The sequence below is a fragment of the Methanoculleus sp. genome (genome assembly GCF_036677455.1).
GTDB lineage: Archaea > Halobacteriota > Methanomicrobia > Methanomicrobiales > Methanoculleaceae > Methanoculleus.
This window is the reverse complement of record NZ_JAVBWL010000010.1, coordinates 1-55368: the sequence shown is the minus strand read 5'-3', so window position 1 is coordinate 55368 and position 55368 is coordinate 1. Positions and strand designations below refer to the sequence as shown.

The 55368-nt window shown below is 63.0% G+C and carries 59 protein-coding genes and 1 tRNA gene (1 of these 60 only partly in view); 37 read left to right on the top strand and 23 right to left on the bottom strand.

Translation table 11 applies throughout. The annotated features are described in order from the left end of the window. A protein-coding gene (locus V6K60_RS03430; protein ID WP_332449117.1) for a CorA family divalent cation transporter crosses the window boundary here: on the top strand, positions 1-931 show its 3' portion. It extends 539 nt beyond the left edge of the window; only the last 931 of its 1470 coding nucleotides appear in the window; the start codon falls outside the window, past its left edge; the stop codon is at positions 929-931. A gap of 591 nt (positions 932-1522) precedes the next feature. Here the strand turns inward: V6K60_RS03430 and V6K60_RS03425 are convergent. The 3 genes from V6K60_RS03425 to V6K60_RS03415 form a co-directional block, all read right to left on the bottom strand. Beyond that, positions 1523-1595: transfer RNA gene (locus V6K60_RS03425), tRNA-Asn, on the bottom strand. A 39-nt stretch (positions 1596-1634) separates the two neighbouring features. Further along, positions 1635-1934, bottom strand: coding sequence for a hypothetical protein (locus tag V6K60_RS03420; RefSeq protein WP_332449116.1), 300 nt, complete (start codon positions 1932-1934; stop codon positions 1635-1637). A gap of 22 nt (positions 1935-1956) precedes the next feature. Further along, a complete protein-coding gene (locus V6K60_RS03415; RefSeq protein ID WP_332449115.1) occupies positions 1957-2190 on the bottom strand; it encodes a hypothetical protein in 234 nt (77 codons plus the stop codon). Between the two features lie 59 nt (positions 2191-2249). Here V6K60_RS03415 and V6K60_RS03410 point away from each other — a divergent pair, with 59 nt between their 5' ends. The 6 genes from V6K60_RS03410 to V6K60_RS03385 all read left to right on the top strand — a co-directional run bounded on the left by V6K60_RS03410 (position 2250) and on the right by V6K60_RS03385 (position 7302). Beyond that, on the top strand, positions 2250-3380 hold the full coding sequence (locus tag V6K60_RS03410; protein ID WP_332449114.1) for a Xaa-Pro peptidase family protein: 1131 nt from the start codon (positions 2250-2252) through the stop codon (positions 3378-3380). Next, positions 3377-4258, top strand: a complete 882-nt coding sequence (gene map / locus V6K60_RS03405; RefSeq protein ID WP_332449113.1) for a type II methionyl aminopeptidase — start codon at positions 3377-3379, stop codon at positions 4256-4258. Before V6K60_RS03410 ends, map begins: the two co-directional genes overlap by 4 nt. Positions 4259-4302: 44 nt before the next feature. Continuing rightward, a complete protein-coding gene (locus V6K60_RS03400) occupies positions 4303-5592 on the top strand; it encodes an ATP-binding protein (RefSeq protein WP_332449112.1) in 1290 nt (429 codons plus the stop codon). Between the two features lies 1 nt (position 5593). Then, positions 5594-6319, top strand: a complete 726-nt coding sequence (locus V6K60_RS03395; protein ID WP_332449111.1) for an MBL fold metallo-hydrolase — start codon at positions 5594-5596, stop codon at positions 6317-6319. Positions 6320-6390: 71 nt separating this feature from the next. Beyond that, on the top strand, positions 6391-6669 hold the full coding sequence (locus tag V6K60_RS03390) for a DNA-directed RNA polymerase subunit L (RefSeq protein WP_332449110.1): 279 nt from the start codon (positions 6391-6393) through the stop codon (positions 6667-6669). Between the two features lie 6 nt (positions 6670-6675). Beyond that, positions 6676-7302, top strand: coding sequence for a class I SAM-dependent methyltransferase (locus tag V6K60_RS03385; RefSeq protein ID WP_332449109.1), 627 nt, complete (start codon positions 6676-6678; stop codon positions 7300-7302). Here the strand turns inward: V6K60_RS03385 and V6K60_RS03380 are convergent. The 3 genes from V6K60_RS03380 to ilvC form a co-directional block, all read right to left on the bottom strand. After that, positions 7283-7900: a translation initiation factor IF-2 subunit beta gene (locus V6K60_RS03380; RefSeq protein WP_332449108.1), complete on the bottom strand. Its 618-nt coding sequence runs from the start codon at positions 7898-7900 to the stop codon at positions 7283-7285. The two genes, V6K60_RS03385 and V6K60_RS03380, sit on opposite strands and share 20 nt — an antisense overlap. Positions 7901-7982: 82 nt before the next feature. Next, a complete protein-coding gene (locus V6K60_RS03375; protein WP_332449107.1) occupies positions 7983-8489 on the bottom strand; it encodes a flavodoxin family protein in 507 nt (168 codons plus the stop codon). A gap of 54 nt (positions 8490-8543) precedes the next feature. Continuing rightward, positions 8544-9533 carry a ketol-acid reductoisomerase gene (gene ilvC / locus V6K60_RS03370; RefSeq protein ID WP_332449106.1) on the bottom strand — a complete coding sequence of 330 codons (990 nt, stop codon included), beginning with the start codon at positions 9531-9533 and terminating at the stop codon, positions 8544-8546. A 129-nt stretch (positions 9534-9662) separates the two neighbouring features. On the opposite strand from ilvC, the gene mptA reads away from it, so the two are divergent. From mptA to frhB, 5 genes are all read left to right on the top strand, one after another. Continuing rightward, entirely contained in the window at positions 9663-10604 is a 942-nt protein-coding gene (mptA, locus tag V6K60_RS03365; RefSeq protein ID WP_332449105.1) for a GTP cyclohydrolase MptA, read from the top strand. Positions 10605-10829: 225 nt separating this feature from the next. Beyond that, positions 10830-12197, top strand: coding sequence for a coenzyme F420 hydrogenase subunit alpha (gene frhA, locus V6K60_RS03360; protein ID WP_332449104.1), 1368 nt, complete (start codon positions 10830-10832; stop codon positions 12195-12197). A 10-nt stretch (positions 12198-12207) separates the two neighbouring features. Then, a complete protein-coding gene (frhD, locus tag V6K60_RS03355) occupies positions 12208-12768 on the top strand; it encodes a coenzyme F420-reducing hydrogenase, FrhD protein (protein WP_332449103.1) in 561 nt (186 codons plus the stop codon). A gap of 256 nt (positions 12769-13024) precedes the next feature. Next, a complete protein-coding gene (gene frhG, locus V6K60_RS03350) occupies positions 13025-13786 on the top strand; it encodes a coenzyme F420 hydrogenase subunit gamma (protein ID WP_442919547.1) in 762 nt (253 codons plus the stop codon). A gap of 11 nt (positions 13787-13797) precedes the next feature. Next, entirely contained in the window at positions 13798-14685 is an 888-nt protein-coding gene (frhB, locus tag V6K60_RS03345; protein ID WP_332449101.1) for a coenzyme F420 hydrogenase subunit beta, read from the top strand. Positions 14686-14981: 296 nt separating this feature from the next. On the opposite strand, the gene speD is transcribed toward frhB, so the two are convergent. The 3 genes from speD to V6K60_RS03330 form a co-directional block, all read right to left on the bottom strand. Then, a complete protein-coding gene (gene speD / locus V6K60_RS03340) occupies positions 14982-15428 on the bottom strand; it encodes an S-adenosylmethionine decarboxylase (protein ID WP_332449100.1) in 447 nt (148 codons plus the stop codon). Positions 15429-16081: 653 nt separating this feature from the next. Then, positions 16082-16708: a DNA polymerase ligase N-terminal domain-containing protein gene (locus tag V6K60_RS03335; RefSeq protein WP_332449099.1), complete on the bottom strand. Its 627-nt coding sequence runs from the start codon at positions 16706-16708 to the stop codon at positions 16082-16084. A gap of 44 nt (positions 16709-16752) precedes the next feature. Next, on the bottom strand, positions 16753-19083 hold the full coding sequence (locus tag V6K60_RS03330; protein ID WP_332449098.1) for an ATP-binding protein: 2331 nt from the start codon (positions 19081-19083) through the stop codon (positions 16753-16755). A gap of 438 nt (positions 19084-19521) precedes the next feature. On the opposite strand from V6K60_RS03330, the gene V6K60_RS03325 reads away from it, so the two are divergent. Next, complete coding sequence (locus tag V6K60_RS03325) at positions 19522-20961, top strand: sensor histidine kinase (protein WP_332449097.1); 1440 nt, start codon at positions 19522-19524, stop codon at positions 20959-20961. On the opposite strand, the gene V6K60_RS03320 is transcribed toward V6K60_RS03325, so the two are convergent. The 3 genes from V6K60_RS03320 to V6K60_RS03310 form a co-directional block, all read right to left on the bottom strand. After that, positions 20945-21427: a DUF2124 domain-containing protein gene (locus tag V6K60_RS03320; RefSeq protein WP_332449096.1), complete on the bottom strand. Its 483-nt coding sequence runs from the start codon at positions 21425-21427 to the stop codon at positions 20945-20947. The genes V6K60_RS03325 and V6K60_RS03320 overlap by 17 nt on opposite strands. 66 nt (positions 21428-21493) lie before the next feature. Further along, positions 21494-21841, bottom strand: a complete 348-nt coding sequence (locus tag V6K60_RS03315) for a hypothetical protein (RefSeq protein WP_332449095.1) — start codon at positions 21839-21841, stop codon at positions 21494-21496. A gap of 101 nt (positions 21842-21942) precedes the next feature. Further along, positions 21943-22863 (bottom strand): polyprenyl synthetase family protein, encoded by a 921-nt coding sequence (locus V6K60_RS03310; protein ID WP_332449094.1) that lies wholly within the window; start codon positions 22861-22863, stop codon positions 21943-21945. Positions 22864-22989: 126 nt separating this feature from the next. Between V6K60_RS03310 and V6K60_RS03305 the strand changes: the two genes are divergently transcribed. The 4 genes from V6K60_RS03305 (at position 22990) to V6K60_RS03290 (ending at position 26167) form a co-directional block, all read left to right on the top strand. Next, the gene (locus V6K60_RS03305; RefSeq protein WP_332449093.1) at positions 22990-23925 is read left to right on the top strand and encodes a phosphotransferase; all 936 of its coding nucleotides are present in this window, start codon (positions 22990-22992) and stop codon (positions 23923-23925) included. Next, positions 23901-24563, top strand: coding sequence for an HAD family hydrolase (locus tag V6K60_RS03300; RefSeq protein WP_332449092.1), 663 nt, complete (start codon positions 23901-23903; stop codon positions 24561-24563). Before V6K60_RS03305 ends, V6K60_RS03300 begins: the two co-directional genes overlap by 25 nt. 83 nt (positions 24564-24646) lie before the next feature. Then, a complete protein-coding gene (locus V6K60_RS03295; RefSeq protein ID WP_332449091.1) occupies positions 24647-25291 on the top strand; it encodes a transposase in 645 nt (214 codons plus the stop codon). A 72-nt stretch (positions 25292-25363) separates the two neighbouring features. Next, on the top strand, positions 25364-26167 hold the full coding sequence (locus V6K60_RS03290; protein ID WP_332449090.1) for a hypothetical protein: 804 nt from the start codon (positions 25364-25366) through the stop codon (positions 26165-26167). Positions 26168-26195: 28 nt separating this feature from the next. On the opposite strand, the gene V6K60_RS03285 is transcribed toward V6K60_RS03290, so the two are convergent. Both V6K60_RS03285 and V6K60_RS03280 read right to left on the bottom strand, forming a co-directional pair. After that, on the bottom strand, positions 26196-27020 hold the full coding sequence (locus V6K60_RS03285; RefSeq protein WP_332449089.1) for a hypothetical protein: 825 nt from the start codon (positions 27018-27020) through the stop codon (positions 26196-26198). A gap of 43 nt (positions 27021-27063) precedes the next feature. Further along, positions 27064-27549, bottom strand: coding sequence for a GTP-binding protein (locus V6K60_RS03280; protein ID WP_332449088.1), 486 nt, complete (start codon positions 27547-27549; stop codon positions 27064-27066). A gap of 189 nt (positions 27550-27738) precedes the next feature. On the opposite strand from V6K60_RS03280, the gene V6K60_RS03275 reads away from it, so the two are divergent. The 3 genes from V6K60_RS03275 to V6K60_RS03265 all read left to right on the top strand — a co-directional run bounded on the left by V6K60_RS03275 (position 27739) and on the right by V6K60_RS03265 (position 31585). Beyond that, complete coding sequence (locus V6K60_RS03275; RefSeq protein ID WP_332449087.1) at positions 27739-28092, top strand: hypothetical protein; 354 nt, start codon at positions 27739-27741, stop codon at positions 28090-28092. A gap of 107 nt (positions 28093-28199) precedes the next feature. Next, positions 28200-28730 carry a HEAT repeat domain-containing protein gene (locus V6K60_RS03270; RefSeq protein WP_332449086.1) on the top strand — a complete coding sequence of 177 codons (531 nt, stop codon included), beginning with the start codon at positions 28200-28202 and terminating at the stop codon, positions 28728-28730. Further along, a complete protein-coding gene (locus V6K60_RS03265; RefSeq protein ID WP_332449085.1) occupies positions 28727-31585 on the top strand; it encodes a M1 family metallopeptidase in 2859 nt (952 codons plus the stop codon). Before V6K60_RS03270 ends, V6K60_RS03265 begins: the two co-directional genes overlap by 4 nt. Here V6K60_RS03265 and V6K60_RS03260 read toward each other — a convergent pair. Then, on the bottom strand, positions 31572-32411 hold the full coding sequence (locus tag V6K60_RS03260) for an MBL fold metallo-hydrolase (protein ID WP_332449084.1): 840 nt from the start codon (positions 32409-32411) through the stop codon (positions 31572-31574). The genes V6K60_RS03265 and V6K60_RS03260 overlap by 14 nt on opposite strands. Before the next feature lie 74 nt (positions 32412-32485). Next, positions 32486-32962, bottom strand: coding sequence for an SRPBCC domain-containing protein (locus V6K60_RS03255; RefSeq protein WP_332449083.1), 477 nt, complete (start codon positions 32960-32962; stop codon positions 32486-32488). Between the two features lie 136 nt (positions 32963-33098). Here V6K60_RS03255 and V6K60_RS03250 point away from each other — a divergent pair, with 136 nt between their 5' ends. Continuing rightward, a complete protein-coding gene (locus V6K60_RS03250; protein WP_332449082.1) occupies positions 33099-33488 on the top strand; it encodes a hypothetical protein in 390 nt (129 codons plus the stop codon). Positions 33489-33493: 5 nt separating this feature from the next. On the opposite strand, the gene V6K60_RS03245 is transcribed toward V6K60_RS03250, so the two are convergent. Together V6K60_RS03245 and V6K60_RS03240 are read right to left on the bottom strand one after the other, a co-directional pair. Beyond that, complete coding sequence (locus V6K60_RS03245; protein WP_332449081.1) at positions 33494-34156, bottom strand: 2'-5' RNA ligase family protein; 663 nt, start codon at positions 34154-34156, stop codon at positions 33494-33496. Between the two features lie 91 nt (positions 34157-34247). Then, positions 34248-34448, bottom strand: coding sequence for a hypothetical protein (locus V6K60_RS03240; protein ID WP_332449080.1), 201 nt, complete (start codon positions 34446-34448; stop codon positions 34248-34250). A gap of 512 nt (positions 34449-34960) precedes the next feature. Here V6K60_RS03240 and V6K60_RS03235 point away from each other — a divergent pair. From V6K60_RS03235 to V6K60_RS03215, 5 genes are all read left to right on the top strand, one after another. Then, on the top strand, positions 34961-36193 hold the full coding sequence (locus V6K60_RS03235) for a COG1361 S-layer family protein (RefSeq protein WP_332449079.1): 1233 nt from the start codon (positions 34961-34963) through the stop codon (positions 36191-36193). 7 nt (positions 36194-36200) lie between these two features. Further along, positions 36201-37403 (top strand): ABC transporter permease, encoded by a 1203-nt coding sequence (locus V6K60_RS03230; protein ID WP_332449078.1) that lies wholly within the window; start codon positions 36201-36203, stop codon positions 37401-37403. Between the two features lie 4 nt (positions 37404-37407). Further along, positions 37408-38094, top strand: a complete 687-nt coding sequence (locus V6K60_RS03225) for an ABC transporter ATP-binding protein (RefSeq protein WP_332449077.1) — start codon at positions 37408-37410, stop codon at positions 38092-38094. A gap of 186 nt (positions 38095-38280) precedes the next feature. Beyond that, a complete protein-coding gene (locus V6K60_RS03220; protein ID WP_332449076.1) occupies positions 38281-38466 on the top strand; it encodes a DUF1059 domain-containing protein in 186 nt (61 codons plus the stop codon). A gap of 111 nt (positions 38467-38577) precedes the next feature. Further along, complete coding sequence (locus V6K60_RS03215; protein WP_332449075.1) at positions 38578-39156, top strand: class I SAM-dependent methyltransferase; 579 nt, start codon at positions 38578-38580, stop codon at positions 39154-39156. A 17-nt stretch (positions 39157-39173) separates the two neighbouring features. On the opposite strand, the gene V6K60_RS03210 is transcribed toward V6K60_RS03215, so the two are convergent. After that, positions 39174-39800 carry a hypothetical protein gene (locus V6K60_RS03210; RefSeq protein WP_332449074.1) on the bottom strand — a complete coding sequence of 209 codons (627 nt, stop codon included), beginning with the start codon at positions 39798-39800 and terminating at the stop codon, positions 39174-39176. Positions 39801-40016: 216 nt separating this feature from the next. On the opposite strand from V6K60_RS03210, the gene V6K60_RS03205 reads away from it, so the two are divergent. After that, a complete protein-coding gene (locus tag V6K60_RS03205) occupies positions 40017-40505 on the top strand; it encodes a protease inhibitor I42 family protein (RefSeq protein ID WP_332449073.1) in 489 nt (162 codons plus the stop codon). A gap of 324 nt (positions 40506-40829) precedes the next feature. Here the strand turns inward: V6K60_RS03205 and V6K60_RS03200 are convergent, their stop codons facing one another. The 3 genes from V6K60_RS03200 to V6K60_RS03190 are packed head-to-tail and all read right to left on the bottom strand — an operon-like array spanning position 40830 to position 44092. Next, positions 40830-43022 carry an elongation factor EF-2 gene (locus V6K60_RS03200; RefSeq protein ID WP_332449072.1) on the bottom strand — a complete coding sequence of 731 codons (2193 nt, stop codon included), beginning with the start codon at positions 43020-43022 and terminating at the stop codon, positions 40830-40832. A gap of 27 nt (positions 43023-43049) precedes the next feature. Beyond that, positions 43050-43658: a 30S ribosomal protein S7 gene (locus V6K60_RS03195; RefSeq protein WP_332449071.1), complete on the bottom strand. Its 609-nt coding sequence runs from the start codon at positions 43656-43658 to the stop codon at positions 43050-43052. A gap of 5 nt (positions 43659-43663) precedes the next feature. Further along, entirely contained in the window at positions 43664-44092 is a 429-nt protein-coding gene (locus V6K60_RS03190) for a 30S ribosomal protein S12 (RefSeq protein ID WP_332449070.1), read from the bottom strand. Positions 44093-44265: 173 nt separating this feature from the next. Here V6K60_RS03190 and V6K60_RS03185 point away from each other — a divergent pair, with 173 nt between their 5' ends. From V6K60_RS03185 to sepS, 8 genes are all read left to right on the top strand, one after another. Beyond that, a complete protein-coding gene (locus tag V6K60_RS03185; protein ID WP_332449069.1) occupies positions 44266-44679 on the top strand; it encodes a 6-pyruvoyl trahydropterin synthase family protein in 414 nt (137 codons plus the stop codon). Then, complete coding sequence (locus V6K60_RS03180) at positions 44666-45274, top strand: 7-carboxy-7-deazaguanine synthase QueE (protein WP_332449068.1); 609 nt, start codon at positions 44666-44668, stop codon at positions 45272-45274. Before V6K60_RS03185 ends, V6K60_RS03180 begins: the two co-directional genes overlap by 14 nt. Further along, positions 45271-45939, top strand: coding sequence for a 7-cyano-7-deazaguanine synthase QueC (gene queC, locus V6K60_RS03175; protein WP_332449067.1), 669 nt, complete (start codon positions 45271-45273; stop codon positions 45937-45939). Before V6K60_RS03180 ends, queC begins: the two co-directional genes overlap by 4 nt. A 2-nt stretch (positions 45940-45941) precedes the next feature. Then, positions 45942-46436: an NUDIX hydrolase gene (locus tag V6K60_RS03170; protein ID WP_332449066.1), complete on the top strand. Its 495-nt coding sequence runs from the start codon at positions 45942-45944 to the stop codon at positions 46434-46436. Between the two features lie 119 nt (positions 46437-46555). Then, a complete protein-coding gene (prf1, locus tag V6K60_RS03165; RefSeq protein ID WP_332449065.1) occupies positions 46556-47833 on the top strand; it encodes a peptide chain release factor aRF-1 in 1278 nt (425 codons plus the stop codon). Next, on the top strand, positions 47833-49497 hold the full coding sequence (gene argS / locus V6K60_RS03160) for an arginine--tRNA ligase (protein ID WP_332449064.1): 1665 nt from the start codon (positions 47833-47835) through the stop codon (positions 49495-49497). The genes prf1 and argS overlap by 1 nt, the downstream gene beginning before the upstream one ends. Beyond that, the gene (gene twy1, locus V6K60_RS03155; protein ID WP_332449063.1) at positions 49478-50371 is read left to right on the top strand and encodes a 4-demethylwyosine synthase TYW1; all 894 of its coding nucleotides are present in this window, start codon (positions 49478-49480) and stop codon (positions 50369-50371) included. Before argS ends, twy1 begins: the two co-directional genes overlap by 20 nt. Then, the gene (gene sepS / locus V6K60_RS03150; protein WP_332449062.1) at positions 50368-51960 is read left to right on the top strand and encodes an O-phosphoserine--tRNA ligase; all 1593 of its coding nucleotides are present in this window, start codon (positions 50368-50370) and stop codon (positions 51958-51960) included. Before twy1 ends, sepS begins: the two co-directional genes overlap by 4 nt. Here sepS and V6K60_RS03145 read toward each other — a convergent pair. Beyond that, positions 51938-54196 (bottom strand): bifunctional alpha,alpha-trehalose-phosphate synthase (UDP-forming)/trehalose-phosphatase, encoded by a 2259-nt coding sequence (locus V6K60_RS03145; protein WP_332449061.1) that lies wholly within the window; start codon positions 54194-54196, stop codon positions 51938-51940. The two genes, sepS and V6K60_RS03145, sit on opposite strands and share 23 nt — an antisense overlap. A 291-nt stretch (positions 54197-54487) precedes the next feature. Here V6K60_RS03145 and V6K60_RS03140 point away from each other — a divergent pair, with 291 nt between their 5' ends. Then, positions 54488-54874, top strand: coding sequence for a hypothetical protein (locus V6K60_RS03140; RefSeq protein WP_332449060.1), 387 nt, complete (start codon positions 54488-54490; stop codon positions 54872-54874). A 69-nt stretch (positions 54875-54943) separates the two neighbouring features. Continuing rightward, positions 54944-55150, top strand: a complete 207-nt coding sequence (locus V6K60_RS03135; RefSeq protein WP_332449059.1) for a helix-turn-helix transcriptional regulator — start codon at positions 54944-54946, stop codon at positions 55148-55150. The last annotated feature ends 218 nt before the right edge of the window (positions 55151-55368 follow it).

Genomic DNA, 55368 nt, shown 5'->3' with positions numbered 1-55368 from the left:
GTTCACCCCGGCCGGGGTGAAGGAACGCCTCGACGACCCCTCGATCGCGGCCTGGTTCGAGATCTCCGGCGTATCCCGCCCGGACTTCCCGGTGCTCTCCGATATCCTCGATCTTCCCGCCGCGTACTTCGAGAGCCGGCTGATGCGACCGTCGCACCCGGGGATCACGTTTGCCGACGCTGCCCGGCTCATCTTCGTGCAGGAGCCGGAGCGGACGTTCCAGGCCCGGCGGGGGGTGCGGGTCCCGGTCGTGACGAACGCCGGGCTCATCATCGTGAACCGGGAGCGGACGATCGTGACCGTCTCAAAGGCAGCGGACCGCCTCCTTGCCCCGGTCGACCTCGACGAGAACGGACCCGTCGGGGCGCCCCTTGAAGCCCGGGTCCTGTATGGTACCCTCGATGAGATCAACGAGAAATACGCCCGGATCCTCGTGGAGATGGAGGCAGAACTCATCAGGTTCGAGGGCATCCCGAACAACGAGATGCCGAAGGATTTCCTCGATACCGCCTTCCAGTTCAAGCGGGTGAGCAGCGTTCTGGCCTCGAGCCTCTTTCACCAGAAGGAGGTGATGGCAGTCATCGCACGGAGCATCCCCGGCACGGGGCCGTGGGCGGGGGAGAAGAGTGTCTTTGACGCCCTCGCCGACGAGACGGCCTACCTGCACGAGACCGCCGGGAACATCCGGGAAGGCCTCCTCTCTCTCATCGACGTCCACATCAACGCCGTCTCCTACGAGATGAACCGGGCGATGCGGGTGATCGCCGTCCTCTCGGCTCTCGTGCTGATCCCGACCCTGATCGGGCAGACGCTCGGGATGAACATTCTCGGGACGCCGTTTGCCCTGAGCCTCTGGGAGGTGACCGCCTGGACCGTCATATCGATGCTCGTCGTCGGGTGGATCTTCTACCGGCTGGGATGGCTGAGGTGACGGGGGGCAAGGAGCCCGTTCGGTTGACCTGCGCGAAGCAGTGTCATGGCCTTGACACCTTCTCAATCCGGAGATGCCGCCCGGACACCGTCTCGTACCGATTCTGCTGCTTCGGGGCCTGCCCTATGCTCCGGTGACCGGTGAAACGTGGAGGAAATGTCTTCGGTTGGATCTGCGAAGGCGATTTCTGGAACCGGTGAAAAGATATATCTCCCGGCACACCTTCTCCATCTTCGGTTGAGTTCACATGCCGGAGTCTGTTCATTGCGAATATTGCGGGCGAGAGTTTCTGGCGGAGCAGGGAGCCACGCGCGACGACGCGCGATTTTGCAGCGCCAGGTGTCTGACAGCGGCCGCGGAGCAGGAAGCCGACCGGGGAGAGCGCCGGCCGGAGAGGGTCCTGATATCGGGTCGATCGCCCTGGGGCAGGTAACCCTGCCGGGCAGAAGATAGCTCGCCATGGGCGAGCCGGTGCAAAAGACGTTCACCGTGGAGAGTGAGGGCTCTGGTACGCCTATCGAGGTATTTTTCGTGCAAGAACGAGGCCTCAAGAAGTTACGGCTTTAACAATGGCCCGGATAAAAAGAAGTACGCCGCCAACAGGACTCGAACCTGTGACATGCTGGTTAACAGCCAGCCACTCTACCAACTGAGTTATGGCGGCACTGGAACAAGTGCTCTATACAGTCTTGCTTGAACCTTATTAAACGTTGCGGGAGTTCTCCTGCTTGATGGTGATGAGAAGGCCGATCAGTTCATCGACCTCGCCCTCCAGGCCCGAGAGGAGGTCGGCCGCGAGCGGCGTCGCCACCGCGCCGGCGGGCGAGGCACGGATATACCCCTCCTGCTCCAGGATCCGGAGTGAGTAGCGGACCCGGTGGTAGGGGAGGTCCAGGACCTCGGAGAGCTTCATGATGCCGATGGGCTGGTGTTCCACGACCGCCCGGATCACCTCGAGGTGCCTTGAAAGGAGCTCGATCTCGGATTTGAGTTTTGCCAGCATACTCACCAATACACTATTCGCGTTACGGCTGTTCGTGCAGCCAGGTCTTTGCCTGGTAATACTGCTTCCGGAACGATAGGGAGAAGACCGCCCCGACGGCGAGCAGGACGAGCCCGATCACAAGACCGGGGGTCCCCTCGGGTGCGAACCGGAGGAGGACGAAGACACCCATGGCGAAACAGAGGATGATAACGTTCAGCATGACCGTCAGCATGATAAACTTGGCCTTGAAGACCTCTTTGGTTGCCTCATCCATTATTCATACTTGAACGCGCGGGTAAAAGTACTTGTGGTTTTAACAGAAGAGTTGGTAGAATGAACGGACTGGATCTGGCTCTCCAGGAAGCAGGAGCAGCAGCATACGCGGCATACGGCTCGTCCGCGGACGCCAACGTGCGCTACCTGACCCGGTTTTCCACCACCGACCCCGTGGTCTACGTGGCAAAACCCGGCGAGCGCGGGATGATCGTTGTCCCGCAGATGGAGCACGAACGGGCGGTCCGTGAGTCACCCGCGGCGGTCGTCACCCGCGCCGATGCCGGCTACCTCGAGTACATCAAGGCCGGGGAACCGCGCTGGCGGGCGACCGCCCACATGATCGCGGACCTCGCCGGCGGCCCTGTCCTCGTCCCGGCGAACTTCCCCCTGGCCCTCGCCCGGGAACTCGAGTCGTTCCACCCGGTCCTCCTCGACACCGCCGGAGCGGTCGAGGGGATGCGGGCGGTCAAGACGCCGGAGGAGATCGAACAGATACGCTCCATCCAGCGGATCACCGAGGCAGCACTGGATCGAGGGCTCGCGCTCATCCGGGGCGCCGTATCGAGGGGAGGCGTCCTCCACCGGGACGGCCGCCCACTCACCGCTGAAGCGGTCCGGACCGAGATGCACACCCACCTCCTCGCCCACGGGTGCCGGGGGACGGACACCATCGTTTCCTGCGGCCCCGATACCGCCCTCCCGCACAGCGCCGGCGCCGGACCGCTCCTCGCGGACGAACCGATCGTCATCGACATCTACCCGCAGCACGAACGCTCCGGTTACCACGCCGACATGACCAGGACGGTCGTGAAGGGCGAGCCCTCCCCGGAGATCAAGGAGATGTACGAGGCCGTCCGGGACGCAAAGGCCCTTGCCGCATCAGGGGTCCGGGCCGGGGCCGTCGGCGCCGACCTCTACCGTGCAACGGTCGAGTTCTTCCGCGACCGCGGCTACGAGAGCGACATGCGGGGGTTCACCCACAGCCTCGGCCACGGCGTCGGGCTTGAAGTCCACGAAGAGCCGTCGCTCGGACCCCAGGGGAAGGCGCTCGTCGCCGGAAACGTCGTCACCATCGAGCCGGGGCTCTATTACCCCGGGACCGGCGGCGTCCGCCTGGAGGATATGGGCGCGGTGACAAAGACCGACTTTGACCGGTTCACCCAATACCCGGAGGAGCTCACGTTATGATCATGGATGATGACGTGTACGATGCCTACCGGGAAGCCGGGGTGCTGGCACGAACGGTGCTCCACCGGGGCGCGGGGCTCGTGAAAGAGGGAGCGAGCCTCCTTGAGATGGTTGAAGCGACGGAAGCGATGGTGACCGAGGAGGGGGCGTTCCTCGCCTTCCCCCTCAACGTCTCCTTTAACGAGGCCGCGGCCCACGATACCGCCATGCCCGGGGACGAGCGGACGTTTGCCCGCGGTGACCTCATCAAGGTCGACCTCGGGGTCCATATCGACGGCTACATCGCCGATACCGCCCTGACCGTCGACCTCGGCGACCACGCGCCCCTCGTCGAGGCATCACGCGCGGCGCTCGAAGCGGCGATCGCCACCGTCCGCCCGGGGGTCACCACCGGGGAGATCGGGGCAGCCATCCAGGCAACGATCGAGGAGCACGGCTACAAACCGGTCGCAAACCTCACCGGGCACGGCCTCGACCGCTACAACCTCCACACACGGCCCACCATCCCGAACATCGCGATGAGCGGCGGGGCCGTCATCGAGGAGGGGATGGTCTTTGCGATCGAGCCCTTTGCTACCACGGGGTCGGGGAAGATCAGTGAGGCGGCGCGCGTGGAGATCTACCAGCAGATCGCAGCCCGCCCCGCCCGCCTGCCCTCGGCAAAGCGGATCCTCGAGACGGCGCGGCCGCGACGGGGGCTCCCGTTCGCGCGTCGCTGGGTTCCCGGTGACAAGGTCGAGATCGGCCTATCCACCCTGGTGCGGAATGGGATCCTCCACGCCTTCCCGATGCTGCACGACATCCCGGAGTCGTTCGTCTCGCAGGCTGAGCACACCCTGATCGTCACGGAAGAGGGGTGCGAGGTCACCACCCGGTGAGTTACGCTTATTGTTATCGCACGCCAATAAGTCTGCTCATAGATATGACCATCGAAACGGGTACGCGTGACGTCCTCGGCATCATGGAACTCCTGCTCACCGCGGAGATCTTCAACCGGAACGAGGACCTCGGCATCAACGACCTTCATCCGCGCTGCCGGGGCTTCTTCGGCGCTGGAAGCGGCGGAAACACCGAGGTGAAGCGCCCCCTGATCGTGAGCGAGGGGGCGATCAGGAAGGTCTTCGGCACCCCGGATGCCGTCTGCCAGGCTGTCCGCAAAAACCCGTTCGTCGGTTACGACGAGTTCGGGCAGCGCCTGAGCCTGCCCTCGCTCGACGCGGCGGCAGGATGGTTCCTCAAGAAGGGCGGGGAAGAGAGGGTGGGAGAGAATCCGGTCCTCGCATACTTCTACGAGAGGAAGGACGGCATCACCGTCAGGTACCAGGACGTCCGGGCGAAGAACCCCCGGTTCGAGGACACGAAGGAGTACATGGAGGCAAAGGTCTCCCGGATCATCGCCGAGAGCGAGGAGATGCGGGAGGCCCGCGACCTGATCATCATCAGCGCACCGGACGAGGTCGAGTTTTCGCTCGATAAACTGGTCTGCACCCCGCGACAGGAGGAGATCATCAAGAAGATCGGCGTCGCCCTCGAACACCGGGACTTCCTGAAGGAGCACAGGATCTACGAGTTCGGCCGGCTCCTCTTCGTCGGCCCGCCCGGGACCGGGAAGACGTCGCTTGCGCTCGCGATGTCCCGTGCGCTCCACATGCCGGTGCTCGAGGTCCGTCTTGCGATGGTCACCTCCCAGTACCTGGGCGAGACCTCGAAGAACATCGACAGGATCTTCGACCTCGCGAAGAAACTCGCCCCCTGCATCCTCTTCATCGACGAGTTCGACTTCGTCGCGAAGACCCGGGTCAGCGACGACCACGGTGCGATGAAGCGTGCGGTGAACATGCTCTTGAAGAACATCGACCAGATCAGTTTCGTGAAGAACGGTGTTCTCCTCATCGGGGCGACGAACCATCCCCGCATCCTCGACGAGGCAGCCTGGCGGCGCTTCGACGAGGTGGTGGAGTTCCCGCTCCCCGACCAGACGATGCGGCAGGCGATCCTCGAGAAGATTGCCGCGACAATCGAGTGCAACTGCGACTTCGCGGACCTCGCCCTCCGGACGGAAGGGTTCTCGGGCTCCGACCTCCGGATGATGATGAAGGAGGCGGTGATCTCGGCGCTGATGGAGGACCGGCGCCGCGTCGATCCGATGGATATCGAGCAGGGCCTCCTCAGGGTCGAGGAGCGCAACATCATCCGCGGCATCGGCTACTGACATGCAGATCACGCTGCTCGGGACCGGGGACGCCATCGGGACGCCGAAGGTGGGGTGCGACTGCGAGAACTGCCGGGCGATGACGGCGGCAGGACAGTCAAGGCTCCGGACCTCCCTCCTCGTCGAGGTGAGGGGCAGGCAGATCCTCATCGAGTCATCGCCGGACCTCCGCCAGCAACTCCTCCGGGCCTGCTCGCCCCGCATCGACGCAGTCCTCTGGTCGCACGGCCATTACGACCACTTCATCGGCTTCGGGGAGTTTTACCGGGTGCAGAAGGTCCCGCCGGCCTACGCAGCGCCGCAGGTGATGGACTACTGCTCCGGCTACCTCCACTTCCTCTCGTTTGAGAAGCACCCGGTCCTGGTCTACGAGCCCTTCGACCTCTTCGGGGTCACCTTCACATTCTTTCCGGTGAACCACCCCCCGGTCTACACCTGCGGCCTCCTCCTGGAGCATGACGATCTCACGGTCGCCTACACCGCCGACACGCGGGAAGATATCCCGGCGGCAAGTCGCGACCTCCTTCGCGAGACCGATATCGACCTCCTCTTCGTCGATGCCATCGCGCCGGAGGGCTACTCGATCACCAAGCACATGAACTACGCCGAGGCGGTCCGGTTCGCCCGCGACATCGGGGCGAGGGACTACCGGTGCATCCACATGAGCCACATGGTCCCGCCGGGCATGCCTCACGCGGGATACGATATGGAGACGTTCTGCTGGTGAGGGAGCCGGCGTTCCCGACCCCACCCATACTTATAATCCCTCCCGGACCCAACCGTAAGGTGCGTATGGCCATGAAACTCAAACTCCTGGAGTTGACTGACAACAAGGCCCGGATCCTTTTTGAAGGCGCGGCCAACACCTACATCGACGCGCTCGCCGTCGAACTCATCCACGATCCCGACGTGGATGTGGCACAGCGCAGGCAGGCGTTCCGATTCACCGACCCCGAACTCTTCGTCACCATGAAAAACGGCCGATCACCTATCCTTGCGATCATCGACGCGGCAAAGCGGCTCTCCGGCTACGCTGGCGAACTCCTCGGGCAGATGGAAGCCCTCGAGATCGCTTAGACCGGTATGACGAAGAGCGCCGAAGGCTTCGCCCGGATTGCCCGGGAAGTCTTTGCCCCCATCTACCCGGTCATCGCCGGGCAGGCGCTCGCGTGGTCCGGGATACAGGAGGGGTTCGCACTCGATATCGGGAGCGGTCCCGGTCATCTTGCCGTCGCGCTTGCCGAAAGGAGCGGCCTTACCGTCATTGCGCTCGACGCCGACCCCGCGATGGCCCGGATTGCCCGAGAAACCGCCGAAACCTCGTCCGTGATCCCGGTCACCGGCGACGTCCACTGCATGCCCATCCGGGACAATACCGTCTCGCTCATTGTCAGCCGCGGCTCGATCTACTTCTGGGAAGACCGGCCGAAGGCGTTCTCGGAGATCGAACGCATACTCCAGCCCGGTGGCGTTGCGTTCGTTGGCGGCAGTTTCGGGACGCCGAAACTCCGCAAAGCCATTTTTACCGAGATGCGGCGGCGGAACCCGAACTGGGACAGCGATGTCGCCCGGCGAAGCGGGCGGGCGACCCCGGACCTGCTCCGCCGGGAACTTCTCGAGAGCGGCGTTGCTCACTCCCGGATACGGGAAGAAGAGGAGGGGATGTGGGTGGAGATCAAGAAAGGCGCGATCAGTCCACGCGCTCGGTGAAGATGATCGTCCCGGCGATCCGGGTGATCTTCACCTTCACCGTCTGACCCGGTTTTGCGTTCGCGACATACATCGTGTAGCGGTCGATCTTCACCACGCCGTCGCCGCGCTTCGAGAGGAACTGCGGGGTGACGTCCATGATGGCGCCTTCGGTCGGTTTCGCCGCCGCAGTCGGGTCGAACGTCGATTTCCGCTTCCGGACCGGGCGATGGCCGCCGCAGGCGTCGCACCGCAGCGTCAGGACCCGTTCGGTCTTGACGAGACGGGTATCGGGCTTTCCGCACTCAGAGCAGATGACGTAATCCTCGACGTAGCCCCGGATGATCGTGTTGATCTGCTCCTGCTCGAACTTCCCGGAGAAGACGGCCCGCGTCCCCTCGATCTTGCCGGCGGTGCCGAGCTCGCCGAGGAGGTGCTTCATCAGGTGGTCCGGGTCGCGCCGGAGGGTGTCTGCGATCTCGGCGAAGTTCTCGAGGACCGTGGTCTTCCCCTCGACGAAGGCACGGGCGACCGGAACCGTGAACCGATCTTCGAACTCCGTCGGCTCCGTGATATTGGTATACGCCTCCTTCAGAAGGTCTTCATATGACGGGGTCATGCTCCAGTATTGGTCGCGCCACGTCAAAAAGTGAGTACCTCAATCTCCGGACCTCCCGGCACCGGTGAAGGGGGACGATGCGCTACGGGCTGACCATCGCTTCTCGTGTACCCGCCGCGAGCGGCCGGACGAGGCTGACCAGGGCCTCCACCGCCGCCGGTTCCCGGGCATCCCGCGCCGTAAGTGCAACCGCACCCCGGACGTCGGCACCCCGGCCCGCAAGCATCGCCTGCATCGTCTCGAGCGTCTTTCCCGGCGACCCCCCCGAGGTGCAGAAGACGAACGCAGGTTTTCCTTCGATGCCCGCAAGAGCGGCAACGGCGGCGTTGATGGCAGGTGTCGGGCTGCCGGCCCATACGGGGGTTCCGACGACGACGGCGTCGTAGCCGGAGAGAGCGATGATGGCGGGTTCGATATCGGCTTTCTTCCCCCTCATGGCCCGTGGAGCGCCCATGAGGTACATCCCCACCTTTGAGTAGCCGGCGAGGTCTTTCACTTCGATGAGATCACCTCTGACCGCGGCGGCGAGCCGTTCGGCGACGGTCCGGGTCGTTCCGGTCTCGGAATGGTATACGATGCAGACGGACATACCGGAGGGTAGCGCGGCAGGGTATAAACGGGTGTCGGGTGCGAAAAAAAGAGGTTATTTCTTGAACTGCGGCATGAACCCGCGGAGTTCCCGGCCCACCTCTTCGATCAGGTGCTCCTCGTCCGCTCTTGTCAGCGCATTGAAGACCGGGCGGTTTACCATGTTCTCAAGCATCCACTCCCGCGCAAACCTGCCGTCCTGGATCTCCTCGAGGATCTCCTGCATCGCAACGTAGGTCTCCGGCCCGATGACGCGGGGACCGCGCGTCAGGTCGCCGTACTGGGCGGTGTTGCTGATCGAGTCGCGCATCTTCGTAAAGCCGCCCTCGTAGATCAGGTCGACGATGAGCTTCGTCTCGTGCAGGACCTCAAGGTAGGCCATCTCGGGTGCGTATCCGGCGTCCACAAGGGTCTCGAACCCGGCCTTGATGAGCGAGGTGATTCCGCCGCAGAGGACCGCCTGCTCCCCGAAGAGGTCGGTCTCGGTCTCCTCGGCAAACGTCGTCTCAAGGACGACCGCACGGGTCGCGCCGATTCCCCGGGCGTAGGCGAGCGCGATGGCGTGCGCCTTGCCCGTCGCGTCCTGGTGGATGGCGATGAGGGCAGGGACGCCCTTCCCCTCTTCGTAGGTCCGCCGGACCATGTGACCGGGCCCCTTCGGGGCGACCATGACCACGTCGACGGTGGGCGGGGGGACGATCTGGCCGTAGTGAATGTTAAACCCGTGCGAGAACATCAGGCACGTGTTCTCCCTGAGATAGGGGCCGATCTCGGTGCGGTAGATCGCCCCCTGGTTCTCGTCGGGGAGGAGGATCTGAACGACATCGGCACGCCTGACCGCGTCTGCCACGGGGTAGACCTCAAAACCGTCTTCGGATGCCCTCTGCCAGCTGTTGCCGGGCCGCAGGCCGATGATGACCTTGCAGCCGGAATCACGCAGATTCATTGCCTGTCCGCGCCCCTGGGAGCCATAGCCGATGACGGCGATGGTCTTGCCCTCCAGGGTGCGGGGGTCCACGTCGGACTCGTAAAATTTCTCCACCATAAGTTCTCACACCCCGTTAGACAGCAAACCTGATAAATATTATATCAGAGAACCTCTGTGGTGCACTGAGGGTCCCTTTAAGGTTGATGACGAGAAACCTTACTCTCAACACGCTATTGAGGATTTGTAATGGAACTGCCAGATGTCCAGTCCAGCCTGCCGGAGGTCCGTATCAACCTGACCCGGGTGGGTGTGAAGAACGTCCAGAAACTCGTCGAAGTCGCCCGACCCGGCAAGCGACCGGTCGTCTTCATCTCCAGGTTCGACGTCTTCGTCGATCTCCCGGGAAGCCTCAAAGGGGCGAACCTCTCCCGGAACTTCGAGGTGATCGATGACGTGCTGCAACAGGCCATCGACGGAGAGGTGACAGAGATCGAGGAACTCTGCAGCGCCGTGGCGAGGAAACTCCTCGACCGCCACGAGTATGCGGAGCGGACCGAGGTCCGGATGCAGAGCAAGTTCATGGTCCGGCGGGAGACGCCGATCAGCGAGACGAGCTGCCATGAGGTTGTGAACGTGCACGCGAGCGCCGTAGCCCAGAGGAACGATGGGAGCCCGATCATTCGAAAGAGCATCGGCGCCGAAGTGACCGGGATGACCGCCTGCCCCTGTGCCCAGAACATCATGAAGGACCACGCCCTGCACGTCCTCGAGAACCTCGGCGTGGCGGACGACACGATCGACGCGTTCTTCAAAGAGGTGCCGATGGCCACGCATAATCAGCGCGGACGGGGTTTCCTCTGTATCGAGATCGATGATGACCAGCACATCAGCCTTGAGAAGATCATCAAGATCCTGAAGGATTCCATGAGTGCGCGCATCTACGAACTTCTCAAGCGGGGCGACGAGAGTTATGTGGTGATGGAAGCCCACAAGAATCCCCGGTTCGTCGAAGACTGTGTCCGCGAGATGGCCCGCAAGGTGATCACGCAATTCCGCGATCTCCCCGGAGACTCCGTCGTGACCATAAAACAGACGAACGAGGAGAGCATCCACCAACATAACGCCTATGCGGAGCGGAAAGCGACAATAGCCGAGCTGGTCGCCGAGATGGACGAAGGATCGCTATAACGACAACAATATTTCTATATTTTTATAGAGAGTAAACATATTTTAACAACCAGTGCTATTTATTTCACCCATAGTACCATCTCGAAATGTTCCGAAGCGAAAGATATAAACTCTGTTTTGGTCATAAATCTTGTTGACGTACTCGCGTACGTTTCCAGTACAAAATAGTGTGGTAACACCGGTATAGTGTTCTGAACACCATAATATCGGAATGAGGCGATATATTTGTCGAAAGTTGTAGAGATTTCCCCAACAACGAGACATGAAGGCCACTCAAAGCTCGTTCTGAAGGTCAACGATGAAGGCATCGTCGAGCGTGGCGACTGGCTGAGCATCACCCCCGTGAGGGGTGTCGAGAAGCTCGCCATCGGCAAGACGATGGATCAGGTCCCGAAGATCGCATCGCGTGTTTGTGGCATCTGTCCGATTGCACACACCCTGGCGGCAACCGAAGCAATGGAAGCCTCCATTGGGTGCGAGATTCCCGAGGATGCAAAACTGCTGCGTTACATCCTGCAGTGTGCCAACAGGATGCACAGCCATGCCATCCACAATATCCTGGCCCTCCCGGACATGTACATCCCCGGGACCGACGTGAAGGTCAACCCCTTCACCAAGGAAGAACCGGTCAGGAGCGTTGCTCTCCGGATCCAGCGGATCCGTGAGATCGGCCAGACCATCGGCGAGATCGTCGGCGGAGAGGCAATCCACCCGAGCAACCCCCGGGTCGGCGGCATGTACAAGAACATCAGCCCGCGTGCGAAGGCGAAGATCTACGACCTCGCGAAAGAGGCCCGTGTCCTCACGCAGCAGCAGATGGAGTTCATGATCGCGGTCTTCCGGAACTACCAGAAGCGCGACTGGTCCGAAGTCGGCGGCGTCGAAGTCCCGATCCCGAAGGACCTTGGCTACCACAACCAGGGCTACATGGCAACGGCACCGGTCTACGGCAGCTCGAGCCTCGACGAGACCCCGATGTGGTTCCCCGAGCGGTTCACCGAAGTCCGCCCCTGGGACTGGTACATGGGCGAGGTTGAGGTCGACGAGGCCGACCCGAACTACCCGGTCGGCGGCACCTCCCCTGTAGGCACCAAAGCCTGGCCCCAGATGGAAGCCTGCACCGGTGTCCCGCTCTACGACGGCCAGCCCGTCGAGGTCGGACCGCGTGCACGCCAGGCCATCTTCAAGAACTACGACGAGAAGGGCACCATCGGCCTGCAGATCGCGCGCCAGATGGAGTTCCCCGAGACCGCCTACGGCATCATCGATGCCCTTGACGCGCTCGACACCTCCGGGTCGGTGCTCGCAGACAACATCCCGCAGGGCGACGGCTCCCTTGGATGGGCCGCAAACGAAGCACCCCGTGGAACCGACGTTCACCTGGCCAGGGTCAAGGACGGACGCGTGCAGTACTTCTCGATGCTCGTCCCGACCACCTGGAACTTCCCCACCTGCAGCCGTGCGCTTGAGGGTGCACCCTGGCGGCTCGCGGAAGTCATCATGCGTGGGTACGACCCCTGCGTCTCCTGTGCGACGCACATGCTGGTGATCGACGAAGATAAGAGACTAGTGGCCCAGAAACTCATTCAGTGAGCGTACACGCATGCTATTCCGAGAGATCGTGATCGCAGGGTGCGGCAACCCCCTCTTCGGAGACGATGGGTTCGGCCCTGCCGTCGTCGAAGAGCTTCAGAAGTTACAACTGCCCGACAACGTCAAGGTGATCGACGCCGGCCTTGGCGCCCCTCACTTCCTCTTTACGTTGATGGAAGATGCGGAAGTGCCGGTCAAGAGGCTGATCATCATCGATATCGCCGACTTCGGCGCAAATCCCGGTGATGTGACGAAACTCCGACCAGAAGACCTGCCGCCGGGCACCTACCGGGATGCCCATTCGTGGGACCTTTCCGAGCCGTTGCAGCGATTAAAGGACGTCATCGATATCACGATCATCGGGTGCCAGCCAAAGCGTGCCGCTAGCGATGAGTTTGAACTAGGGCTCACTGAGGAGGTTGAGGAGGCCATTCCCAGAACAGTGCGTATCGTACTGGAGGAAATTGGGGTAGAATATGGGGCTGCTATCAACCATCAAGGAACGCATCTTCGGGCGGCGCCCGGAGAAGCCGCCGGAGGATCCGGCGGCAAAACCGGAGAGCAAACCTGAGGTGAAACCTGCGGCGAGCCAGCCGCAGACGAAGCCCGAGGTGAAAACCGAGGAAAAGCCTGCTGCAAGTCAGCCGCAGGCGAAGCCTGAGGCAAAGCCCGAGGTAAAGACTGCGAGAAGTAAACCGCACAGAAAACCTGAGGTAAAGCCGGAGGCGACGCCTGCTGCAACGGTGGCGCAGGCAAAGCCCACGGTCAAGCCCTCCGATGTGATCGTAGAAGAAAAGGTGGAAGTTGTACAAAAGGAGGAAAAGCCTGTGGCAGAGAAGATTACGATAGGTGAATTACACCTGAGCGGATGTACGGGATGCCTCGTGACGCTTGCGGATAACTACGAGGGTCTCTTCAAGCTGCTCGACGATTACGCCGACCTGGTCTACGCGCTGACCCTGGTCGACACCCGCCACGTCCCCGAGATGGATGTGTGCCTTGTCGAGGGTTCGTGCTGTCTTGACGACAAACTCTCGGTGAAGGAACTGAAAGAAGCAAGAGAGAAGTCGAAGGTCCTCGTCGCCTACGGCGGCTGTGCGGCCTACGGCAACATCACCCGGTTCTGCCGTGGTGGCCAGTGGAACCAGCCCGGCCAGGAAGCCTTCGTCCCGATCAGCGAGATCGTCGACGTCGACCTCTATATCCCGTCCTGTCCCCCGTGCCCCCAGGAAGTCAGGAACGTTGCCGTCATGGCCTACCTGCTGCTCCGGGGCAACGACGAGCAGAAGCAGCTCGCGACCGCCTACCTGACCCCGCTGATGCAGCTTGCACAGCGCGGCAACGAGGCCTGCGGCTGCGACCTGATGTATGATGTCATCAACCAGGGCCTCTGCATGGGATGCGGGACCTGCGCCGGCACCTGCCCGGTTCGCGCCGTCACCATGGAGTATGGTAAGCCGAACGTGAACCGCGACCAGTGCATCAAGTGCGGCGCCTGCTACGCGCAGTGCCCCAGGAGCTGGTTCAACTTCGACGTCATGAACAACTACGAGGGCATCATGGATGCCATCAAGGGTGCCATGCAGTGAGGTGAGAAAAGATGGACGTACTCGGTAACTACAAGTCCGCGATATCGGCACGCTCGACCGACAGGGACATCCTGAAGAAGTCCCAGGACGGCGGTATCATCACGACGCTCTTTGCCTACGCGCTCGAAGAAGGCATCATCGACGGTGCCATCGTCGCAGGCCCGGGCAACGAGCCCTGGAAGCCGGAGCCCATGGTTGTGTCGACGAAGGCCGAACTCCTGGCCGCTGCCGGAACGCGCTACACCATCAGCCCGAACCTCTCCCTGATCAAGGAGGCGACCCGGAGCTACGGTCTTGACCGCGTCGGTATCGTCGGTACCCCGTGCCAGATCCAGGCGACCCGGAAGGCGCAGCTCTATCCGATCGGGATGCGCGACGTCGACGACAAGATCGCCCTCGCGCTCGGGATCTTCTGCATGGAGAACCTCTCGTACCAGTCGCTCGAGGCGATCGTCGAGGACCACTGCAACCAGAAGATGGAGTCCGTCAAGAAGATGGACATCGGCAAGGGCAAGTTCACGGTCTACACCGAACGCGGTGCAGTCAGCCAGATGCCCTTGAAGCTGATCCACAAGTACGTGCAGCCCGGCTGCAACGTCTGCCTGGACTATGTCGCGAACCTCGCCGACATCTCCAGCGGCTCAGTGGGCAGCCCCGACGGCTGGAGCACGGTCTTCGTGCGGAGCACGAAGGGCAACGCGGTCTGGGACGGCGCTATCGCTGCGGGCTACTTCGAGACGAAGCCGATGGACCAGGTCAAGCCCGGCCTCGACCTCGTGAAGAAGCTCGCGACCGAGAAGATCACGAAGAACCAGAAGAACGTGGATGCTCGTAAGACGATCGGCCTCAAGGCGGACGGAACCCCCAAGGGTCTCCGGAACCCCTACGAGTCCCCCTGAAACACTTTTTTTTGATGGATCCCGCCTGCACGTGAGGCGATCGTTGATACGCGCCCGGGCTGTCTGGACGGGGACCAGCACCATTCGTACACGGGTAGCCCGGGCACGGAGAAGACCTCGCGGGGACATGCTGCCGGCTCAAAAGCCCAGAAGGTTTGGGCTCTCTTGAAAACAGGAAAATCGAGGGTGGGGGCCGCCCCCCGTTGCAGGCCCCGATTATGCGAACGGGGGATGGCAGCGGCTCTCTACCGTAACTATGTTATCGTTGAAGCGTTTGCCGGGTGCCGTGTTCGTATTCAGTCCCTGAACAGTACCTGGTAGGTTGCTGATTCGGCTCCAAAAAAGTTCCTGCAAAACTCTGCTGCCTTCGAAGGTTCGTATTCCTTGCAGCTGAAGATGTCGAGGTAGGCCGCGTTGGTCTCGTTTGCGAAGTGACCGGAGACCAGCGATGTCTCGATGAGCTGGGTCATGGAGAATCCTGCGACCTTCTCACACGGGCCGAAGTGAATGATCTGCGGTTCACCGAACCTGTGCATGTCGATAAGGTCGCAGAGTTCAAGGATGAACTGGTGAATCTTCTTCGCGTCCCTGATCGCTGCCGGATCGCAGCCCTTCAGGTCTACACTGGTGTACAGTCCCCAACACCCGCGGTCCTTGAACTCCGCAACGATCTCTGCGTCGCTTAACGTCTGTGCCATAACGTTGTTTGCGGCAACGTTGTTTGTCATAACTTTACTAGCCATGATCTCACCTTCGAGAGGATCTGTGATCGATTGATCACTGTAGTTTTTGATAGTTCAGATTTTAAACTTATCCATTGGACTGATGATAAATAACCGTTATTTCGCGGTTAGGCCGGTGCAATCTTGAGTTATCTGAAATTCTGTGACGTATTTTTGACGGATTTTGAAATTGGTGACTATACAGGGTTTGTTTGGTCTAAGTTATGCTAATTATTGAAAAAAAGTAACACTCGGTATGAAGTTTTCGAGGCGCCACCTCTTTCCAGCAGCCCCCGCTCCGGGGGTCCGGGGGCAATCAGGGCCGGAGAAAATAGTTCTTTTTCCGGTACTGTTTTCAGGTTCCACTTCAGGGATGAAAAACCCTTAAGTGGGGATTTGAAAACTTCCACTCCCGCACCAGCCAGAACCCCGACCGAAAGGCAACCGGGCGGTGACTACGGGGGCCACCTCCAGCGGGTCTAGAGACCCGCATCTCCCTCATCCACCGCGCACCCCGGGCCGCCCCATCCGGCCCCTGCAGGGGACTCTGGAGGGGACCCGCCGCAGGCCCCGGCGCCCCGGCGGTGGATCCCCGGATGTACCGCGCCCATCGGACATGCCCACGAGGAACTCCGGGCACGGGGTATCATCTGCCATAGAGCGAGCGGGCGAACTCACCCCTCTCTCCCGTCGGGGGCTTCCCCCGGACCGGTTCCCCCCGCCCGGATCTCCTCAAGCGTCCGCCCGGAGACGACCGACCGGGGCTCCGTGCCAACCGGGTCACGGCGGGGATCCGCCTCCGCGTCGTCCTTCTTCACGAGGAGCCAGGCCTCGCCCTTCCCGGTCCGGAAGCGGGTGAGGGCATACCCGCCCCGCACCTTCTTCCCGTCGAGCCGGAAGGATACATGGCCCTGCCTGAGCGCCTCGGCGACCGGAACCTCCTGCCCGCCTTTCCGCGTCAGGTTCTGGTAGGTCCCGCGGTCCCAGACAAGAACCGTCCCCGCCCCATAACTCCCCGCCGGGATGACGCCCTCAAAGTCGGCGTAGTCGAGGGGGTGGTCTTCTGTCGGGACGGCGAGGCGCTTCTCCTTCGGGTCGAGAGACGGCCCTTTCGGGACGGCCCAGGACTTCAGCACGCCGTCAGATTCCAGGCGGAAGTCGTAGTGGAGCGTGGTCGCGTCGTGCTTCTGGATGACGAAGATAGGGTGGATCGCCGCCGCATCGGGCTCTCCCGGCGGCTCCGGGGTCCGGGAGAAGTCCCGCTTATCCCGGTAATCATCGAGCGTCTCCGATCCTGCCATGCAGGGGTACTCCGGCGGTGCCCCTGATAAGTGTTCTCCCCGGTCTACACCTTCCGCCCGGACGACGGCACAATCCTGACGTTCATCTTCTCCGAGCCGATGATCAGGATACCCTCACCGGGCTGGAAGTTGAGAAGGTCTTTCTCGCTCACCTCGAAGAATTTGGCATTCTCCTGGGCCTGCTTCTTGTTCTCGGCCCGCATGCAGAACTTCACGGCGATGTTCGCCAGGATCTCCTCGTTGAAGTGGGCGATGAGCTGCGACGCGAGGATCAGCGAGACCCCGAACTTCCGCATCTCGGTGGCGTACTTGTTCAACACCGCCTTGATCGAGGTCTTTGAGCCGCTCTTCTGGCTCACCAGGAGTTTCGCCTCGTCGACGATGACAAAGAGCCGGAACTTCTCCCGCTCGTTCTCCGACCCACGCGGGATCTCGCCCGTCGCCTGGAGGGTGTAGTAGATACGCCGGAGGAAGAGATCCGCAAAGAGGTAGCGCAGGTTCTCGGGCAGGGCGTTCAAGTTGATGTGGGTGATCCCGCCGGAGAGGATCGTGGGGATCGAGATCTTCTCCTCGCCCGAGAAGAGTTTGTAGTCGAAGATGTCCTCGAGGTAGGCCGGGATCGCCTCGTCCTCGCAGTTCATGATCTCGTCCTCGATATCGTCGAAGTCGAGCACCCGCGTCCAGGTCTCGGTCTTCCCGGTGATCCCTGAGGCCCGGTAGCAGTCCTTGATGATGTTCTTGATCTTCCTTCTCTGCTGGATACCGAGTGTGGGAAAATTGATAGAGATGGCATCGACGAAGTCGGAAGTGGCCCGAAGCGGGGTGATCTCGTCGATATCGGAGTCGAGTTCCAGGGGGTTGAAGTAATACTGCCCGCCCTCGCGGATCTTGTAGGACCGGATATTCCCGCTGGTCGCGGCCATGTCGCCGTGGAAGTCGATCAGGACGACCGGCATCGCCTCCAGAGCAAGTTCGGAGGCGATGCACCGGATCGTCTCGGTCTTGCCGGCGCCCGAACCGCCGAGGATGATCATATGCCCGTTGTTGAGCTGCCCCGGAGACCAGTTGACCCGTCGCCCGTCCTGCGCGTGGCCGAGGAAGATGTCGAGTCCGCCGGGTCTGGAGGGGTCCGCCGCCGGGGCCGGTTCTGGAGCCGGAGCCGGACGGGACGTGCGGGCCCGGCGAGGTGGGGGCGGCGGCGGGAGCGGCTCGTCCTCTTCCTCCTCGATCTCGTCCTCGATCTCTTCCTCCTCGCCCCCGTCAGCGAAGATAGCGTCCCCCCATTCGTCGTCTTCCTCCTCCTCGGTCGGAGGCGCGACGGCGGCGACCGGAGCCTCCACCGGGGGAGCGGGAGATTTTTTTACGGTTGGAAGGGGCTCCGGCGCCGGACGGTCGATGACGATCTTCGCGGCAACGTCGGCCATCAGCACCCGCCCGAGGTCGCGGAGGCGTGCATCATAGAGGTTCCGGTCCTTGATGATGAACCGGGAGAGGTCGACCCCGTCGTCCTCGCGCACCTCTTCGAGGACGTAGATCGCGTCGGAGAGCTCGGAGAGCACCCGTGCGAGTTCGCGACGGTGGGCCGGAGACGCCCGGATACGGTCGTAGTCTTCGCCGCAGGAGAGGTAGCGCAGAACCGTGAACGTCGAGTGGAACGACTCAAGGAGCATGTCGTAGTGCTCCCGGACCTCCGGGTCGATCGTCTCGAGCACTCCCTTGAGGATGTACGCAAACTCCGGCGGGAAGGTGTAGACGACGCCTTCGGCCCGGGGCAGATCGAGGTCGTAGGCGTAGGCGAGGACGGCACACCCGGCATCCTTGAGCTGGGAGGCGAATCGCTCGCACTCCTCGTAGAGGCCGGGGCAGTTGTTGAGGAGAAAACCGACGAACGTCTCTTCGGTGCGGGGGAGCGTGGACGGGAAGGTCTTGTTGAGGTACGACCCCTTCACGGTCCCCGCGAGGAGGGCCGGGACGACGCCATGGATCTCGCTCGCAAGATCCAGGATATCCAGCGCCCGGATCCGGGCTTCCATCAGCGGCCGGGCGATCGCCTCTCCCGCAGGGGTCGCCTTGCTCACCGTCGTGCCGTGCCAGGAGACGGACTCGATGAGGCCGACCTCGGTGAGCGCAAAGAGCGGCCCCGACGTATAGGCGTAACAACTCTGCTCGACCACGCCCGCCCCCTCTCCCCGGGACGACGAACTGTTCAGGGCGATGTGGATGTAGAGGAGCGTCTCAACGATGTCGCGGACCTCCAGCGTCCGGAAGTCACGCAGGTATTCGACGACAGCGGAAGGGAACGACTCAACCAGAGCCGGAATCTCGGTATCCACGTAGCCCATCGCTTTCAGTGCTTTGGTAAGGTCTGTTGACACGGGTTCACCAGAGGATCTGTTCTCGTGGCGCCGGAATGCCCCGGGCCCCTTGGTGAGAGCCGATCGGGGTCGGTGCTGTCATGATGCGCTCTACGGTGCCGTTTCATGTGGTGCAGGCCTCTCTGCGGCCACTTCTATGAAACCGGCGGTTGGGGTAGTTTTTGTTTTATATCCTAATAAATACAGACAGTTTGCAAAAATCGGCCACATCCCGGGGGAATACTCGCGCGCCGGGGGAGACGGCGGAGAGGTCCCGCCCCCATCCCGGAAGAAGAGAACGCCGCTACCGTGCCCGACGGCCCCGGGCGCCCTATCTCCCGAAAGATCACTTATCCCCGTGTAAATCGGTTGAATATCCGCTTGAATCTCTCGATCCTGTTCATGCGGACATTTTTATATTGTTAAGATTATATATATCAGTAGTCGAGGTGGGTGCCTGTGACTACCCTTACCGAACAACAGCGAGTGGCTATCCTGATGGCTCTCCTGGCCATATCAGTCTTCCTGACCTACTACTTCCACGCCGTCCTGATGCTCGGGACCGTCTTTTCGCACTTCTTCTACATCCCGATCATCCTGACTGCGCTCTGGTGGGAGAAGCGGAGCATACTGGTCGCCGTCTTCCTCGGCGGGCTCGTCGTCGCGAGCAGCCTCTTCTACAGGCCGGACCTCCTGACGCTGAACGATTACGGGCGCGCCCTGATGTTCGTCGTCGTCGCCTTCGTTGTCGCCACCCTCTCTGAGCAGCTCAAAGGGCGGGAGCAGGAGGTGAAGAAACAGAGGGACCTCATGCAACGTTACCTGGACGTGGCGGGCGTCCTCTTCGTCGTCATCAACGCCGATCACACCATCCGGCTCATCAACCGCCACGGTTGCGAGTTGCTCGGCTATCGGGAGGCGGAACTGGTCGGGAAGGACTGGTTTACGACCGTCGTCCCCGAAGCATCGCAGGAGGCACGGCGAGAGGTCTTCGATACCGCGATCGCGAGCGGCACAGCCGTCTCCGGCAGGCGGGAGAATCCGGTCGTCACGCGAAACGGGGAGGAACTCATCCTCGCGTGGCAGGACACAGTGTTTGCCGGAGACGACAGCCGACCGGCCGGGCTGATAGGCTCGGGAGCCGATATCACCGACCGGATCCGGGCAGAGGAGGCGTTGCGGTCGGCCCACGACGAGGCAAACCTCTACCTCGACATCATGGCGCACGACATCAACAACGCGAACGCCGTCGCTCTCGGCTACACCGACCTGCTCGTCGAGGGGCTGGAGGGAACAGAGCGGCAGATGGTCAGGAGACTCAGGAGCGGCATCGGCCGGAGCATCGAGATCATCCAGAACGTCACGACGATTCGGCGGCTGCACTCACATGAGACGGCAACGAGACCCGTCGACCTCGACGCTGTCATCAGGGCGGAGATCTCGCACCATGCCGATGCGAATATCGCCTACGAGGGAAAGCCCACCTGGGCCATGGCCGACGACCTTCTCCCGGAGGTCTTTGCGAACCTGGTCGGCAACAGCATCAAGTTCGGGGAGCCCGGCGTCGAGGTCATGCTCCGGGTCGAGGAGAGCGATAGGGTGGTTGAAGTCTCGGTCGAGGATACCGGGCCGGGGGTGCCCGACGAGGTCAAACCCATCCTCTTCTCCCGCTATGTGCGGGGCACGAAGACCCGGAGCGGAAGAGGGCTCGGCCTCTACATCACGAAGATGCTGGTTACGCGCTACGGTGGCCGGGTATGGGTCGACGACCGGGTGCCGGGCCATCCCGAATACGGCGCGGCGTTCCGGTTCACCCTCCTCCGGTGCGACCGGCCGTGGGAGCCAGCCCGGGCCCCTGCACCGGCGGCGGCCGACCGGATGATCACCGCCAGACCCTGACCGGATCGAGCGTGGCATCGATGACCATCTCGAACGCGAAGGTATCGAGCCAGCCCGCTTTCTCAAACATGTGCATGAAGCAGATGCCCATGACCCTCGCCCCCGGATGGGTGCCGACGACCGCCTGCACCGATTCTTTCGTGACCGGGACACCCGGCATCGCAAGCCCGCCCATCAGGACGATCACCTTCGGGTCGAGGTGGACCGCGTCGCCGGAGACCTGCATACCGACGCCTTCGATCGGCCGGATCACCTTCGCCGCCGCCTCGTCCACGTAGGGCACGTAGACCTGCTCGAGAGCGAGGTCCCGGACGGCGAACCCCAGGAGTTCGATGAACGGGGTGCAGGTGCCGGGGCAGCCGTAATAGGCGACCTGGTCGCCGGGAGCGAGCCCGGCCTCCTTGAGGTAGGCCTTGAACGGCCGGAGCATACCCGGGACACCGGCGAGTTCCTCTTTCAATTCCATAGAGGACTGGTCGCCCCGGGGGCATATACCGGTTCCGGATGCGGCACGGTCTTCCGGCGCTTCTCCCTACAGCACCCCGCACCCGGAGAGGTGATAGAGCCTGCGGACCTTCTCCGCCGCCTCCTCCGAGACCGCCTCCCGGATGCGGACGAGGATGGTCTCGATATCCTCTTCGGGCATGCACCCGAGGTCCTCCCGGCCGGAGAGGATCTGGTCGGTGAGGTAGCCCCATTCCTCGTCCGAGAGGCGACCGACCCGTTCTGCAAAGTCTTCCTCGTCTGCGGCGATGTGGTTAGAGACCGGCGGGAGGATCGAGTGGAAGTCGTGCCCCGACTCCGGGCAGAGGATCCCCTCGTATTCAGGCGCCAGTTTCCGCAGGATAGCAAAGTCTCTCTCGTCAAATGTGCGTGCCATGGTTCCGTTCACTCCTGAAGGTCTGGTGCTCCATCCGACCAGAAATATCTTCGCCCGCAACAGGCCTCCTTCTTCAGGAGAGGAAGACGGAGCCGTATGGCTCACTGCAAAAGACCGCCGGGACAGGCGGCCAGGGGCGGGGTTCCGTCGCCCGGCATGCCTCCAGCGATCGTGAGATCGACGATCTCACGGACCACCTGCCCGAAGGCCTCCCGCTGCCGGTTCGTACCCATAATAGGGGCGGGTGCAGCACGGATCTCCCGTTCGAGTACCTGCCAGAGTGCCTTCCGGGGGTCGTTTCCGGCCGGGACGCACTGGAGGAGGAGCGTCTCGGACCCGGGCCGGCCGTCCCGCGCTCCCGCTGTGAACAGACGCAGGTCCGCGATGTCGTCGGCGATCTGCATCGCCCTCCCGGCAGAGAGACCGTAACTTGCGAACCCGGCGACGACCGGCTCCTCCTCTCCCGCCGCCATGGCACCCCACGCGGCGGCGAGCGAGAAGAGGCACCCGGTCTTCTGACTGATGATCGCATCGTAACGGTCGGTTGCCGGAGTCGCCGGGAGGTGCGGCCCCCCGAAGATCTCGCCGGCCACGCCCCGGGCCATCCTCTGCTGGGCCGATGCGAGCATCGCCACGTACCCTGCGCCGTAGGGGGCGGCAAGCGCATACGGGAGGGCAAGGATGCCGACGGCATCAAGGACCGCCCGCCCCTCCCCCCGGGTGAGGTGGAGCGCGGGAACACCCCGCCTGACGGTGTCGCCGTCCAGCATATCGTCAAGGATGAGGCTTGCGGCGTGAGCGAGTTCGACGGCGCAGGCGAGGTCGAGCGCCTGGCAGGTGAGCGCCGTCGTCCGGGCGAGGTCAGCGTGGACGCGGAGGAGAAGCCCGGCCCGCATCCGCTTTCCCCTGGTGAGGAGCGGGAGGACACCGGGGTCGGTCGCACCCCCGCTGCTCGCCACCTCCTCGATCCGCCGGTTGACGGCGGGCCGGATTCTCTCAAGGAACTCGCAAAACGGTATCATGGTTCATCACTCCCGGGACGCACCGGCATCCCGATAAGATGCCCCGGCGGTAAAAAGGTGTGGGTCCGGGGCCATGGTTACTTTCATCACCCTGCAGAACCCCCGGGCCTTCCGGTGGTATAGGAGTTGAAGAGAGAGAGGAGGGTAGGCCGGCTGGAGGGGGGCGATGCGTTCGGGGACTGGCTCGCGAGCGTCCTTGCCGACCGATTGGTCGGGTGGCGCGGTAAGATCCGGGTCTACCGGGTGGAACCCGCATCACACGTCGTCTGCCGGTACGAATTTGCCGGTGCCTCGTTCAGCGTGGTCGGCAAGTTCTTCGGTGCGCCGACGGGTGCGAAGACCCGCTACAACGCGGATGCGGCGATGAAGAACGAGGTTCGCCGGCTCCGCCGTGCATCCGGCTGGATCCGCGTTCCCCGTGCGCTCGCGACGAACAGCCGGTTCCACTCGGTTCTCGTGACCGAGTACGTCCCCGGCCGGACACTCAGCGAGTTCCTCGCGGCAGGCGTATGCCTGTACGACCCCCTGACCGGTGTCGCGCACCTGCTCCGCCGGCTCCACAGCGGCACACGGACCTCCTGCAAACGGGAACGCGACTTCGCCTACTTTCATGCGCTGCTCGACCAGAACGCCCTCCCGGTCTCCCGGAGGAGAATGTTCGACCGCCTGCTCGGGGAGTGGTGGCACAGCCCGCTGATCGGCCCTGATGCCGGCTGCATGGTCCACGGCGACGCCACGCTCAGCAACTACCTCTTCAACGGCGAGACCTGCGCGATCGACTTCGAGGGCGCCCGGGACCATACCCACCCGGTCCGCGACCTCGGGATCCTGGCCGCGGAACTCAAGTCATCGCCCGGAATCGGCTCAAGGGCCGAAGACTACATCGGCCACCTGCTCTGGCATTACAGCAGGAGCGAGGAGGAGTTCCGGCGCCATACCACCGTCCTTCCCTTCTTCATGGCGCTCGGCCACCTCAGGATCGCCCGGCTGCCCTGGCGTGCGTCCGAACGTGACTGGCTGCTCCAGGAGGCGGAAGCGTGTCTCGCCGCGATCCACCGGTAGCAGGGGTCCTCTTCGACTGCTACGGGACGCTCATCGATATCCTGACCGATGAACGCGATATCAGGACCTACCGGTGCCTCTCCCGATGGCTCCTCTACCAGGGTGTCCGGATAGCCCCGGAACGCCTGCGGGCATGCTACGCCGGCCGGGTGCGGGAGGCGGCCGACAGGACCGGGCAGCGCTACCCGGAGGTGCGGGTCGAGGAGGTCTTTGCCGGCATCTGCGCCGAACACAGCATCTGGGAGATCGATGTCGGGTGGCTCGGCGCCGAGACCGCCCGGGCGTTCCGGGCCGCGTCGATCCGGCGTCTCGGTCTCATCGAGGAGAGCCGGAGGCTGCTCGACCTCTTTGGCACGCGGAAGACCGGGGCCGTCTCGAACGGGCAACGGGTCTTCTCGGAGCAGGAGATGCGGGCGTTCGGCCTCTACGACCGTCTTGACTTCGTCATCTTCTCTTCAGACCTCGGCTACCAGAAGCCGGACCTGCGGATATACGCGGCGGCCCTCGACCGGATGGACCTCCAGGCCCCCGACGTCCTCTTCATCGGGGACAACTTTAAAAACGACGTCGACGCGCCCCGGGAGATCGGGATGCAGGCGCTGCATATCGAGGAGGCGTGGCACCGCTACGGGACCTGATATGGCGAGCCCGGTGGGTATATGGTGCCCGGCCTACCACCCCTCTTTACGCATGGTCATGGAGACGTCTCAGACTCAGAAGGGTGATCCCGGTTTTTGCGGATAACACGCCGTCCGGCGACTGGATCGGAGTCGACCTGAACACCACCGGTCATCTCGCCGTCGTGGCCCACCCGGCGAGCGGGGGCCTGGTGATGCTCGGTGAACTCCCGGATGACGCCGAACACCGGGAGCGATCCGGCAGCGCCGGGAAGGGCAAGAAGCGCAGGGCCGAGCGGGACCGCGAAAGCCGTATCCGGGGCGACCAGAACAGAAGGGTTGCGGGCGAGATCGTAAAGATGGCCCGGCAACTCCAGTGCGGCATCAAACTTGAAGACCTCGCCGGCGCAGGTTTTGCCGGGCGACAGAAGCCGGGCACCCCTCTCCCGTTCTCCCGGCGCGACGGGTCGCTCCATCACCTCAAAAACCTTCTCGAGGCCTGGGCTCAGAATGCCGGGGTTCCGGTCGCCCTCGTGGATCCGGCGCTCACGTCCCGGCGCTGCAGCCGGTGCGGAGAGCGGGGCGACCGCATGGGCAAACGGTTCCTCTGCCCACACTGCGGGTATACCGGTCATGCCGATGCAAACGCGGCGTTCAATATAGCAGCGGCGTCACCGGTCACCGACCGGCCCCATAAAGAGGTAGAGGCGTGCAGCAAGAGCCCCGGGCGGCATCCCGGTGGGGCTTGAACACAGGTCCTAACTGACCAGAGACCTGGGCGGCGCTGGTTTCATAGGAGTTGGTGTATATAGTCCCGCGGGATGAACGACAGACGATGGCAGATCTCCTTTGGGGTGGGGCTTATCATCCTCTCGATGATACTCTACGCTCTGCACTTCCTGATCTTCCACGACCTCCACCACATCGGCATCTACACGCTCGCCGATATTGCATTCCTCCCGCTTGAGATTCTCCTGGTGACACTCGTCTTCCATCAGGTGCTCGCGTCCCGCGACCGGCGACAGAGGAAGGAGAAACTCAACATGGTCATCGGGGCCTTCTTCTCCTCGCTCGGGACAGAGCTCCTGACCTACATTTCCAACAACGACCCGAACCTGGATGAGGTCCGGCCGCACCTGATAGTCACCGATGCCTGGACCGACGAGACATTCCGGGAGGTGGAGATGCGGCTAAAGCAGCATCCCTGCCGTCTCAGGATAGAGCGAGTCGACCTGGAGGCCGTCAAACGGTTCCTCGGATCCCGCGAGGAGTTCCTCCTGAGGCTGCTCGAAAACCCGGTGCTCCTCGAACACGAAGCATTCACCGAACTGCTCCGGGCTATATTCCACTTCAACGAGGAACTGCAGCGGCGGCCCGGCTTCTCCGACCTGCCCGGGACCGATATGGCGCACCTCGCGGGCGACCTCGAACGGATCTACGGCCTCCTCATCCGCGAGTGGCTGGACTACATGCGCTACCTGCAGAAGAACTACTCGTACCTCTTCTCGCTTGCGATGCGGACAAACCCGTTCGATGAGACGGCGTCGGCAATTGTGGTGTCAACGACGGGCGCTCGCGCCTCCGGCGCGAGCGGCCGGAGTTCGAGCACCGTCAGGTGCGAGTGACGACGGGCGGCTCGGAACGGAGTTCTCCTCACCCCACCTGCGCCCGGATGTGCTGCACCGTCTCCGGGTATCGCTCACGGAGCTGGCTCCCTTCGAGGTTTTCCCGGACGATCCACCGGATGTCCTGGTCATCGAGGGTCGCAAGTTGCCGCAGGTACTCAAAACCGATCCCGGGGAGCGCGGCGACGACCAGGCTGAGCGTGGAGCCGAGCGCCTTCCGGAGCGCGCAAAACGCTTCCGACTGCCGCTCCTTTGCCATATACACACGGATCAGGGTCTTCCGGTGGAACCGGAGCGCTGCTTCCGCGAGATCCGGCTCAGCGAGCAGGTCCGGCTCAGCGACGCCCGCCACCGCGGCCCGCATGGCGAGCCAGGATCCTCCTTCCACCCAGCCCTCCAGTTCCGGGACCGCCCTGCCGCGTTGCCGGGAGAGGAGATCCCGGATCGCCATTGCCACCGCCTCCTGGACCTGCCACCTCGGATCGGCCGACGCCTCCGAAAGATGCGTGAGCGCCGCCTCAGCGCATACCGGCGATACGGACCCGATCGCCCCGATCCCCCGGACGCCGCAGAACGAGAGGGACTCGTGCGGGTCGCCGGCCGGTGCGTCCTCCGGGGAGATGCAGGCGAGCTCGACACAGAGGGTCCACAGGGCCTGGCGATCGTCGGTATCGGCAACGGCAAACTCCCTCACGGTCCCGGCAAACGCTTCTACGATATCCGGGTTTGCCCGGGCGCCCGGCAGGTTGCTTCCCGCGACCAGGTAGGTGAGGAGATCCTCGGCGCTCCCGCTCGCGAGGAACTGCATGAGCAGCCGGGTGATCTCCTTGATGTGGGTTTCTTTGCGGGTCATTGGTCTTTAGTGATCAACGACCTAGAGAGAGTAAAAATGATCGCTACCGGGCGGCCAGGGTTGCGACGAAGGCATCGAGTGCCGCGTGAACGTTCTCGCCGTTCCGCGCAGAGATGAAGTGCACCGTCTCCCCGGGGAGAGCCCGGCGGATTGCCTCGGGTGTCGCGCCCGGAGAGTCGCACTTGTTTGCCATGAACGCGAGCGGCACATCGAGGGACTTCAGGTTGGCGTAGAGGTGTTGCGTCATCGTGTCCACCCCCGTGGTGGCGTCGACGACGATGATCGCGCCGTCCATCCCCCGCGAGAGGATCTGCCGGACGAACTCGAACCGCTCCTGCCCCGGCGTCCCGAAGAGGTAGACCGCGCGATCCCTCACCTGTAATCTGCCGAAATCGAACGCAACGGTCGTTCGTCCCTCATCGGAGGTTGCTTCGATGTGGCGGCTCCGGGGATCGAGTGCCTGGATGAGACTGGTCTTACCTGCGTTGAAAGAGCCGAATACGACAATCTTGAGCCTGCCTTCTGCCATCAGCCCTGTATTGACACCGGGATGTTTTAGGGTTTCGCTCTGGCAGTACCGTGCTAAGAATAACGGCTTCTTCGGGCCTTCCAGGGAACAGGTTTTTCCCCGAATTCCGGGAGGAGGGAAGGATCGACACCGGAGGCACGAGCACACAATCGTCAAGACTGATATACCGCCGACTCCAAGGTACCGTACATGGGTCTGGAGGAGACGGATGCCGTCGCGCAGGAGATCATGGCCACCCTGGATAACCTCATCCTTGCGGAGAAGCAGGCACGGCTCCAGGTCTCCGCTCTTGAGGAGCGGCAGTATCCCCTGGCCGCGACGTTTGAGATGGTCCAGGATATGGAGGCGGGCGGTGCCATCGAGGAACTCCTCACCAGGTTCGGTTTCGAGTACTACACCGTCGATGACGATGCCGAACTCTGGATCTCGGATGATTATGGGCTGATGGTCTTCCTCTCCTTCAATGCCCCTGATGGGCAGTACTACAACTACCGGATCGTCGCGTTCGACGTCGTCGGCGAGGACGCAGAGGAGACTGCGTGAGCCAGACGGTGCCGGCGCGCCCTTCGCCGCCGTCCTGAACGAGGGGGCGCCAAGCACTATATACCGCAAGCGAGATCTGATCTGCAACAGGAACGGGTGGCCTGGATATGGAACGTTCTGTAAAGCAACTCATGGAAGAGAGGGAGAGGCGGTGCGAGGAGAACCTCGGCAAGTACATCGAACAACTCCAGCACGAGAACACGCCCTACCGGCTACGGGCGGCCGAGATGCTGGGGAAATGCGCCGATGCCCGGGCGGTCGAACCGCTGGTCGCCGCCCTCAACGATAGAGAGAACGAGGTCCGCTGGGTCGCGGCGCAGGCGCTCGGGAGACTCCGCGATGCGCGAGCGGTCGAACCCCTCCTGCCGCTCCTCAATGACCCCGACCGCTGGGCCCGGCGCGGCGCCGCCTGGTCGCTCGGTGAGATCGGCGACTTTCGGGCGGTCGAACCCGTCCGGGCCCTTCTTCGTGATGGGAAGAAAGACGTACGGGCTGCCGCTGCCGACGCGCTCGGCAAACTGCACGACCCGCGGGCCGTCCCCGCGCTCTCTGCCGCGCTCGAGGATGAGGAGGAGCCGGAGGTCAGGACAGCGATCCGTCGCGCCCTCCGCGAGATCACCGGCGAGGCGAGCCTTTGACCGGAGGAGACGAAGGGCGTAAGCGGCTCTTTCGTTACTACCCGGAGGACTTCGGGGCGATCCCCGTAGAGGTCCTCCACATGGACCTCATCTTCGACGTCTACGACGGCCACACCCGGGTCGTCTCCGCCCTCACCGCCGAGACCCTGGAGACGCCGCTCGCATCCCTCGCCCTGAACGCCCGGGACCTGGACATCCTCCGCGCCGCGTGCGCCGGATATACCACCACCCATACCTACGACCGGAACGCCGCGCTCCTCACCGTCACCTTCGATCCCCCCGTCCCGCCCCGGACCCGGTTCACCCTCGAGACCGAGACGATCTGCCGGCCAAGCAGCCACGTCCTCGAGGGGCTCTACTACGACGGCTCCTGTTCCGGGGGGGCGCCCGTCCAGATCACGCAGTGCCAGCAGTGGGGGTTCCAGCGGCTGGTCCCGTGCCTGGACGACATGACCGCAAAGTGCACCTACACGACGACGATCCTCGCCGACAACGGGTATACGAACACCATATCGAACGGAGACCCGGCAGGGCCGCGGCTCCCCTGCGCCCCCGGCCGCTCCGTCCAGAGGTACGAGAACACCACGACACCGATGGCCCCCTACCTCTTCTTCCTCGGGGTGGGGTGCTACGACACCTACCAGCGGGAGTTCGAGTATCCCGACGGACGGACGTTCTCCCTTGAACTCCTCGCAAAACCCGACTCCGACCCGGGTGCGGCGGAACGTGCGCTTGATATCCTCGCCGACGCCGTGATGTGGGTCCACCTCTTCACCGGCCGGGGGCAGTACCGCGACCGAAAGAGACGGGAGGAGGCGTGGCGCCTCGTCCGGGCGCGGGATGCGGCAAAGCGCTCCGGCGATGCGGAGGCACTCGAAGCGGCGAGGAAGGCCCTCGCCGGGATCATCGCGGCGATCGAGCCCGGCTACGCCTACACGGGAGCGGTCTACCGGGAGATCGCCATGCAGAACTCCGACTTCGGGGGCATGGAGAACGTCGGGAACACGACGATCGCCGCGAACCGGCTCATGCCCGGTCCGGATACGACCGACCCGGCCTTCGAGTACATGGCCGCGGTGAAGGTCCACGAGTACTACCACAACGAGAACGGCTCTGAGGTGACGGGATGGAGCCCGTTTGAGATCTGGCTCAACGAGGCCGTGACGGTCCACATCGAGGAGAAGCACCACGCCTTCTTCTTCGGCGAGGCCTACTCCCGCCTCCGGACCGTGCTCGATATCCTCGAACCCGCGGCCGGGACGCTCGCGCTCGACCGGGGCGCGGGCTCGATGCCGATAGAACCGGACGGCTTCAACGACCCGAACGACCTCATCACCGGCGTCACCTACGTCAAGGCCCCCGAGTTCGTCAGGATGATCGAGACACTGATGGAAAAGGAGGTGTTTGCAGAAGGGCTCGCCCTCTACCATGACCGGTTCCGGCACGCGAACGCCTCGCGAGCCGACTGGCTCCGGTGCATGGAAGAGGTATCAGGGCAGGATTTCTCCAGGATGGCGGCGGTCTGGCTGAAAGAGACGGAGTACCCGGTCCTCACCGTGACCCCGGCATACGACCCGGCGGCCAGGCGGTTCACCCTCGCCTGGCACCAGAACCGGACGCCCGGCGGCCGGACCTGGGAGTTCCCGTTCCGGTTCGCGCTCGTGGATGCCGAAGGCCGGGACCTCGCAGACCGGACCGTCCGTATCGCGGGGGAGAGCGGAGAGATCGTCCTCGACGACGTCGATCGCCCCGCGTTCCTCTCGCTCAACCGCGGCTACTCCTTCTACGGGAAGGTGGCCTACCGGCCGCCGGAGGACGAACTCTATCTCCAGGTGCAGAGCGACGCCGACATCATCGGCCGCTTTGCTGCATTTGCGGCGCTCGCCGACGGAGAGATGCTCCGCCTCCTAAAAGACCCTGACGCGGCCGTCTCCGACCGGTTCACCACGCTCTGCACCGGCCTCCTCGCCGACGACCGCCTCATGGAGGAGGCGGGCGGGCAGTTCCTGACCATCTTCCCGTCGGTCGAAGACGACCGGTTCCGCCACCACTACCGGGCACTCCACGACGCCCGGCAGAAGATCCTCGCCGCCGTCGCGGCACGCAACCGCGAGACCCTTCTGTCGATCTACCGGCGGGCGGCAGGGGGACCGGGCGGGTCGGGCGACCTTGAGGAAGAGGCCGCGGCGATCCGGCGCCGGCAGAGGAAGAACGCGTGCCTTGCGGTCCTCGCAACCCTCGATACCCCCGCGGTCCATGAACTGCTCCTCGATCACTTCCGGGACGCGACGGCTGCAACCGACCGCCTCACCGCGTTCCGGCTGCTCCTCGAGAGCAGCGCCCCGGAGCGGCAGGAGGTCCTTGCGACGTTCTCTCTCGATTCATCGAAACGCCCCGTCGCGTGGGAGTCATTCCTTGCCACGGTCGCCGGGAGCGATGCCGACGACCTTGTCTCGATCCTCCGCGGGATCGAATCCTCGCCCGCCTTCTCGATCGAGCAGGCCGACCAGCAGCGGGCGCTCTATGGGCGGTTCGCGCTGAACCGGAAACGGTCGCTTGAGACCGGGGATGGGCGGGCATACCTCGCGGAGATCCTCCGGCGGCTTGCCCCGGTCAACGAGTACAGCACCGTCCGGGCGCTTGATGCCTTTGCATTCATCGACGGGATGGAACCCCGCCACCGGGTGCCGGTGGTCGGGGTGCTCGCGGATCTCCTCGCCACCCTTGATGCGGAGGCGTACCCGGCCGTCTACAACAGCGTCCGCCGTCTCCTTCTCGGCGCCCCGGAGGCAGTCCGGGCCTATGAGACGGAGCACGGGGCGATCCCGGCCATCAGGAGTCTCACCCGTACCTGAGGTGCAGCCCGACGCCCGTCTCGCGGACGTTCGCAACCCCTGCAAGCGCAACCTTCGCGCGAAGGTCGGTGCAGTGGCAGGGGTGGAGGGCTGCCGGCTGCACCTCCGTGAAGTAATTGAGGACCCCCTGCATCCGTTCCGGCGATGCGTCGAGGAGGTGGAACCCGCCGATGACGTCGGCGACCCGGTCCTCGCCGCAGACCTCCCGCGCCTGCTCGACGATCGAGCAGACCCCAGCGTGGGAACACCCGGTCACAATAACAAGCCCCTCGGGGGTCCTGCAGGCGAGCGCCGTGTCATCGGTGATAGTGTCGTCCCGGATACCGTCATGCGTGTAGATATAGCCGTGGGGAGGCGTCCGCTCGAACTCGAACCGCCGTTCGATCTCGCCGAGGAAGACCAGGTTCTCGGTCAGCCAGAGGGGGTCCGCGGTGAGGAGGACCTTCCCGTGCCGGAAGAGTTCCTCGACCGAGAGGTGGCACCCGATCTCTCCCGCACCGTCAAGGCTCCGGGTGAGGAAGGCCTCGGGGTGGGCGATGAACGTGGGTTCAATTCGCTCGCGCCCCTCGATGATCCCCTCGGTATGAAGCCGGAGCAGCGCGTCGAGACCCCAGGTGTGGTCGAGATGACCATGGGAGATGACGATATCCTCGACGCGGAGGAGGTCGATCCCCATCTTTCGGGCGTTCGTAACGAGGATGCCCGAATAGCCGGTATCGAAGAGGAGACGGGTCCCGCCGTCCTCGATGTAGATCGAGAGCCCGGGCTCCGCGAGAAAGTAACGGTCGGTGAGGGTGGCGTTATCCACGAGGACCGTCAGTCTCATGCGCAGTGCCTCCAGGGCTTCCGGTCGCGAACGGATCCATGCAGATACTGAGCACGTTGCGGTTAAGAAGGTTTTCAGGGTGGGTTTCGTTCCGCCCGGTCTTTGAGTGCCCGGTTCATGAGGAGGAACCCGAGGTGGGTCGCCCGGAGGGTATCGGTGAGGTCGACGACGGGCACCAGCAGCCCGGTGAAGACCTCGGCCTGGACAAACCGGGAGCCGCCGTCCTCGGGGATGATGGTGAACCGGTGCTCGCCGTCGAAGAGCCCGGCAACCAGGACCCGGCCGAGCCACCGGAACTCGCGGTCTTTTGCGACCCGCAGCACCCTCGGCCGGAACCGCATGCTCCGCTTCCCCGGAGGCCGGATCTCGACGGAAAGTCGGGTCCCCACCCAGGGTTTCCCCTCGATCGACCTGATGAACGGGTTCCAGTCGGGGTAGGAGGCGAAATCGGTCAGCACCCGCCAGACGGTCTTTGGCGGGGCGACGACGAGAGTCTCGGCCCGGATCTCCCGGACCAGGATCCTGCTCGGTTCCGGCGAGGGGACGGTCATGCGCTCATCACGATCGCACCGGGTGGGCCGGGAGAGTAAAAAGGCTTTCTTACCCCGGAATTGCCGGGTCACCTCCTCGCGGTGGCCGGAGGAAAGAAGTTATTCCTCACGAAATCACTCCATTGGAGTGATGGGTATGGAAGCATCGGATACAGCCTTCTCCCCGGGGGATCCGGAGGAACTCAAACCGATCGGTCTCAAAGTCGGGATGCACCTCCCGCTCGGTCGCCTGAAGGACCTGCAGGAAGACCACGGATTAGAGGTTATCCTCTACTTCGACGAAGACCTCGCCCGGAACTCGACGCTTGACGCGGACCACGCAGACTTCCGGATCGTCCCCGGCGAGGCCCGGCCGTTCATGCCGCTCAGGGTCTTTCTACAGGTGATGGCAGAACGGGACCCGGGGTTCGCCCGCCGGATGCAGGAAGAACCCCTGATGGTCGAGGTCCTCGAGACCGGGACGCTCAACCGCTACGCCGGGTGTGCCTGCCGCGCAGAGCCGTATGTGAAGGCGCTCTTGCTGTAGCCGCCCTATCTGCGCCCCGGTCTGCCGCGGGCGGGTGCCGCCCGGGCCCCGAGTTCGAACCCGGAGAGGACCCGCCGGCAGGTGCAGTGAGCGCCGAGGTGGCAGACGGCACCCCCCGTCACCTCGAACCGGACCGGGAAGTCGAGCCCGGGGATCAACTCCGGGAGGTCACCGAACCCGAGCGTGATATGCGGCGAGTAACGCTCATACGCGGAGGTCTTCCGGAACCGGTTGAGGCAGTCGACGGACGGGCCGCTCGCCTCCCCGAGGAAGACCTCCGGCCCGGCCCCGGGTGCTGCATAGGGCTCTACCGCGCTCATCACGGCCTTGTGAAAGAGCTGGATGATCTCCGACCGGAGGATATGGAAGACACAGACGGTCTCTCCCGTACCGCCCCGGTGTTTTGCGACGGCATCGATGGTCAGCGTCATGGGAGAGCACTGGCCGGCAATCCGGGCCACTTTCGCGGCGATCTCCGGAATAACTTCACGTCGCACCGGGAGCATCGCAACCGAGATGTGCGGAATGCAGTTCTCGCTGTCGAGGCGGATTCCTCCACCCGGGTTGCCGGCGAGCAGGGTCCGGTTCGCGCTGAGCGCCATATCCATGATCGGCCCGGGCGGCAGAAGGACGAGATCGACGGCAACCGTATCGGGAAGTTCGTGCATGAGGCCGATCAGGCAGCGGGGAGAGAAAAGAGTTTTCCCCCGGAGATCGGCAGTCTCACCATGACGCCTCCGGCCGGGACCGTGCCCCCGCTCACCACTTCACGCCGAAGACCGGCTCCTCCTCGACGATGTTCGTGATCCTCCTGACACTCGCCTCCATGGGAAGATCCCCCCCGCTGCAGAGCCCCATCTTGAGTTGTTCCAGGCCTGCCTCCACCGAATCATCCTTCGACATAACGCCGTTCACCGTCACCCGGAACGTCAGCGTCACCAGCCACTGGGTTGTCTCCATCTCTCCTCCTCCAGACGTTGGCGGAGTATACCGCCCGGGGGAGATAAAAGCAGCTCATCGTCGGGAGAACTCTTCTTCTGCCCATCTCCGGGGAGACCGTCGTTCTCTGGTGTCGATCCCGCGGCATGCAGCCGACGGGCCGGGCAGACGGGGTGTGGAAGAATCAGTGCATGAGAACGGAGAGACTGCACGGCGGTAGGGCACACCGGGGTTATGGTGACGTATAGGGAGGTATAGAACGTGATCGGAAACACACGCCGTTTCTGGTTGCCCACCGGGTCAACCCATCCTGCATTCTCCTCTCCGTATCCCAGACGCATTATATTACTACAACCATAAAAATATTTTCGAGTACATAGTTCTATCGCGCATACCCCCGAAGCTGACTGGAGTCATGCACCCGACGTGCACAACAGATATATAGAAGCATCAGCGATCCCGGAGCTCCGAAGAACCCTATACCCGGAGAGGAGAGAATGGTCCCGGAGTCTATGGCTGCCCCGGGGAGGGGCATGAGGAGGCGCACGATCGGCTGGATACCGGGTGTCCTCATCGTGCTCCTGGTGCTCATCCCGGTGACAGCGACGGCACAGACCCCGACGGTGATCGTCTCCAACTACACCGTCACCCCCGCCGTCCTGATGCCTGGGGACGAAGGGACGATCACGGTGATGCTCTCGAGCACCGCTCCCGCAGCCTCGGGATCGCCGCTTGAGATCCGACTGGACGGCGGCATGGGAGGGACGAACACCTCGACACAGAACGCCTACATCGAGAGTGTGCTCTTAAACGGCGAAGGAGTCGAGGTCCTGACCGGGAGTTTCCAGGATATCGGTGAGATCGGTCCCGGCCAGTCCATCCCGCTCACCTTCCAGATACGTGCCCCGGGAAAGGAGGGGCTCTACTTCCCGGAGGTCTGGGTCAGGGTGCGGGACGCGACAGGCGTACGCTACCCCATACCGGTGAACGTCAACTCGGCCTACGCCGTGATCAAGAGACCTGCGCTCAGGGTGGAGAGGACCGTCCCGGCATCCGTCGACCCGGGTGACCCCTTCAACGTCACGCTCACGATCGAGAACGAGGGCCAGGCAAGCGCCAACGACATCTCCGTCAACGTCAACACGACCTCCAGCGCGATCGTCCCGAAGAACTCGGAGAACTACTACATCACCGAACTCCGGCCGGGGACGGAATCGGTGCTGAACCTGACCTTCGAGACCGACCCGAACGCGCCGCTCGGACTTACCCCGGTCATCGTCACCATCGACTACCAGAACGCCGATAAGACAGCCTTCCGGCAGACGGCGGAGGTCGGCATTCCCATCATCGGCCGCGCCGAGATGGGCATCGCCTCCATCAGGACCGAGCCCTCCCGGATCACCGCCGGGGACCAGGTGGACCTGACGATCCGGATAGAGAACACCGGGACGGCCGACGCAAAATCGGTCCGGGCAACCATCGAAGATCTCTCCCTCCCGGGTTCAAAAGAGGCATTCCTCGGGACAATCGAACCCGGCAACGACGGTCCCGCCGTCTTCACGCTTGAGGCCGACCAGGAGGGAGAGTTCCCCTACACCCTCGGCATACACTACACCGACGACTACGGGACGCACACAACCCGGCAGGCCCTGCAGATTACCGTTGCAGAATCGAGCACCCTCCCCCTCTTCGCCGTCGCAGCGGCCATACTCATCGTCGCCATCGTAGTTGCAGCCTTCTGGTACCGGAGACGAAAGGAGGAGTGACGTGCCTGTGTTTTCAGGTCTCCGGGTCTCCGCGTTCCTGGCGTGGAAGGCCATCCAGCGCGGGAGCAAGGGGACGCTCGCCCTCACCATCATGATTATCGCCCTCATCTTCGTGAACCTGGTCTTCCTCCCCTCCATCATCTCCGGGGTCGTCGAGACGTTCAATACCCAGTCGATCGACTTCGACACCGGAAACCTGGTCATCGAACCCCGGGAGGGCAGCCAGTACATCGATGACGCGACCGGTCTCCAGAAGAAGGTCGAACGGGTGCCGGGAATCACCGGCACGTCCCCGAGGACGGCCGCCGGGGTGACCTACTTCTACAAGGGCAGGAACGCCGCAAGCACCCTCTACGGCATAACCCCGGAGGACGAGCGCTCGGTGACGAGAATCGCCGACTACATGACCGATGGAGAGTTCCTCTCGAACGGGGATATCGATGCGATCATCATGGGTGCGACCCTTGCGGGGACCGAAGGAGAGGAGGCAGGCGGCCTCCCCTCGCTCCAGGGGGTCAGGGTCGGCGACCGGGTGGAGGTGGCCTACCCGAACGGCGAGACGCGAACCTACCGGGTGAAGGGGATCTTCAAGACCCAGTCCTTCGGCGTCGATACGGCAGCCTTCGTCACCCAGAGCGAGATGAATGAGGTGCTCGGCCTCCAGAACCAGGCGTCCGTGATCCTGGTGAAGACCGAGGTGAACGGCAGGGAGGAGGATTACAAGAGGGAACTCCTCTCCTACGGCATCCAGGAGGAGATCCGGACGTTCCAGGAGAAGTCCGGGGGGTTCGTCGACCAGGCGGTCCAGAGTTTCAACATCATCAACGCCATCTCCACGCTCGTCAGCCTCATCATCGCCGTCGTGGTGGTCTTCATCGTGATCTTCATCAACACCGTGAACCGGCGGCGGCAGATCGGGATCCTGAAGGCGATCGGGATCGACCAGCAGATCATCATCAACTCCTACGTCCTCCAGGTGCTCTTCATCGCCGCCCTCGGAGCACTGGCCGGGATACTGCTGAACGCCGGCGTGACGACCTACCTGACCGCCTACCCGCTCGTCTTCCCCGGCGGCCCGGTCTACCCGGTCGTGGAGGTGTCGGCCATCCTCCGCAGCATCGCAAGTCTCTTTGTGGTCTCGGTGGTGGCGGGGTACATCCCGGCGTGGCAGATCGCCCGGGAGGATATCCTCTCCGCAATCAGGGGGTGAATGAATGATCGTTGCAGAAAACCTCACCCGGGTCTACACGATGGGCAGGGTGGAAGTCCGCGCCCTCGGGGGAGTCTCCCTCTCCGTCGCCCGGGGAGAGTTCGTCGGGATCATGGGGGCGAGCGGCAGCGGCAAATCGACGCTCCTCCACATTCTCGGGCTTCTCGACCGGCCTGACTCCGGCAGGGTCACGATCGACGGAACCGACGTCCTCGCCCTCTCCGACAACCGGCGGACCCTCTTCCGGCTGAACCGGCTCGGCTACGTCTTCCAGGACTATGCGCTCATCGGGGAGCTCACGGCACTCGAGAACGTCTACCTGACGTCGCTTGTTCGTGGGGACCAAAAGGAGGAGTACCTCGAAAAGAGCACCGAGATCCTCTCCCGGGTCGGTCTCGGCGACCGAATGGACCACCGGCAGAGCGAGCTCTCGGGCGGGGAGCAGCAGCGCGTGGCGATAGCGCGGGCACTCGTGAACAACCCGAGCATCCTGCTCGCCGACGAGCCCTGCGCGAACCTGGACAGCCAGACCTCAAGGAGCATCCTCGATCTCTTTGCCCGCTTAAACGAGGACCTGGGCCAGACGATCCTGATGGTCTCGCACGAGGACTGGCATAAGGAGTACTTCTGCCGGGTCGTCACCCTGCGGGACGGACTGGTCGAGAATGTGACGGAGTGCAGGAAGGCGTGATGGGGATCTGCTCCTGCAACCTATTGGCGATCAGCACCGGCCAGAGGGGCCGGGCTCCTGTGCGGCCCTGCGCCACATGCGGCAAACGGCGGCGGGCCCCCGGGACCGGCTGCGCCCGGCCATGGGGACATGTTGGAAAAGGGCCACGATACAATTTTATATAACACCCCATATACAACCCGGCCGGTGAGAAACGTGCAGGAACAGAAGACATTCAGGTGCAAGGATCTCGGCCTTGCGTGCGAGTTTGAGGAGAAGGCGGAGAACGAGAACGAGCTGATGAAGCGGGTCGAGGGGCATGTCCAGACCGCCCACCAGATGAACCCGGAGCAGTCTGAAGTGCAGGAGAAGATCCGGAAGGCGATGAAGTGAAGGGCGCTGTGCGCCAGGAAAATCTCTTTTCGGCCGCCTCGCCGGGGTCGTCCGAAGACTCGCGGTCGGGGAACGGCAGGTTCATCCCTGAGGAACGCAACCGGGATCGGCATGGTGTATCATGGGCACTCCTCGCGACACACGCCGGAGGATGAGGCCGCCCGCCGGCGCTGGCAGCATCCCGAATCCGTCCTTGAGGGGATAGGGCTTCGCCCGGGGGAGATCTTCGTCGACGTCGGGTGCGGGGACGGGTTCTTCGCGCTCCCGGCGGCGCGGATGATCGGGCCACACGGCCGCGTCTGCGGGATCGACATCGACGCGGAGGCTCTCGACCTCCTCCAGGAGAAGGCTTTCGCAGAGGGGCTCGACAATCTCGTCCTCCACCATGGGGCGGCCGAGGACCTTCTCCTCTGCGAGGGCTGTGCAGACGTCGTCTTCTTCGGGATCGCCCTCCACGACTTCGCCGACCCGGTCCGGGTGCTCGCCAATGCGAGGCGGATGGCAGCCCCGGAGGGGCGGATCGTCAACCTTGACTGGAAGAAGGAAACCCTCCCCCTCGGCCCGCCTACCGCAAAGAAGTTCAACACGGAGCACGCGGCGTCGCTGATGACGGAGGCGGGGCTCCGGGTGACGGGGGTAGCGGAGTCCGGGCCGTACCACTACATCATCACGGCCGTGCCGGAACAGTAAAAAGAAGGGTTTTGGGGTTACTTCAGGTTCGCGAGGCTGCCGTAGTTGACGGCGTTCACGAAGAGATCGAGGTCCTGCTTCGTGCCGTCCTCGACGCTGACGTAGACCATGAACCGGTCGTTCACGCCGACCCAGGTGCCGTAAGACGCAGGCTTGGAGAAGTACTCCCAGGACGGGTAGCCGCCGGTCTTCCCCTGCTTGTAGTAGCCCTCGGTCGACTCGAACGAGACCATCGAGTCCCAGGACTCCCAGTAGCCCACGTCGTAGTAGGCCGAGTCCTGGAGCAGGACCGTCGCTACGGCGTCGCCCTTTGTGTACTCACGGGATGCCCAGGTCCACTCTGTCTCCTCGACGGTCCAGGTGGCCCCCGCGGGTTCGCCTGCGGTCCAGCCCGCCGGTGCGCCGGGGAGGTATGCCATCAGGGTCGCAAACGGAACCGCGGATACGCTTCCTGCTGCGGCCCCGGAGACTGCGGTGCCGGCAGCAGGGGTCGTCGTGGCCACGGCGGTGCCGGTTGCAGAGGTCCCGTAGGTGGTCTCGGGGGTCGTATCCGACGGCGCCGATGTGCAGCCTGCGGCAAGCAGGCAGATCCCGAGCACAAGGAGAAGCACCGGGAAGATCGTTTTAGAAAGGAGGATTTTCACAATAATGCCCTCAGGTCTCTTTGATGGAAAGAAAAATATTTATAATTTGTTATTTGTCGATACGGGTCAGTGAGAATGCTCCGCACGCGCTTTGGGCTGACCATGTATCTCTTCCACGACGGCTGATCCGGAACGGGGCTGAATACACCCGGGCCCGGCGGGCGCCTCCCGGGAGGTTTAAGAAAACTATTTAACAATTCTAAACTACCTTACCGCATGGTTCAGAGAAAAAGTCTCTATACCGTCCTGATTGCAGGGCTCCTTGCCCTGTGTATGCTCGGTGCCGGTTGCACGTCGCAGCCGGTAGAACAGGGAAACGCGACCACAACCCCCACCCCGGTGGAGACCACGACCGCTCCGGCGGCAAATGCAACCGCCACGCCCACGGCAACGGCGTACGCCTACAACGAGACTGCCGACAACACGACCGCCACCGTCCCGGCCGGGAGCAACATCACGATCAGCCTCGCCGAGAACCCGACGACGGGATACGAGTGGAACGTCACCTCATCCGAAGGACTTCAGTACGTGAATGACACGCACAGTGCGCCGCAGACTGAACTCGTGGGCGCTCCCGGCGTGCACGTCTGGGAGTACATCGCCGCCGAAAAGGGGAACGGCGAGTTCTCCGCTATCTACGCCCGGCCCTGGGAGAACGTGACCGGGAACGAGACCTCGTTCTCGATGGCGTTCATTATCGAGTAACCCTCACCCTCTTTTTCCAGCCGCTCCCGGACCGTTGCACACGACCCGTTTCGGAGGAAGACCGGTTCCTGGCAGCGTGATGGGCGTTTCGGCTGCCGCCGGGAGCCTTCCCGCTGTTGACCTTCGTAACCCTCGAACCAACCCAGCCACCGTTCCTCCTGTGACGGAGACCAGGTGGGGCATGCTGCGAGGCTGTCCCGGATACGAGGGGTCCTCTCCACAACCCCTCGCTGCAGGACCTTCGGCACCGTGCGTTTCTGTATCGTCAGCCGGGAGCATCTGCTCGCCGGGGAAAAAGAAAAAGGGAGGGTATCGGGGAGGTGATTACGCCAGGTAGTCGTCCGGGCGCGGGATCTGTTCCTTCAGACCCTTGCGCTTGCGGATGGCCTTGACCACGTCGTTCACGATACCGGAGGGAACCAGTTCGAACCCGGCGAACTCGGTGCTCCACATCGCGCGCCCTTCCGTGGCGGACCGGACATCTCCGGCAAACCCGAAGAGCTCGGCGACCGGTGCCCGGCCGACGATCGTCATGGTGTCGCCCTCGCTCAGCATATCGAAGACCTGACCGCGCCGACCCTGGATCTGCGAGGTCGCCGCGCCCATCTGGTCGCTCGGGACCGTGATCTGGATCTTCTGGAGAGGCTCAAGAAGCGAGTCGCCGCCCATCAGGAGGCCTGCCTTGACGGCGCTCCTGACTGCCGGGATGACCTGGGCAGGGCCACGGTGGATGGCATCTTCGTGGAGTTTCACGTCCACCAGCCGGATCTTCAGGTTCTGGACCAGCTCGTCGGCGAGCGGACCGCCGCGGAGTGCCTCACGCCAGCCGTCGAGGACCAGTTCCATCGTCTCGTTGAGGTACTGGATACCCTTCGTCATGTCGATGAACATGTTGGTCCCTTCGATCGCCCTGACGTTCTTGGCCTCGTCCTTATCCATACCGGCAGCAACGAGGGCATCACGCCGCTCGACCGCCTGCTGGTTCATCGAGATCTCGCCGTCAAGGATCAGCTTCACGATCGCCGGGTCCATCGGCTCGAGTTCGATATAGAACCGGTTGTGGCGGTTCGGCGACTTCCCTTCGACCGGGCCTGCGCTGCCCGTGATCGTCTCGCGGTAGACGACGATCGGCGGGGAGGTGAGGATGTCGACGCCCTTGTCGCGCTTGATACGGCCGGTGATGATCTCGAGGTGCAGCTCGCCCATGCCGCTGATCAGGTGTTCGCCGGTCTCCTCGTTGATCGAGACCTGCACCGTCGGGTCTTCCTTCGCCACCTGCCGGAGAACCTCGACGAGTTTCGGGAGGTCCTTCATGCTCTTCGCCTCGACGGCGACGGTCATAACCGGCTCGGAGTAGTGCTTCAGCGACTCGAACGGAGTCATATCGATCAGCGACGTGACGGTCGAACCGACGATGGCATCCTTTAAGCCCGTCACGGCGGCGATGTTGCCGGCGGCCAGTTCGTCCACCTCAATCCGCTCGGCACCCATAAAGACGCCGACCTGGGCAAGGCGGTTCGCGCGCTTTGCCGCACCCATGATGTAGCACTCGGTACCCCGGCGGAGCGTCCCCGAGAAGAGACGGCCGGTGGCGACCTCGCCCGCATGCGGATCGAACGAGATGTCGGTGACCATCATACAGACAGGTCCGTTCGGGTCGCAGTTGATCATCGCCTTCCCTTCGGGGGCGTTGTAATCGCCGTGCCAGATGATGTGGATACGGCGGTCCTGGGCCTGAAGTGGATTCGGCAGGTGCTTGACCACCATGTCGAGGAGGACGGCGTGCAGGGGGCTGTTCTTTGCCAGCCACTTCATGTCGCCGGAGTTGCACTTCTCATAGACATCCTTGAACGAGACCCCGCTGCTCTTCATGAAGGGGACCGAGACGGCCCAGTTGTAGAGCGCGGAACCGAAGGCGACGGTGCCCTTCGCGGCATCGAGCTTCCAGCCCTCGTTGTACATCTTCTCGTTCATGCCCTTGATCAGCTTGTTGACCTTGTCGATCACCTTCGCGAGGCGGATCTGCATCTCCTGCTCGTCCACCTTCAGCTCGTTGATCAGCCGGTCCACCTTGTTGACGAAGAGAACCGGGCGGACACCCTCCTTCAAGGCCTGTCGCAGCACCGTCTCCGTCTGGGGCATGGTCCCCTCGACCGCGTCCACCACGACGACGGCGCCGTCTACCGCACGCATGGCGCGGGTCACGTCGCCACCGAAGTCCACGTGGCCGGGGGTGTCGATCATGTTGATGAGGTACTCCTCGCCGCCGTACTCGTGGACCATCGAGACGTTGCTCGCATCGATGGTGATACCGCGTGCCTGTTCTTCCTCATCCGAGTCCATGAAGAGCTGCTTGCCTGCAAGCTCCTCGCTGATCATCCCTGCTCCTGCAAGCAGGTTGTCCGAGAGTGTTGTCTTTCCGTGATCGATGTGGGCGACGATACCGATGTTCCGGATATGCTCCGGCTTGTCCATCAGCTCCGTCACCCGCTCTACCATCTTCTTTCGTCTGGTCATGAATTACACCGAAAAATAATAGGGGGGTTAGCGGGCAGCTTTTGCGATACGCTCTCTTTCTTCTTTCTTTGAAACTGCATAGGAGCGGGTGTCGCCGTTTGCTGCGGCAATCAGTTCCTCGGCAAGCGCCTCGCTCACGGTCTTCTTCTTCTTGTGGCTCGCCTGGAGGACACCGGCGGTGATGAACCGGAGCGCAGTGTCGACACGGCGCTGGGGTGCGGTATCGACCGACTTCGGGACGTTGATGCCACCGTACTTCAGCCGGACGGTCTCCTCACGGGGCCCGGTGTTCGCGACTGCGTCCACCAGCACCTGGACCGGGTTCTTCTTGGTCTTCTTGTTGACGATCTCGAAGGCCTCCCGGACGATGCGGATGGTGAGTTCTTTCTTGCCGGTGTTCTTCTCGTTCTGCATCAGTTTGTTGATCAGGCGCTCGACGATCAGCATGTTGCTCTTGTTGAACTGCTGGCCGACGAGCTTGCCGCAGGAGTGCGGCACGATCATTGTGTGCAGGTTCACGTACCGGGCAAGACTTGGATCCTGGATCTCCACTTCGCTCATGTCCCAGCGGTTAAAGAGGAGTTGTGGCATCCCTGCCTCTGCCGGCTGCGTGGTCCCTGCTTCTGCTTCTACCATACCACTTACCTCCGCGGCTTCTCCTTGCGCCCGATGACCATTTCATTCAGGCTGACGTTGTTCACCTTGGTCACGACGAACCGGACCCCGGGGATATCACCCATCGACCGGCCCAGTCTGCCGCCGATGCCCTCGATCTCGACCTCATCGTGCTCGTCGATGAAGTTGATAGCACCGTCGCCGACGGCGAACGCAGTCACCTGACGACCGTTCTTGATCAACTGCACGCGGACGCACTTGCGGATAGCAGAGTTCGGCTGCTTTGCCTCGACACCCACCTTCTCGAGAACGATCCCGCGGCCCTGCGGTGCTCCCTCAAGGGGGTCGGATTTCACATCGAGCCCGAGCTCGCGCCGCACGTAGACGGTGTCGTGCCACCTGTTGGCTTTTGCGACGCGCTTCAGTTTTCGGGCTGCAAATTTACCATTTCCCATCGAATACCCTCGTATCGGTTGAATTTGTAGATAGGAGCAACTCCTGGTGTGCTATAAAACAACGCGCGTTCCGGATTTATATATTGTGGAACCCGTCCGCGCGCCGATCTTTCGCCTTAACTATTTGATCGGGAGCTGATATAATATTATATCCTGACGAGCAACCTTCATGGATGAGAACCCGGATATACAAGGAGGTTTTTTTCGAGGCAACCCATCGCCTGATTCACTATCAGGGGAAGTGTTTCCGGCTGCACGGTCACCAGTGGCGGGTAGAGGTCTGGATCGAGGGTACTGCCGATGAGCGCACCGGGATCGTCCTTGACTACAACTGCATCAAAGAGGTCGTCGGGCAGTTCGACCACCAGGTGATCCTGAACGCGGACGACCCCATGGCGGCATGCATCGAGGCGTTCCACCCGGTTGTCACCACCGAGGGCGACCCGACGAGCGAACTCCTTGCCAGCCTCATCGCAGAGATGATCGACGCCGAAGCCGCACGACAGGGCCGCGACGCCCGGGTGGCAAAGATCCGGGTCTGGGAGTCGACGACCTGTTACGCTGAGCGCACCTATGATCGTCAGTGAGATCTTCCGGAGCCTTCAGGGGGAGGGGTTGAACCAGGGGCGGCCCTGCACGTTTGTCAGGCTCACCGGGTGCAACCTCCGGTGCGCCTGGTGCGACACCGACTACGCCCGGGAAGGCGGAGAGGAGATGAGCGTCATCGAGGTCCTCGACCAGGTCTGGCTCCTGAACGGGAGACATATCTGCATCACCGGCGGGGAGCCGCTCCTGCAGCGGGAGGAGGTCCTCGAGCTCCTCAAGAAATTCAGCCTTCACGGTTACACAGTCGAGATCGAGACGAACGGCACCCGGGACTTCCGGGAGATGCAACCTTACGCCACCATCTGCATGGACGTCAAGTGCCCCTCGTCGGGGGAGAGGAGCGATCTCCGGCTCCTCCCGTTCATCAGCCAGCGTGACTGCGCCAAGTTCGTGGTGGCGGACGAGGACGACCTCCTCTACGCCCGGGCGGTGATGGCCCGGTACAAGATCCGGGGCGAGGTCTTCTTCTCGCCGGTGGAAGGGTCCGACTACCGCGCCATCGCGGACTATATCGTCGAGGAGAACCTCCCGGTGAGGTTTCAACTCCAGCTGCACAAGATCCTGGGGGTAAAATGAAGCGAGCGGTCTGCCTCCTCTCGGGCGGCATGGACTCCACCACGCTCGCCTACGTCGCAAAGGATATGGGCTACGATATCATCGCGCTCCACTTCACTTACGGCCAGAGGACCGAGGAGAAGGAGCGCGCATGCGCCCGGAACGTTGCCGGGATGCTTGACGCACAGGAGTTCGTCGAGATCAGCCTCGAACACTTCAAGAAGATCGGGGCCTCGAGCCTGACGGACGAGAAGATCCCGGTCGAGGCGTATGTCGGCGAGGAGGAGAAGGTGCCGGGCACCTACGTCCCCTTCCGGAACGCAAACCTCCTCGCCATCGCGACCAGTCTCGCGGAGGCCCGGCACGCGGAGGCGATCTTCATCGGCGTCCAGACCGGAGACTACCCGGGGTATCCCGACTGCCGGCCGGAGTTCATCGAGGCCTTCCAGCGGGCGGTCGACCTCGGCACGGCGGCAGACCCGCGGATCACCCTGATGACCCCCTTCGTCCGGATGTCGAAGGTGGAGATCGTCAGGACGGGCCTCTCCCTCGGCGTCCCCTACGAGAAGACCTGGTCCTGCTACCAGAAGAACGACCGGGCATGCGGGGTCTGCTCATCCTGCCACTACAGGAGAGAGGCCTTCCGCGCCCTCGGGATGGAAGACCCGATAGACTACGAGAGGTAACCATGGAGATCTACAGGGGCAAACGGCTCACCGTCGAGAAGAGGGAGATCACCCTCCCGGGCGGGCAGAAGAAGGAGCGGGTGATCATCCACCCCGGCGGAGCGGTCGCGATCCTCCCGGTCGAGGGAGACGACTGCTACCTCATCAAGCAGTACCGCTTCGCTATCGACGACTACATCTTCGAGGCGCCGGCGGGCACCATCGACGAGGGCGAGGAACCGCACGAGACCGCGTACCGCGAGCTGATCGAGGAGACCGGGATGAAGGCGGCGACCTTCGTTCCCAGAGGCTGGATCTACCCTTCACCCGGGTACACCGACGAGCGGATCTGGCTGTATCTCGCGGAGGGGCTCTCTCCCTGCTCGGATTATGGGATGGACGACGACGAGGTGATCGAGGTCGTTCGCGTCCCGATCACGGAACTGCGGGCGATGATCGAGGACGGACGGATCGTCGATGCAAAGACGATCTGCCTCGCCTGCCGCTGCCTCGAGTGAGGGACCGCAAAACGCGCGCGGAGGGAGCGCGCCGGGTGTGCGCATATTTATGCCTTCCCCGGAGAAACACATAGTAGCTTCGATATATGAACAACCTTTGGCAAGCCCGGTGAACCCTAATGGAAGAGACACAAACGCAAGAGATGGATACGCCGCGAAAGCGCTATGAATTTAAAAAGATGCTTGAACGGCTTGCGGAGAAGGAAGGGAGCGGTACCGAGCTGATCACCCTCTATATACCTCCGGATAAACAGATATACGACGTGACCGCCCAGCTCCGCGACGAGTTCGGGCAGTGTGCCAACATCAAGAGCAAACAGACCCGGACGAACGTCCAGAGCGCCATATCTTCCATCCTCTCCCGCCTGAAATACTATAAGCGCCCGCCGGAGAACGGCATGGCGGTCTTCTGCGGCACGATCAACATCGGCGGCGACCGCACCGACCTTAACTGCGAGATCATCGAACCGCCCGAGCCCCTCAACACCTACATGTACCGGTGCAGTTCTTCGTTCGAACTCGAACCGTTGCAGCAGATGCTCGGGGAGAAGGAGGTCTACGGCCTGATCGTCCTCGACCGGCGGGAGGCCTACATCGGCTTCCTGCGGGGTAACCGGATCGAGCCGGTCCACGGCGTCACCTCGACGGTCCCCGGCAAGCAGCGGAAGGGCGGACAGTCAAGCGTCCGTTTCCAGCGGTTGCGGCTGATCGCCATCAACGAGTTTTACAAGAAGATCGGCGACCGGGCGAGCGACATCTTCCTTGCCGAGAAGGACTTCTTCGAGCGGTTCAAGGGGGTGCTGATCGGCGGCCCGACCCCGACGAAGGAGGAGTTCGAGGCAGGCGAATTCCTCCATCACGAGCTGCAGAAACGGATCATCGGGCTCTTCGATGTCTCCTACACGAACGAGTCCGGACTCGCCGAGCTCGTCGAGAACGCTTCAGACGCCTTGAAAGGCCTTGATATCATCAAGGAGAAGAACGTGATGAACCGGTTCCTCCAGGAACTGGTGAAGGACGATGGGGCGTCTTCTTACGGTGAGGAGAGCGTCCGGAAGAACCTGGAGCTCGGCGCCGTCGACACCCTCCTCCTCTCGGACAAACTCCGGCGAGCCCGGCTGAAACTTGCCTGTCCGAACAGCGACTACACCGAGGAGCGGACGGTCAGCCTCGAGCCGGGCAGACACATCAAGGACCTTGACCTCGGCACCTGCCCGAACGACGGAGCCACGCTCTACGTGGCCGAAGAGACCGATATCATCGACGAACTGACCGTGCTCGCGGACCAGAGCAGCGCGACGGTCAAGATCATATCGGACGACTTTGAAGAAGGTTCGATGCTCTACAACGCATTCGGCGGGATCGCAGCAATCCTGCGTTACAGGACCGGATACTGATGTTCCAGGAGAAGTACCACCAGATTGAGCGCATGCTCCGTGCATGCACCGGTGAGGAGGACGTCCTCCTCGCGAAGGGGGGGGATCACGCCGATCTCGCCTCGACAGTAGCGTTTAAACTCGCAAAACAGCAGAAGCGCCCACCCCAGAAGATAGCCGCCGAGCTCGCCGGGGAACTCTCGGCAAACCCCGACCTCGGGGATATCCAGGTCGAGGCTGCAGGGCCCTACATCAACTTCCGGTTCGGGCCGTCACTCCTCGCAGAGGCGGTGAGGGAAGCCCTTGAACCCGGCTACGGGGCCCTCCAGCGCCGCTCCGGGCGGGTCGTGCTCGAACACACGAGCGCGAACCCGAACGGCCCTCTCCACGTCGGCCACATCAGGAACACCGTCATCGGGGATACGCTCGCCCGGGCGTTCAGGAAGGCCGGGCACGCGCTCGAGGTGCAGTATTATCTCAATGATATGGGCCGCCAGATCGCCATCGTCTCCTGGGGGTTCGACCACCTCGGTCTCTCCCGCGAGGAGGGCGAGAAGGAGGACCACTACGTTGCCAGGGTCTACATCGCGGCGAACCGGGCGATCGAGAAGAATCCTGAGATCACAAAAGAGATCGATCACCTCATGCAGAAGGTGGAGCGCGGCGACGCGGAGACCGTCCGGAAGTTCCGGGCGGCCGTCTCCCTCTGCGCGGAGGGGATCAGGGCGACCCTCGCCGCCCTGAACGCCCACCACGACCGGTTCGTCTGGGAGAGCGACTTCATCCGGATCGGCGATGTGGACCGGATCGTCGAGCGGGTCCGGCGCCTGCCGCAGGCCCACGAGGACGAGACCCTCTGGGTCGACCTCACCGAGCAGGGGTTCGAGAAGAAGTACATCCTCCGGCGGAGCGACGGCACCTCGGTCTACAGCACCCGCGACCTTGCCTACCACACCTGGAAGGCGCGCAACTACGACCGGATGATCGACGTCCTCGGGGCGGACCACAAGCTGATCGGCGCCCAGCTCCGGGCCACCCTCGCACTCCTCGGCGAACAGCCGCCTGAGATCGTCTTCTTCGAGTTTGTCTCCCTCCCCGAAGGCTCGATGAGCACCCGGGCAGGCAAGTTCGTCTCGGCAGACGCGTTGATCGAGGAGGTGACCACAAAGGCCTTCGAGGAGGTGACCGTCCGCCGCCCGGAACTCCCGGAGGAGGAACGGTGCGCGATCGCAAAATCGGTCGCCATCGCCGCCATCCGTTACGACATCGTGAAGGTCTCCCCGGAGAAGAGCACGGTCTTCGACTGGAAGGAGGCGCTCGACTTCGAGCGGCAGAGCGGCCCCTACATCCAGTACGCTCACGCCCGCGCCTGCAGCATCCTCGATAAAGCCGGCGAGTTCGAGCGGACGTACCACTACGAGACGGAGCACGAGATCACGCTCGCCCGGCACCTTGCCCGGTTCCCGGCCGTCATCGAGCAGACCGTGGAGGAACTTCGCCCGCACCTCATCGCCGCGTACGCCCGCGAGCTCGCCGACCTCTTCAACGCCTTCTACCACTACGACCCGGTCTTAAAGAGCGAGGGCGAGACCCGGAGCAGCCGCCTCACGCTTGTGGACGCGGTCAGGAACACCCTGCAGGAGTCCCTCGCGACCCTCGGTATCGATGCACTCAGAAGCATGTAAGGCCCTCCGGAGGCAGGGCTACCAGTTCGTCAGCCCTGCCTCGTCGGCGGCCGTCAAGCCCTGCATGTGGAACAAACGGGCGCTCAGGGGCGGGGAGATGTGCTACAAGGCGCAGTTCTACGGGATCGAGAGCCACCGCTGCGTCCAGATGACCCCGACCCTCAAATGCAACCAGCAGTGCCTCTTCTGCTGGCGGTCGTTCGAGCACGAGGTGACGGAAGAGGAGGAGTGCCCGCCGGAAGCGATCATCGCAAACCTCCGGCGCCTCCAGAAGCGGGCGCTCTCGGGCTACAAGGTCTCGCCCTACGTCGCGCCGGAACGGTTCGCTGAGGCCCTTGCCCCCACGATGGTCGCGATATCGCTCTCGGGGGAGCCGACCTGCTACTCACGCCTCCCGGAGCTCGTCGACGGCCTCAACAGCGAGGGATATACAACGTTCCTCGTCTCGAACGGCACCAACCCGGACGTCCTCGTCCGGTGCCGACCCTACCAGGCCTACGTATCCCTGGACGCTCCCGACCGCGAGACCTACCTGGCCCTCTGCCGGCCGAAGGGGGACTACTGGGACCGGATTCACGAGAGCCTCGCCGGACTTGGAGGCCGCCGGTCGGCGATCCGCACCACGGTGGTCCGCGGCTACAACGACTTCGCGCCCGAGGGATACGCGGCGCTCTACCAGGACTCCGGGGCCCGGTTCATTGAAGTAAAAGGTTATATGCATCTGGGATACAGTAGGAATCGACTGCAGAGGGACCAGATGCCCGAACACTCCGATGTCAGGGCGTTCGCGGAGAAGATTGTGGAGCACTGCGATTATTTCATCAGGAACGAGAGCCCGGCAAGCCGGGTCGTCTGTCTGGAGCGGAAGATATGAGATTCGATGTGGAAGAGTTCAAAAAGAGAGCGAGAGAGGACTTCGAGCACGCATGGCACGAAGGGCCGTCGGTCCTGACCCCACCGGGGGTCTCGGGTCGATACCCCCGGTTGAAGTACACCCGGGCTACGGCGCACCCGATCTTCGAGATCACGCAGCGGCTCCGCGAGACCTACCTCTCGATGGGGTTTGATGAGGCGATGAACCCCCTGATCGTCGAGGAGTCCGACATCTACCGGCAGTTCGGCCCCGAAGCGATGGCAGTCCTCGACCGGGTATTCTACCTCGGCGGCCTGCCCCGCCCGAACGTCGGGATCGCAAGGAAGCAGATCGAGGGGATCGAGGCCATCCTCGGGCGAGAGATCTCACCCGGCACCGAGGAGAAACTCCGCGAGACCCTCCACGGCTACAAGAAGGGGACGATCGACGGGGACGAACTGACACACGAACTCGCGGCCGTCCTCGACGCCGACGACGCCGCCGTGGTGCACATCCTTGACGCGGTCTTCCCCGAGTTCAAGGCGCTCGCCCCCGAGTCGTCGCGCAACACCCTCCGGAGCCACATGACGAGCGGCTGGTTCCTGACGCTCTCTTCCATCTGGGAGAAACGCCACCTTCCGATCCGGCTCTTCTCGATCGACCGGTGCTTCCGCCGGGAGCAGGAGGAGGGCCCCACCCGCCTGATGGCCTACCACTCGGCCTCCTGCGTCGTCGCAGGAGAGGACGTCACCCTCGAAGAGGGGAAGGCCGTCAGCGAGGCTCTCCTCTCGGCGTTCGGGTTCACCGAGTTCCGGTTCCAGCCCGACGAGAAACGGTCGAAGTACTACATGCCCGAGACCCAGACGGAGGTCTACGCCCGCCACCCGGTCCTCGGCTGGGTGGAGGTCGCCACCTTCGGGATCTACTCGCCCTCGGCGCTCGCGGAGTACGGGATCGGCGTGCCGGTGATGAACCTCGGCCTCGGGGTGGAGCGGCTCGCCATGATCGCCTACCAGTCTAACGACATCCGCCAGTTGACGTATCCCCAGTTCTTCCCGCAGGCCCTCTCCGACCACGAGATAGCAGGCGCCGTCCACCTCCGTGAGGAGCCGGCCTCCGCGACCGGAAAGCGGATAGCAGAGGCTATCCGGAGCACGGCCGCCGAGCACGCCGCCGCCCCGGGCCCGTGCGCATTCACCGCCTGGAAAGGCGAGGTCGCAGGGAGAGAGGTCGAGGTGATCGTCGAGGAGCCCGAGTCCAACACGAAACTCTGCGGGCCGGCCTGCGCGAACGAGGTCTATGTCCACAACGGCTCGGTGCTCGGGGTGCCGGATACCGAGAAGTGGGCGGAGGTCAGGAAGGACGGGGTCTCCACCGGCATCACCTACCTCGACGCGGTAGCAAGCCTCGCCGCCGCCCGGATCGAGGAAGCGGCCCGGTGCGGTGAGGAAGCCCATGTCCAGGTGAAGATGTCGAAGCTCCCTTCCGACGTCAACCTGCGTATCGAGGAGTACGCGATGCGGTATCTCACCGACCACAACAGAAAGGTGGACCTCCGGGGGCCGGTCTTCCTGACGATCCGATCCGTCATCCCGGAGCGGCAGACGTAACGAGGCCTTTCTCTCGCCCCGGCCTCTCTTTTTTCCCTGATTCCTCCTCGGTGTCGCACTCGATGCACTTTTTGAGCAGGGGAATAACATCACGCTGGGCGACCAGGTTGAAGCGGGCCTTGCTCGGGGCAAGCCCGACCTTGATCGAGTAGGCGCCGGGGGACATCACCGCAAAGAGGTCCTCATCGGTTCTGTCGTCCCCAATAGCGAGCACGAAGTCCCAGGCGCGCCGGGAGACCCAGTTCAACGCCGCCCGCCCTTTGTCGACGACGGTGTTCTTGATCTCGATGACCCGGTTCCCCTCCATGACACCGACGTTGAGGTTCGCCGTCAGGTGCAGGAGGTCGTCCTTGAGGTCTTTTGCTCGCTGTGCGCCGAGCACCGGCTCGGTCCTCCGGTAATGCCAGACGAGGGAGTAATCTTTCTCCTCGACGAAGGAGCCCGGCGTCCGGTCCGTGTAGAGTTCGAGGAGCGGATAGATCTCCCCTTTCCACTCGTCCGAGAGCGCTTCGGCCATCCGCCACTCCCCGGAACGCTCCTTGACCCAGACGCCGTGCTCGGCGATGAGCCCGATATTCATCGCCCCGAACCAGGCGTCCAGCGTAGACCGATCCCTGCCGCTGATCAGCACCACCTCGTTCTCAGGTGCCCGGGAGAGGCGCTCGAGCACCTCCCGCGTGGCATCGCCGGGCACCGCCTTCTGCGGTTGTGCGGCGAAAGGAACCAGGGTGCCGTCGTAGTCGAGGAGGAGGAGCCGATCGTTGCCGGCAGCATAGTCTGCGACCAGGTTGTCCCTGATAGCAGGGGTGACGACCTGCTCGGAGCGCTCGACCCGGATCGCCCGGGCATCACCCAGGCGGGTGAGGTAGTCGCCTACCCAGCGCTCGACGTCGTAGCGCATCAGCCGCTTCTGCATGGTCCGGTTCCGCTCGATCTGCTCCTTCTCCGGCATGGCAAGCGCCGCCTCGATCGCCTCGACTACCGCGTCCTGGTCGTTTGGGTTGACGATGATCGCTTCGCCGAGTTCCTCCGCTGCGCCCGCCATCTCGGAGAGGATGAGCACCCCGGTGCCGTCGGTCCTGGTAGCGACGTACTCTTTTGCCATAAGGTTCATGCCGTCCCGGAGAGGTGTCACCAGGGCAATGTCGGCGGCACTGTAGAACGCCACCAGTGTCTCGAACGGGAGGAAGTTGTAGAAGTAGCGGACCGGGGTCCAGTCGGTCGTCCCGTACTTCCCGTTGATACGGCCGACAAGTTCGTCGATCCGTTTCTTCAGCGCCTTGTAACTGTTGACGTCGGTCCGGGACGGGACCGCGACCAGGACGAGGGAGACCCGTCCCCGGTACTCCGGCTTCTTTTCGAGGAGGGCGTCGAAGGCCTCGAGACGGAGGGGTATCCCCTTCGTGTAGTCCAGGCGGTCAAACGAGAGGATGATCTTTCTCTTTCCGTACTTCTGCCGGATCTGGGCGATCTCCCTCTGGACCGGGGTGCTGCCGGCGGCGTCGGCGAACCGGTGATAATCGATGCCCATGGGAAAGAGGTCGGCCCGCACCGTCCGGGTGCCGGTCCTGATCTCTCCGAAGGTGTGCTCATACCCGAGGAGCCGCTGGACGCTGGAGAGGAAGTGGCGGACGTAGCCGTAGGTATGAAAGCCGATGAGGTCCGCCCCGAGGAGGCCGGAGAGGATCTCTTTCCTCCAGGGCAGGTGCCGGAAGACCTCGAACGACGGGAAGGGGATGTGGTGGAAGTAGCCGATCTCCGCATCGGGCAGGCGCTCACGGAGCATCTGCGGCAGGAGCATCAGATGGTAGTCGTGGACCCAGATGATGTCGCCGGGCCGGGCCACTTCCATCACGGCGTCACAGAACCTCTCGTTCACCCGCTGGTAGACCTGCCAGGTCTTCGGGTCATACTCCGCAAAGAGGTTGAAGTAGTGAAGGAGCGGCCAGAGGGTGTTGTTGCAGAACCCATTGTAATAGTGCTTGATGTCGTAGGGGGAGAGGAAGACCGGGTGGCACTGCTCTTTTCTGAGCGCCTCGACGATTCGTCCTTTCTCCTCATCCTGTTTCCTCTGGAGGTTTATGCCGGGCCAGCCGACCCAGAGGCTCTCACAGGATTTGTAGAATGAGCCGACTCCGGTGGCGAGGCCCCCGACGCTCCGTTGCAGGCGGAGTTCGCCGTTCTCTTTGGAGATGTTGACCGGAAGCCTGTTCGATACTATCAATAACCTGTTCATGGTTTGACCTGTTTACAATCGGATAGACTGATCTGCATCACAAGGATTCTCAACCAAAATTAAGGTTTTGACGAAATCTCAAAAAACTGCAGACATCAAGCCCCCGGCACTCATTCCTTCTCCACGGTTCTCCCGGCGTCCGCGGGCACCGAATATTGCGCGCATGACCGATCGCAGCGATCCGGTCAGGACATCCAGGAAGATGATGCATTTGAGGAGGTAGGCCGCCCTGCCAGCACAAAATATTATATATTTCTAACACAATGTTAGATCCACATAACAGGTGGCGTGATGAAGAGACGATACGCGATACAGATGACGGCGGGAGCGGTGATCGGGGTCCTGGGGCTCGTACTCCCGTTTCTCGTTGGCGGAACAGAAGCGCTCTCCTCGATCCTGGTAACGATCGGGCTCGTGATCCTTGCAGTGGCCGCCGTGCGGCACTGGAGGTTCCGGGACGAGCCGGAGAAGGACGAACGGACGCAGAAGATCGGGGCATACGGCATCTCCTACTCGTGGCTCCTCACCCTTGTCTTCCTCGCGGTCCTCTTCTGGGTGGACTACCTCGGTGTGCTCGCTCTCACGGTCGAGAGCGTGCTGCTCGCCACCATCCTGCTGATGGGGCTCTCTGCCCGCATCTTCCAGTGGTACCTCTTCCGGCAGGGGGACGTGGCATGAGGGCGGTAGCGCAGGAATGAAGCAGATGAGCGCCGTGAAAGGGCACTGGCCCTGTAAAAGGGAGGCACGATGAAGACCCGGATCAAGGAGCTCCGGGCGAGGGCAGGGCTCACCCAGGAGGAGCTGGCGCAGCAGGTCGGGGTCCGGCGGGAGACGATCGTCTTCCTCGAGAAGGGGAAGTACAACCCCTCCCTGAAACTCGCCTATAAGGTGGCCCGGGCGCTTGGCTCCACCATCGAGGAGGTCTTCATGTTCGAGGACGAGGACCTGGCGTGAACGGGTTGTCTCTGGTCTCGAAGGGTTCTCCCGTCCCGGTCTCCTCGCCGGCATGCGCCCGGCGCCCTCCGTGGGGCAGACCGGTGAGCGGGCGCAGGAGAGGGTGCGGCAGGAAGTATTCACGCTGGCAATGCAACGGGACAACGAAGGAATCGCAAAAAGATATTGGGGGCATTCTTAAGGTTGGAGTGATAGTTTAAGAACATTTCTATTTTACA

Bases quoted from the DNA above. Each gene is read 5' to 3' on its own strand.
- V6K60_RS03375 (WP_332449107.1), bottom strand. From the start codon at position 8,489: ATGTCCGTCTGCATCGTATACCATTCCGAGACCGGAACGACCCGGACC.
- V6K60_RS03235 (WP_332449079.1), top strand. From the start codon at position 34,961: ATGAGGAGGCGCACGATCGGCTGGATACCGGGTGTCCTCATCGTGCTC.
- V6K60_RS03290 (WP_332449090.1), top strand. From the start codon at position 25,364: ATGAACGACAGACGATGGCAGATCTCCTTTGGGGTGGGGCTTATCATC.
- argS (WP_332449064.1), top strand. From the start codon at position 47,833: ATGTTCCAGGAGAAGTACCACCAGATTGAGCGCATGCTCCGTGCATGC.
- V6K60_RS03415 (WP_332449115.1), bottom strand. From the start codon at position 2,190: ATGGATGAGGCAACCAAAGAGGTCTTCAAGGCCAAGTTTATCATGCTG.
- V6K60_RS03205 (WP_332449073.1), top strand. From the start codon at position 40,017: ATGGTTCAGAGAAAAAGTCTCTATACCGTCCTGATTGCAGGGCTCCTT.
- V6K60_RS03390 (WP_332449110.1), top strand. From the start codon at position 6,391: ATGAAACTCAAACTCCTGGAGTTGACTGACAACAAGGCCCGGATCCTT.
- V6K60_RS03145 (WP_332449061.1), bottom strand. From the start codon at position 54,196: ATGAACAGGTTATTGATAGTATCGAACAGGCTTCCGGTCAACATCTCC.
- frhB (WP_332449101.1), top strand. From the start codon at position 13,798: ATGGACGTACTCGGTAACTACAAGTCCGCGATATCGGCACGCTCGACC.
- sepS (WP_332449062.1), top strand. From the start codon at position 50,368: ATGAGATTCGATGTGGAAGAGTTCAAAAAGAGAGCGAGAGAGGACTTC.
- map (WP_332449113.1), top strand. From the start codon at position 3,377: ATGATCATGGATGATGACGTGTACGATGCCTACCGGGAAGCCGGGGTG.
- V6K60_RS03255 (WP_332449083.1), bottom strand. From the start codon at position 32,962: ATGACCGTCCCCTCGCCGGAACCGAGCAGGATCCTGGTCCGGGAGATC.
- V6K60_RS03285 (WP_332449089.1), bottom strand. From the start codon at position 27,020: ATGACCCGCAAAGAAACCCACATCAAGGAGATCACCCGGCTGCTCATG.
- V6K60_RS03420 (WP_332449116.1), bottom strand. From the start codon at position 1,934: ATGCTGGCAAAACTCAAATCCGAGATCGAGCTCCTTTCAAGGCACCTC.
- queC (WP_332449067.1), top strand. From the start codon at position 45,271: ATGAAGCGAGCGGTCTGCCTCCTCTCGGGCGGCATGGACTCCACCACG.
- V6K60_RS03310 (WP_332449094.1), bottom strand. From the start codon at position 22,863: ATGATACCGTTTTGCGAGTTCCTTGAGAGAATCCGGCCCGCCGTCAAC.
- V6K60_RS03135 (WP_332449059.1), top strand. From the start codon at position 54,944: ATGAAGACCCGGATCAAGGAGCTCCGGGCGAGGGCAGGGCTCACCCAG.
- V6K60_RS03400 (WP_332449112.1), top strand. From the start codon at position 4,303: ATGACCATCGAAACGGGTACGCGTGACGTCCTCGGCATCATGGAACTC.
- V6K60_RS03385 (WP_332449109.1), top strand. From the start codon at position 6,676: ATGACGAAGAGCGCCGAAGGCTTCGCCCGGATTGCCCGGGAAGTCTTT.
- V6K60_RS03225 (WP_332449077.1), top strand. From the start codon at position 37,408: ATGATCGTTGCAGAAAACCTCACCCGGGTCTACACGATGGGCAGGGTG.
- V6K60_RS03245 (WP_332449081.1), bottom strand. From the start codon at position 34,156: ATGCACGAACTTCCCGATACGGTTGCCGTCGATCTCGTCCTTCTGCCG.
- V6K60_RS03170 (WP_332449066.1), top strand. From the start codon at position 45,942: ATGGAGATCTACAGGGGCAAACGGCTCACCGTCGAGAAGAGGGAGATC.
- V6K60_RS03315 (WP_332449095.1), bottom strand. From the start codon at position 21,841: ATGGCACGCACATTTGACGAGAGAGACTTTGCTATCCTGCGGAAACTG.
- V6K60_RS03270 (WP_332449086.1), top strand. From the start codon at position 28,200: ATGGAACGTTCTGTAAAGCAACTCATGGAAGAGAGGGAGAGGCGGTGC.
- mptA (WP_332449105.1), top strand. From the start codon at position 9,663: ATGGAACTGCCAGATGTCCAGTCCAGCCTGCCGGAGGTCCGTATCAAC.
- V6K60_RS03260 (WP_332449084.1), bottom strand. From the start codon at position 32,411: ATGAGACTGACGGTCCTCGTGGATAACGCCACCCTCACCGACCGTTAC.
- V6K60_RS03195 (WP_332449071.1), bottom strand. From the start codon at position 43,658: ATGGTAGAAGCAGAAGCAGGGACCACGCAGCCGGCAGAGGCAGGGATG.
- speD (WP_332449100.1), bottom strand. From the start codon at position 15,428: ATGGCTAGTAAAGTTATGACAAACAACGTTGCCGCAAACAACGTTATG.
- prf1 (WP_332449065.1), top strand. From the start codon at position 46,556: ATGGAAGAGACACAAACGCAAGAGATGGATACGCCGCGAAAGCGCTAT.
- V6K60_RS03335 (WP_332449099.1), bottom strand. From the start codon at position 16,708: ATGGCAGGATCGGAGACGCTCGATGATTACCGGGATAAGCGGGACTTC.
- V6K60_RS03215 (WP_332449075.1), top strand. From the start codon at position 38,578: ATGGTGTATCATGGGCACTCCTCGCGACACACGCCGGAGGATGAGGCC.
- V6K60_RS03140 (WP_332449060.1), top strand. From the start codon at position 54,488: ATGAAGAGACGATACGCGATACAGATGACGGCGGGAGCGGTGATCGGG.
- V6K60_RS03240 (WP_332449080.1), bottom strand. From the start codon at position 34,448: ATGGAGACAACCCAGTGGCTGGTGACGCTGACGTTCCGGGTGACGGTG.
- V6K60_RS03180 (WP_332449068.1), top strand. From the start codon at position 44,666: ATGATCGTCAGTGAGATCTTCCGGAGCCTTCAGGGGGAGGGGTTGAAC.
- V6K60_RS03200 (WP_332449072.1), bottom strand. From the start codon at position 43,022: ATGACCAGACGAAAGAAGATGGTAGAGCGGGTGACGGAGCTGATGGAC.
- V6K60_RS03280 (WP_332449088.1), bottom strand. From the start codon at position 27,549: ATGGCAGAAGGCAGGCTCAAGATTGTCGTATTCGGCTCTTTCAACGCA.
- V6K60_RS03410 (WP_332449114.1), top strand. From the start codon at position 2,250: ATGAACGGACTGGATCTGGCTCTCCAGGAAGCAGGAGCAGCAGCATAC.
- V6K60_RS03395 (WP_332449111.1), top strand. From the start codon at position 5,594: ATGCAGATCACGCTGCTCGGGACCGGGGACGCCATCGGGACGCCGAAG.
- V6K60_RS03250 (WP_332449082.1), top strand. From the start codon at position 33,099: ATGGAAGCATCGGATACAGCCTTCTCCCCGGGGGATCCGGAGGAACTC.
- frhD (WP_332449103.1), top strand. From the start codon at position 12,208: ATGCTATTCCGAGAGATCGTGATCGCAGGGTGCGGCAACCCCCTCTTC.
- V6K60_RS03320 (WP_332449096.1), bottom strand. From the start codon at position 21,427: ATGGAATTGAAAGAGGAACTCGCCGGTGTCCCGGGTATGCTCCGGCCG.
- ilvC (WP_332449106.1), bottom strand. From the start codon at position 9,533: ATGGTGGAGAAATTTTACGAGTCCGACGTGGACCCCCGCACCCTGGAG.
- V6K60_RS03380 (WP_332449108.1), bottom strand. From the start codon at position 7,900: ATGACCCCGTCATATGAAGACCTTCTGAAGGAGGCGTATACCAATATC.
- V6K60_RS03190 (WP_332449070.1), bottom strand. From the start codon at position 44,092: ATGGGAAATGGTAAATTTGCAGCCCGAAAACTGAAGCGCGTCGCAAAA.
- twy1 (WP_332449063.1), top strand. From the start codon at position 49,478: ATGCACTCAGAAGCATGTAAGGCCCTCCGGAGGCAGGGCTACCAGTTC.
- V6K60_RS03275 (WP_332449087.1), top strand. From the start codon at position 27,739: ATGGGTCTGGAGGAGACGGATGCCGTCGCGCAGGAGATCATGGCCACC.
- V6K60_RS03185 (WP_332449069.1), top strand. From the start codon at position 44,266: ATGAGAACCCGGATATACAAGGAGGTTTTTTTCGAGGCAACCCATCGC.